The following is a 57,671-nucleotide window of genomic DNA, read 5'->3' as shown; positions in this document are numbered from 1 at the left end:
TGCCGGCTCGAGGTGTACTGGATCAACCCCAGCCACGAGATGCTGCACATGTGGCAGGACGGTGCGAAGTCCGGCGGCTGGTCCGGCACCGACAACTTCGGCGGCATCCTGACCGGCTCGCCGCGGACCGGCTACTTCATCGACGGCCGGATCTGGGTCGGCGCCTACGGCCCCGACGGCATCGAGCACTTCATGCGGCAGACCGCGCCGTCCCAGGGTCCCTGGATCGGCTGGTACTGACGCCCGACCTCTGACGACTGACGGTGGCCGTACGGCCGCCCCTCGGCCCCGGGCTGACCGCCCGGGGCCGTTGACGGCGCTCGGTAACGTCGATGCGTGGGGGACGACCGGGGATTGTTCGGGGAATCCGTGCGCCGTCACCGCCTCCGGCTCGGTCTGACGCAAGAGGACCTGGCCGCCCGGTCCGGGCTCGGCCTGCGTACGCTGCGCGACATCGAGACCGGCCGGATCATCCGCCCTCGCCCCGCCACCGTACGCCTGCTCGCGGACGCGTTCGGCCTGGCCGACACCGAGCGGGCGGAGTTCCACCAGTCCTCCGGCGGGCGGGAAGCGGCGCCGGCGGCGGACGGCGTACCGGCGCAGTTGCCCGCTCCCCCGGCCGTCTTCATCGGACGGCGCGGCGAGCTCGACCGGCTCGGCAGCGTGGCCTCCCTGGCCGTCGTCTCCGGCCCGCCCGGCGTCGGGAAGTCCGCGCTGGCCGTCCACTGGGGACACACGGCCCGGGACCGGTTCCCGGACGGGCACCTGTATCTCAATCTGCGCGGCTTCAACCCGGACGGCCCGATGAGTCCGGACGAGGCGCTGCGTACGCTGCTGGTCGGCCTGGTGCCGGCGGACCGCGTACCGGACGGGCTGGACGCGCGCTCGGCCCTGCTGCGCAGCGTTCTCGCCGGCCGCCGGATGCTGCTGGTGCTGGACAACGCGCGCGACGCCGGCCAGGTCCGGCCGCTGCTGCCCGGCGAGACCGGCTGCACCGTCGTGGTGACGAGCCGCAGCCGGCTGTCCGGGCTGCTCGCGTCGCACGGCGCGACCCCGCTGATGCTGGAGCAGCTGCGCGCCGACGAGGCCGAGGCGCTGCTCACCCGGCGGCTGCGCGGCGTACGCGTACCGGCCGACCCCGCCGTCGTGCGCGCGCTGGCCGAGGCGACCGGCCGGCTGCCGCTGGCCCTGGTGACCGTGGCGGCCCGGGCGGCGACCTCGGCCTCGCTGGCCTCGATCGTCGGCGAGCTGGCCGAGTCGCGGCTGGACGGGCTGCGGGGACTCGACGCCACGACCGACCCGCGCAACGTGATCTCCTGGTCCTACCGCGCGCTCAGCCCCGCCGGAGCGCGCCTGTTCCGGCTGCTCGGCATCCCGCCGGGGCCGGACATCTCGACCGCGGCGGCCCACAGCCTCAACGGCGGCGACGCGGGCCCGGCGCTCGACGAACTGACCGCCGCGAGCCTGCTCACCGAGCACCGCCCCGGCCGGTACGCGTTGCACGACCTGGTCCGGGACTACGCGGCGACGCTGGCCGCACCGGACGAAGCGGCCGCGGCCCGGCAACGGTTGGCCGAGCACTACCTGCGCACCGGTCGCACGGCCGCGATGCTGCTCGACCCGCGACGGCGGCCGCTCGTCCTCCCGCCGGTGCCCGCCGAAGTGTCCCCCGAGCCGATCGCCACCGAGGCCGCCGCGCTGGCCTGGTTCGCGGCCGAACACGTCAACCTCATGGCTCTCCTGCGGCACCCGGCCGGCCTGCCCGCGTACGCGTGGCAGCTCCCCTGGACGATGGTGGACCACCTGGACCGGCGCGGCTACTGGGACGACTGGATCGTCGCCGAGCGGGTCGCGGTCCAGGGCGCCCGCCGGGCCGGTGACCCGCACGCCGAAGCGTTCGCGCATCAGATGCTGGCCCGCGCGTACGTCCAGAAGGGACGGTTCGACGAGGCCGAGACGAGCTACGACGCCGCGATCGAGCGGTACGCGCTGGCCGGCGACCTCCTCGGCCAGGCCAGTACGCTGCACGGCCGCATGTTCATGTGGGAGCGCCGCGGCCGGCCCGACCGGTACGTCCAGGACGTCTCGGCGGCGCTGGAGGCCTACCGCCGGATCGGGCACCGGCTCGGCGAGGCGCGGGCGCTGAACTCGCTCGGCTGGCACCAGGCGCAGCTCGGCGACCGGGCGGCCGGACTGGCCCACTGCCAGGCCGCCCTGGCGCTGCTGACCGAGCTCGACGACCGGACCGGCCAGGCGTCCACATGGGACAGCATCGGCTGGATCCACCACCAGGACGGCCGCGCCGCCGCGGCGATCTCGGCCTACGAGGAGGCGCTGGCGCTCTTCCGGCAGGCCGGGGATCTGCTGCAACAGTCCGAGGTGCTCGAGCACCTGGGCGACGCGTACGCGGCCGCGCACCGGCCGGCGGAGGCGGCCACGGCCCGGCGAAGGGCACTGGCGATCCTCGACGGTCTCGGCCACCCCGACGCGGCCCGCGTACGCGCCCGACGGCACTAGAATCGATCTTCACGCCGCGTACCGGCACAAGGGAGAGATCGTGGAAATACTGCGCTGGGCGGCCTTCTCCGCCGATCCGGCCGGCGGCAACCCCGCCGGCGTCGTGCTGGACGCGACCGGCGTGGACGACGCCGCCATGCTGGCCGCCGCGGCCGAGGTGGGCTACTCGGAGACCGCGTTCCTCCTGCCCCGCCCGGACGGCGACTTCGACGTCCGCTACTTCAGCCCGGTCGACGAGGTCCCGTTCTGCGGACACGCGACGATCGCCACCGCCGTCGCGTACGCCCGGCGGCACGGCACCGGCACGCTCCGGCTGCGTACCCAGGCGGGTCCGGTCGAGGTGACGACGAGCGTGGACGGCGGCGGCTCCTACTCGGCCACGCTGGTCAGCGTACCGCCGCGCAGCGTCGGCCTGGCCGCCGACGATCTCGCCGAGCTGCTGTCGGCCCTGCGGTGGCCGGCCGGCGACCTCGATCCGGCACTGCCGCCCCGCGTCGCGTACGCGGGCGCCTGGCATCCGATCATCGCCGCCGCCACCCGCGAGCGCCTCGCCGACCTCGACTACGATTTCGCGGCGCTGGCGGATCTGATGGCGCGCAAGGACTGGACGACCGTCGACCTCGTGTGGCGGGAGTCGGCGGGCGTCTTCCACGCCCGCAACCCGTTCCCGCCGGGCGGAATCGTCGAGGACCCGGCCACCGGGGCGGCCGCGGCCGCCTTCGGCGGCTACCTGCGCGAACTCGGCCTGATCGACCCGCCCGCCACGGTCACCGTCCAGCAGGGCGACGACCTGGGCCGGCCGGGCACGATCACGGTGACGATCCCCGCCGAGCCCGGCAGCGGCATCGGCGTCAGCGGAACCGCCGTCGCCCTGGACTGACTCCGCCGGGAAGTCCCTGCGTTAGGGTGGGACGATGAAGTCGATCACGATCGAAGGCAACGAATTCTGCCTGGACTGAGTGTCGCGCGTACGTCATCTTCGCGAGCGCTCAAGGCGAGCCCTGAGCCGGCCTCGGGTGCTCCTTCAACCACTGCTGCCCGCGCCGGTTCGAGGCCCGCGACAGCCAGGCGTCCGCGATCAGCTCGGCGAGCTCGCCGCGGGAGATCTCCCCGATCCGGCTTCCCCGCAGCAGCACCGACCGGTGCCCGTCGAAGTGCGGCGTCGTGAAGTAGGGCGACGCCTCGTCCTGCACCATCGCGAGCTTGTCCGCTTCCGAAGGCACCCAGAAGACGATCACGTCGGCGTACCGCTCGCCGGTGTCCGGATCGACCGCGTCCGGCCGCGGATTGCGGAAGAACACGAACGACTTCCCGCCCACCTGGTACACCGGGTTCTCGGCGGTCCCGTCCCACACCGTCACATGCGGCATCGCCAGCGCCAGCTCGTGGACGTCGTCGACCCGGGCGGGGCGATCCTTTCGCTTGGCCACGGCATCACTCTAGTCAAAGTCAAGATCCTTTTAAGATGGCAGCCCCAGATGCATCCACGTCCCAGCCGCAGACGATCACCGGCCCGGTCGCAGACTCGTGCGTTCACGTCAGGCCGGAACCGGGCGTGCGCGTATCGGCCTTGATCATGTCACTCATATATGTCGAAAAACGGCCACAGTAACATATATGAGTTACATGATCAAGGCCTTGCCATCCACTTCGACATATACCAGCGACATGATCAAGGTCGGGCGGTATGGGAAACGGCCCACCGCCCAGACATGATCGCGGCCACCTCCTTGATCATGTAACGCCAGTTCGGTGAGATCGCGCTCTCCCGCCGAACTGACGTCACATGATCAAGGCCAGGACGGTCCCGCCGCCGGAATGGCGTCACATGATCAAGCCACCAAGCCCACCTTAGCCCCATATCGGACAGTCGAGACAAAGGCCGGAGTGACACGGGACGGGCACGGGATGGGCGCGGGTCGGGGTGAAACAGTGACCGTTCCGCGGCGGACGATGCTTCGCCCCACTCACCTGGCAGTGGAGGCCTCGGAGCGAAGCGGAGAGGCCGGAACGGTCTCCCGCGCGAGGAGCGGAAGTGAGATCGACGAACCCGGGACAAGAAATTGATCATGATTTTGATCTGCCCCCCCGATCAGCCCCGAAGAACCATGGCGGTACACGAACCCCCACCGCCATCGACCCACACATGCAAGGGAAGAGCCGAATCTTGGGCCAAGATTACGTGCGAAAACCTGATCCAAACCGGATCTTGGCAGTGATCTTGAAGTTGATTGCGGACTATTCCTCGGTGGGGTTCTCGAACTCGGTGCGGTTCAGGCGGCGTCGGAAGGTGTGGTAGCTCCACGCCTGGTACGCCGCCACCACCGGGAAGATGAGGACGAAGATGATCGTCATCAGCTTGAGCGTGTAGCTGCCCGAGGCCGTGTTCGAGATGGTCAGGTCCGTCGCGGACCCGTTGGTGGAGACCATGACGCGCGGGAACAGTTCGGTGAACAGCGAGACGATGACGGCCGCCATCACGATCGTCGTCAGGGTGAACGCCCAGCCGTCGCGGCCCTGTCCGGCGAACCAGGCCGCGGCGACGACGGCCAGGATGGCGGCGATCTCGACGGGGTTGGGCAGGACGCCCTTGTCGGCGATGACGTGCGTCCAGATGGCGTAGACCGCCACGACGACCGCCACGAACGGGGCGGCGCGGCGGGCGAGGCGCTTGGCCCGGTCGCGTACGTCGCCGGTCGTCTTGAGGGCGATGAAGGTCGAGCCGTGCAGGACGCACAGGGCCACGAGCGTCACGCCGACCCAGAGCGCGTACGGCTGGAGGAGGTCGAAGAAGGTGCCCGCGTACTCCTGGTCGGAGCCGATGGGCAGGCCCCGCAGCAGGTCGCCGAGCGCCACCCCGAGCAGGAAGGGCGCGACGATGCTGCCGGCGATCAGCAGGCTGCTCCAGATCCCGCGCGTGCGTGCGCTGCGGGCGTGGCCGCGGAACTCGAAGGACACGCCGCGCAGGATCAGCGCGACGAGGACCAGCGCCAGCGCGAGGTAGAACGCCGAGAACATGGTGGCGTACCAGCCGGGGAAGGCCGCGAACATGGCCGCTCCGGCCACCACCAGCCACACCTCGTTGCCGTCCCAGAGCGGGCCGATCGTGTTGATGACCGTGCGCCGGTCGGGCTCGTCGCGCGACAGGTAGCGGTGCAGGATGCCGACTCCGAAGTCGAACCCCTCCAGGACGAAGAACCCCGTCCACAGGACCGCGATGAGAATGAACCAGACGTTGACCAGAGTCATGGATGCCTCACTGGATCGCCGCGGGGACGGGTGGTTCGCCGGCCGGCTCGGTGGCCGCCGGCGGCAGTTCGCGGCGGGAGTACCGCAGCATCAGGACGACGTCGACGATCGCCAGCACGAGATAGAGCAGGAAGAACACGATCAGGCTCACCACGATCGAGCTCGTGCCCACGGACGGGGACACCCCGTCGGTGGTACGCATGATGCCCTGCACGAGCCAGGGCTGGCGGCCGTTCTCGGTGAGCATCCAGCCGGCCGTGTTCATGATGAACGGCAGCAGTACCGCCCACACCGACAGCCACAGGAACCGGCGCGACCGCTCCAGGGTGCCGCGGTGGATCAGCCACAGTCCCCAGAGGCCGAGGAACAGGATCAGCGTCGCCGCGTACGCCATCACCCGCATCGACCAGTACTGGATGAAGACGTTGGGCACGTAGTCGCCGGGGCCGTACTGCTGCTGGTACTGGGCGTTGAGCTCGTTGAGGCCGATGACCTGGCCGTTCCAGTGGTTGGTGGCCAGCAGCGACAGCAGGTGCGGGATCGCGATGATCTTGGTGGGGTTCTGGTCGTCGTTGCCGCCGCCGATCTGGAAGGCCGAGAACGAGCACGGCTGGCAGGTCTCCCACTGCGCCTCGGCCGCGGCGATCTTCATCGGCTGGTACTTGGCCTCGACGACCCCGAGCTCGCTGCCGACGAACATGGCCAGGAACATCGTCGGAACGAGGATCGCGAGCGACAGCTTGGCCGAGCGGCCGAAGACGTCCACGTGGGACTTCCTGCGCAGGTGCCAGGCGGAGACGGCCAGCATGACGACGGCCGCGGTCGCCAGGGCGGCCAGCAGGACGTGGGCGTAGCCCCACAGGAACACGGGGTTGGTCATGACGGCCCAGATGTCGTTGAGCTGCGGCCGGCCGGTGCTCGCGTTGGTCTCGTAGCCGACGGGATGCTGCATCCACGAGTTCGCGGCCATGATGAACGCGGCCGACAGGGCGGCGCCGATCGCGACGAGCCAGATCGTGGCGAGGTGCAGGCGGCGCGGCAGGCGGTTCCAGCCGAAGATCCAGACACCGAGGAAGGTCGCCTCCAGGAAGAAGGCGGCCAGGCCCTCCATGGCCAGCGGCGCCCCGAAGATGTCGCCGACCAGCCGCGAGTACGCCGACCAGTTCATCCCGAACTGGAACTCCTGCACGAGGCCCGTGACGACGCCGACGGCGATGTTGATGACCAGCAGCGTCCCGAAGAACTTCGTCAGCCGCAGGTACGCCTCGTCGCCGCGCCGGTACCACGCGGTTTGCAGGACGGCGGTCAGGAACCCGAGTCCGATCGTCACCGGCACGAACAGGAAGTGGTAGATCGACGTCATCGCGAACTGCAACCGCGCTAGATCTACGTTCGACATCGACTCAGTATGGTGGACTTAACGGACTTTCACCCTCAAATCAGGGCGAGGACCACCGGAGGGCCGGAAGAATGTCAGAAAACCGCGGCGAACACGGCATCAGCCGGCCCGTCGGCTCATTCCCCCCGAAGATCGTTCGATACCACCCGAAGGTGGACGACGATCTCCTGACCGGCTTCCGCCACCCCAGCGGCCGCCCGGGCGAGCTGCGCGGCTTCTTCGCGACGACCATCGGCGTCTCGCTCGTGGTCTGGGACCTGGCGTTCTCGCTGGGCGCGTACCACACGGTGTTCTATTACCGGCTGCTGCAGATCTTCGTCGTCTCCGCCGTGCTCCTGCTGGGCGCCGTCGTCCTGCGCAGGCACCTCACCGTGCGGCCGTGGATGCTGGCGATCCTGTCGACGCCGGTCGTGTGGCTCGCCTGGCGGCTGATCGTCCCGATCGGCGGGCACTGGCACTCGGTCTACCGTGTCATCGACTCCGCTCTCATCACCCTCGTCCTCGTGACCCTGCCGGTGACGCTGTGGGCGGTGGCCCGCATCGTCGCGCCGGAGTACTTCGAGCTGTCGACGCTGCGGCTGCGGCTGGCGAGCGCGGCCATCGTCGTCGTGGTGGCGGTCGCCGGCCTGCTCACCGGGCAGTTCAACAACCACGTCGTCACCTGCCAGGACTTCATCGTCGCCGGCGACGACACCCCGGCGAACTGCCTCAACCCACCAGACGGGCAAAAGTAGCGGACTTTCACCTTTCGCGCCCCGGAGCCGGTCCGCCCCGGCAGAATTGCCGAGTGGGCTTCGGCCCCGACAGATCGCGGGGATCTCATGGACGCGAAAGACACGAGCGTGGCGGTCATCGGCGGAGGTTTCGCCGGAGTCGCGTGCGCCAAGCGGTTGGCCGAGCAGCCCGGCACACACGTCGAACTCTTCGACCGCGGTGGATTCCACCAGTTCCAGCCGCTGTTGTACCAGGTGGCGACGGCCGAACTGACATTCGAGGACATCCGGTTCGACCTCGCACGCATCTTCCACCACTCCGACGGCGTACGCGTCCGCAAGGCGGAGGTCGTCGGTGTCGATCCGGACGCGATGACCGTTTCCCTGGACGGCGGCGAGACGGTCGCGGCGGACTACATCGTGCTGGCCGCCGGGGCCCGGCCGAACTTCTTCCACACGCCCGGGGCCGACGAGCACGCCTTCCCCCTCTACAGCGTCGAGGACGCCCGCCACGTACGCGGCCGGATCGTCCAGCTGTTCGAGGAGGCCTCGGCCAAGCCGGAACTCGTCGACGACGGCGCCCTGACGTTCGTGGTGATCGGCGGCGGCCCGACCGGTGTCGAGACCGCCGGGGCCCTGTCGGAACTCGTCCACGACGTGCTGCCGCACGTGTACCCGGACGTCCCGCCGGGCGCGGCCCAGATCATCCTGGTGGATCTGGGGCACAGCCTGCTGTCGGCCTTCTCCGAGGACGCCGGAACCTATGCCGCGCGCCAGCTCCAGCGCCGGGGCGTGAAGCTGCGGCTCGGCGTACCCGTGAAAGAGGTGGGCGAGGAGCACGTGGCGCTCGCCGACGGGACGGTGATCAAGACGCGGCTGGTGGTGTGGGGCGGCGGTGAGCAGGCGGCCGCGATCGCCGGTGCCGCCGGGCTGGCGCAGGGCCGGGGCGGGCGGATCGACGTGGAGCCGGACCTGACGGTGCCCGGGCACCCGAAGGTCTTCGCGCTCGGCGACGTCGCCAACATCCCGTTCGGCGACGAGGTGCTGCCGCAGCTCGGCAGTGTCGCGCAGCAGGCGGGCCGCTGGGCCGCCGAGAACATCCTGCTGCTGTCGCAGGGCCGCGCCGCCCGGCCGTTCCACTACCGCGACAAGGGGATCATGGCGATGATCGGCCGCAAGGCGGCGGTCGCCGAGATGGGCGCGCACCGGCACGAGATCCACGGCCGGGTGGCCTTCGCCGCCTGGCTGGGCGTGCACGCGGAGCTGCTGGGCAACATCGGCGCCGAGCTGAAGGCGTTCGTCGCCTGGGCCGAGGAGTTCTACGTCCGTCCGCACCACCGCTCGGCGGCGCTGCTGGAGCCGTCGCGCATCGACATGCCCCGCATCGACTGGGCACCGCAATCGCAGCAATCGCAGCAATCGCAAGGGCAGCAGAAGGGCTGAGCGATGGGCAACGCCGACGTCTTCGTCATCTTCGGCATCACCGGCGACCTGGCCAAGGTGATGACCTTCCATTCCCTGTACCGCCTGGAGGCCCGCGACCTGCTCGACTGCCCGATCGTCGGGGTGGCTGCCGACCCGTGGACGCCGCAGGATCTGCGCGACCACGCCCGCGCGGCGATCGAGGGCGAAGGCGTCGCCGGGGGCGGCGAGAAGATCGACGAGGAGGTCTTCGAGCGCCTGCTGGGCCGGATGTCCTATCTGGCCGGCGACTTCTCCCAGCCCGCGACGTACGCCGCGGTGGCGAAGGCCGTCGGCGACGCGCGTACGCCGGTGTACTACCTGGAGATCCCGCCGTCCCTGTTCGGCATGGTGATCAAGAACCTGTCCGACGCCGACATCATCCGCGCCGGCCGCGTGGTCGTGGAGAAGCCGTTCGGCCACGACCTGGCCTCCGCCCGGGAGCTGGCCGGGCAGCTGCACGCCTACGTGCCGGAGCAGCAGCTGTTCCGCATCGATCACTTCCTCGGCAAGATGGGCCTGGAGGAGCTGATCTTCCTGCGGTTCGCCAACTCCCTGTTCGAACCGGTGTGGAACCGCAACTTCGTCGAGTGTGTCGAGATCACGATGGCCGAGGACTTCGGGGTCGAGGATCGCGGGCACTTCTACGATCCGGTCGGCGCGCTGCGCGACGTGGTGGTCAACCACCTGATGCAGCTGCTGTCGGCGGGCGCGATGGAGGCTCCCGCCGGGCACGACCCCGACACGATCAAGAACTCCCAGACGGCGCTGTGGAAAGCGGTCGGCACGGCCGATCCGGCCAACTACGTGCGCGGCCAGTACGACGGGTACCGGTCGATCAACGGGGTGGCGCCGGACTCCACCACGGAGACCTACGCGGCGCTGCGGCTCGACATCGACAACTGGCGCTGGTCGGGCGTGCCGTTCTTCATCCGCACGGGCAAGTGCCTCTCACTGACCCAGACCGAGTTCCGGCTGGTGTTCAAGCAGCCGCCCCGGCTCGGCCTGAACCTGCCGATCGGCCACAGCCCCGAGGCCGACCAGCTGGTGGTCAAGCTCGACCCGACCACCGGCGTACGGTTCCGGTTCGAGGCCCGGCGGGCCGACGCCCCGGGTCCGCAGACGGTGACCGCCGACGTCGAGTTCAGCGCGCAGGGCGGTGAGGGCGCGACCCCGTACGAGGTCCTCCTGCACGCCGCGCTGCGGGGCGACAGCACCCGGTTCACCCGGCAGGACGGGGTCGAGGAGACGTGGCGCATCATGCAGCCGCTGCTCGACGCGCCACCGCCGGTCCACGCGTACGCCAAGGGAAGCATGGGTCCCGACGCGGCCGATCAACTCGTCGCCGCCGCCGGCGGCTGGCACACACCGTGGGGTGCAGCATGACCACAGTCGCCGACCGAAAGTCCGCCACCCAGAGTCCGACGCGTTCCAAGCCGAAACGTGAGGCGAAGCTGCGCCGGGCCGGCGTGGCCACCGAGCCGGGCCCGCAGAGCGCCGCCGCACCGTCACCGTTCCCGCCCATCGAGGACTACGCCTTCCTGTCCAACTGCCACACCGGCGCGCTCGTCGCGCCCGACGGCTCCGTGGACTGGCTGTGCGTACCGAGGTTCGACTCGCCGAGCATCTTCGGCAGCCTGCTCGACCGGGGCGCGGGCAACTTCCGGTTCGGCCCGTACGGCATCCACCATCCCGTGTCCCGCCATTACGAGGCGGGCTCGCACGTGCTCACCACGACCTGGCGTACGCCGACCGGCTGGCTCCTGGTCCGCGACGCACTGACGATCTACCCGCGCGACGACCAGGACCAGACCACGCCGCACACGCGTCCACCGGTCGACGAGGACGCCGACCACCTGCTGGTACGCACGGCGATCTGCATCAGCGGCCGGGTCGAGATCGAGATCGTCTGCGAGCCCGTGCTGGACTACGGCCGGGAGCCGGCCACGTGGCAGCTGCTCGACGACGGGCTCACCGTGGCCGAGGCGACCGGGGCGGACTTCCGGATGCGGCTCGGCTCCGACGTGAAGCTGGGCCTGGAAGGCGACCGCGTACGCGGACGGCACGTGCTCGAAGAAGGCGAGGGGGCGTACTGCGCGCTGTCCTGGCGGAAGGACGGTTACACGCCGCCCGACCTCGTCGAGGCGAGCGCCCGGCTGGACGCGACCGGCCAGTTCTGGCGCGAGTGGCTGTCCAACGCCCGCATCCCCGACCACCGCTGGCGCGAGAGCCTGCAGCGTTCCGCGCTGACCGTCAAGGGCCTGACCTACATGCCCACCGGCGCGACGGTCGCGGCGCTGACGACCTCGCTGCCGGAGACGCCCGGCGGCGAACGGAACTGGGACTACCGCTTCACCTGGATCCGCGACACCACGTTCACGCTGCAGGCGCTGCACTGGCTCAACATGGACTGGGAGGCCGACGAGTTCATGCAGTTCGTGGCGGACCTCGAACCGGCCGAGGACGGCTCCCTGCAGATCATGTACGGCATCGACGGCCGCCGCGACCTCACCGAGTACACATTGGACCACATGACCGGATACGCCGGCGCCTCCCCGGTACGCGTCGGCAACGGCGCGTACAACCAGAAGCAGAACGACGTGTACGGCGCGGTGCTGGACTCGATCCTGATGCACACGCGGCGCAGCCAGCGGCTGCCGCGGCGGCTGTGGCCGATCGTGCAGTCGCAGGCCGAGTGCGCGAGCAAGATCTGGCGCAATCCCGACCAGGGCATCTGGGAGGCGCGCGGCGAGCCCAAGCACTACGTCTCCTCGAAGCTGATGTGCTGGGTGGCGCTCGACCGGGCCTCGCAGCTCGCCGAGGTACGCGGTGACCCGAAGCTGGCCGCGCAGTGGCGCGAGACGGCCGAGGAGATCCGGGCCGACATCCTGTCCCACGGGGTGACCGAGAAGGGCGTCCTGCGCCAGCACTACGAGACCGACTCGCTGGACGCCTCCACGCTGCTGGCCGCGCTCTTCGGCTTCCTGCCGGCGACCGACGAGCGGCTGCGGGCCACCGTCGAGGCGATCGCCGACGACCTGACCGAGGCCGGGTTCGTCCTGCGCTACCGGACCGACGAGACCGACGACGGCTTGTCGGGCAAGGAGGGCACGTTCCTCATCTGCTCGTTCTGGCTCGTGTCGGGTCTGGCCATCATCGGCGACATCCAGCGCGCCCGCGACCTCATGGAGAAGCTGCTGCGGATCGCGTCGCCGCTGGGCCTGTACGCGGAGGAGTTCGACACGGAGACCGGACGGCACCTCGGCAACTTCCCGCAGGCGTTCTCGCACCTGGCCCTCATCGAGGCGGCCGGGCGCATCATCCTCGACGAGGTCGTTCAGGAGATATCGTGAACATCTATGATGTGATCATCGTGGGCACCGGCGCCGGCGGCGGTACGCTCGCCGCCAAGCTCGCCCCGTCCGGCAAGCGGATCCTGCTGCTGGAGCGCGGTTCGTGGCTGCCCCGGGAGCCCGACAACTGGGACACCGGCGCGGTGTTCGTCGACGGCCGCTACATCTCGCCGGACACCTGGTACGACCACAAGGGCAAGGCCTTCCAGCCACAGGTCCATTACTTCGTCGGCGGCTCGACCAAGCTCTACGGCGCGGCCCTGTACCGGTTGCGGGAGAAGGATTTCGGCGCGATCCAGCACTACGGCGGGATGTCGCCGGAGTGGCCGATCCGCTACGCCGACCTGGAGCCCTACTACACCGCCGCCGAGCAGATGTACCAGGTGCACGGCAGCCGCGGCGAGGACCCGACCGAGCCGCCGGCCAGTGGTCCGTACCCGTTCCCGCCGGTCGCGCACGAGCCGCGTATCCAGCAGCTGTCCGACGACCTGGCCGCGGCCGGGCTGCACCCGTTCCACGCGCCGTGCGGCGTACAGCTGAACGAGGCGAACCGGCCCTACAGCACCTGCGTCAAGTGCGGCAAGTGCGACGGGTTCCCGTGTCCGCTGCACGCCAAGTCCGACGCCGAGGTGTTCGGCGTACGCCCGGCGCTGACGCAGTCCAATGTGGAGCTGCTGACCAACGCCGAGGCCGTACGCCTCGAAACCGACGCGAGCGGCCGGTCGGTGACGACCGTGGTGGTGGAGCACGAGGGGCACGAGGAGCGGTACCAGGGCCACATCGTCGTCGTCGCCTGCGGCGCGGCCAACAGCGCCAAACTGCTGCTCGCCTCGGCCACCGACCAGCACCCGCGCGGCCTGGCCAACGGTTCGGACCAGGTCGGCCGCAACTACATGTTCCACGCCAGCCAGGCCGTGCTGGCGCTGTCGAAGGAGCCCAACCCGACCGTCTTCCAGAAGACGCTGGGGGTCAACGACTTCTACTTCTCCGGCCCCGACTTCGACTACCCGCTGGGCAACATCCAGATGATCGGCAAGTCGCAGGAGCAGATGTTCCGGGGCGAGAAGCCGATCGAGACCAAGTTCGCGCCCACCTTCGCCCTGACCGACATCGCGAAGCACGCAGTGGACTTCTGGCTGTCCACCGAAGACCTGCCGATGCCGGACAACCGGGTGACGCTCGCTCCCGACGGGAACGTGCGGCTGGCGTACACGCCGCCGGACAGCACCGCCTCGAATCGGCTCTTCCACCAGCTCAAGTCGATGCTCAAGCAGCTGGGCATGCACGAGGACCACCTCGCCCACCGGTACGCGTACATGAAGACCGACATCCCGATCGCCGGGGTCGCGCACCAGGCCGGCACGTGCAGGTTCGGCAACGATCCGCGTACCTCGGTGCTGGACGCCGACTGCAAGGCGCACGAGCTGGACAACCTGTACGTGGTCGACACCAGCTTCTTCCCGAGCATCGGCGCGGTGAACCCGGCGCTGACGGCGATGGCCAACGCCCTGCGCGTCGGCGACCGCATCCTGGAACGCCTCGGCGCCTCGGCGTCGGCGGCCACCGCGTAGCCCGACGAATCCCGGGGATCCGACCATGACGAGCGACCAGGTCATGCTCGGCGTGGGCCTGATCCTCGTCCTCGCGGTCGGGTCCCAGGTTCTCGCGTCGCGCGTACGCGTTCCGGCGCTCATCCTGCTGCTGCCGGCCGGGTTCGTCGCGGGTACGCTGACCGACTCCGTCAATCCGCAGAACCTGCTCGGCTCGGCGTTCCAGCCGCTGGTGTCCCTGGCGGTGGCCGTGATCCTCTACGACGCCGGGCTGGGACTGCGCCTGAACCGGTTGCGGGGCCACGATCGCCGGGTGGTCGTCCGGCTGCTGGCCGTCGGCGTGACACTCACCTGGGTGTGCGCGGCGCTGCTGGCGCTGTGGCTGCTCGGCCTGTCCCACCAGGCGGCGCTCATGATCGGGGCGATCCTCGTGGTGAGCGGGCCGACCGTCGTCGGACCCCTGCTCAGCCACGTACGCCCGGCCGAACGACTGCAGCACATCCTGGGCTGGGAGGGCGCGCTCGTCGACCCGGTCGGCGGCGTCCTCGGCGCGCTCGTGTTCCATGCCGTCGTCGCGGGCGGGCAGCATCAGGTGGCCGCCGGCGTGGCGCACTTCGGCGGCAGCCTCGCCCTCGGGGTGCTCGGCGCCGCCCTGGGCACCGGGCTGCTGTGGCTGGCGCTGAACCGCCTGCGGCTCGGCGAGATCCTGGGCACGCTGGTCCAGCTGGCCGTCGTGGTCGGCATCGCGGCCGCGTGCGACATCGTCCGCGACGACAGCGGCCTGTTCGCGGCCGTCCTCATGGGCCTCGCCCTGGCCAGCATCCAGGCGTTCGGCATCTCCGGGCGGCGGCCGTTCTTCGAGACGCTCGTCCAGCTGATCATCGGCGTGCTGTTCGTCTCGATCTCGGCCACCGTCACCCCGGCCTCCCTGCGGGGACTGATCCTGCCGGTCCTCGCCGTCACCGCCGGGCTGATCCTCGTCGTGCGGCCGCTGGTCGCGTACCTGTCGACGGTGCGGACGGACGTGCCGGGGCGGGAGCGCGCCTTCATCGGATGGATGGCGCCCCGGGGCATCGTCGCGGCGGCCACCGCCGCCGAGTTCGGGCCGTCGCTGCAGAGCCACGGATTCGCCGGCGCCGAGAAGATCCTGCCGGCCACGTTCCTCGTCATCGTCGCGACGGTCACGCTCTACGGGCTCACCGCCGCGCCCGCCGCGCGCCTGCTGGGGGTCGTGCGCACCGCACGGTCGCGGCCCATGCTCGTCGGCGGTGACGCCTGGGTCGTCGACCTCGCCCACGCCCTGCGCCGCCTGGGGCTGGAGGTCGTCCTCTGGGCGGGCCACCCGGGCCAGCGGCAGGACATCCGCGCCGCCGGCCTCGAACTCGCACCCGGCGAGCTGCTCTCCGACGTCGGCGACCCGGCCGTCCAGATCGAGGGCGTCACCAGCGTCCTCCTGCTCACCGACGAGGACGACTTCAACAACCTGGCGGCCGTCCTCCTGCGCAGCGCCGTGCACGGTCCCGTCCACCGCCTCGCTCCCGCGCGCGACGGCGTACCGGTCGCTCCCGACGACGCCCCGCTCCTGTTCGGCCCGGGCCTCACCCGGGACGCCATCACCCGGCGGTACGCCGAGGGCCACCGCATCGCCGCCGGCGCCGCCGAGGGCGAGCTGCTCTTCCGCGTACGCAGGGACGGCAGCCTCGATCCGGTGACCCGGGACCGCGTACCGGAGGCGCTGCCGGGCGACACCGCCATCGTTCTCACCGACGGAGCCGGCGCGGCCGCGGAGGGCTGACGGGGCTACTCGCCCGCGCCCGTGACGACCGGGGCCGCACGAGGCGGCGCGTCCACGGGTACGCCGACCGGCGCGCGGCAGACCGCCGTGTCGCTCTCGAAGACGCAGGGGGCGTTGACGGGCGACGCGCCCGGCGCCGGCGCGACCGGCTGTTCCTGGAGTTGCAGGCCCTGCCCGGTCTCGAACCGGAACCGGATGCCGTTCACCACGCCGCCGCCCTGGATGGCGCTCTTCAGGCCGGACAGGACAAGGGACTGGGCCGAGTGCGGTCCGAACGTCGCGAAGCCGTTGACCGGCACGACCACGGTCACGGAGCTGCCGGCGGAGGCCGGGGCGCTGGCCTGTGCCGACGCACTCGCAGTCGCACTCGCGGACGCACTGGCGCTGGGCTGTCCGGACACACTCGCGCTGGGCTGCGCGGACACACTCGCGCTGGCGCTGGCGCTGGGCTGCGCGGACGCGCTGGCGCCGGGCTCGGCGGAGGCCGCGGCGGCGGCCCCTGACGCCGTGGGGTTGTCCCGGATGCTGATGCCGGACGCGATCTCCGGCGCGCTCATGGTCACCTTGATCGGGTTCGGCGTGTTGTTGAAGATGCTGAGCTGCAGCGGCGCGCCGCCGCCCGCCGGATAGCCGTTCACTCCGCCGTAGACGATGAGCATGTTGCGCAGGGCGATGCTGGCGGCGGGTGCCTGCGTGTCTCCGTTGACGGTGAAGTTCTGGCTGACACCCGGCACGGCCGCATGCATGTACGCGGTTTCGGAGATCTGCCCCGCACTGCACGCGCTCAAGGCGCCGAGGGCGGCCAGTGCCGCGGCGGTCGCGGCCGGACTGGCCAGCCGGAAACGGGCAGCTGCTAGTGGCATTTCGGATCCTTCACGACGACCAGCGAGATATCCGGCAATTTCTCCGATAAGGAAATTTTCACCAAGAATATAAATCACCTGTACCGTCGCACCGCTCAACCGACGCGCGTTTCCTTTCACGCAGCCCGGCTCGCCCAGCCCGGCTCGCCCAGCCCGACTCCCAGGGGCCGGCGCGCACGGGACGGCCTCGGCCGCCGCACGGTCGCGATGTCGAGGCGCGCATGAACGGCGGGCAGCCGGGCGGTGGCCCGCCGATGGCAGCTCGACGCCTGATCGAGCCCCAGCTCGCGAGTCCTCTGATCGGTCGTTAGGGTGCGATGGCGCTCAACAAGCGCGGAGATCATCAAGGAAAGGCGCACGATGACCAATCCCCCCATCGGCTCGTCCCGCCGCCAGGTTCTCGCCGCCGCGGCGGCGATCGCGGCGGCCCCGCTCGTCGCCGCGACGCCGGCGAACGCGGCATCACCCTCGAACGCAGGGTCCTCGAAGGCCAGGACCTGGGACCTCACCCTGCTCGGCACGTCGGACATCCACGGCAACGTCTACAACTGGGACTACTACAAGGACAAGGAGTACGACGACAGCGCGCACAACGACGTCGGCGTCGCGAAGCTGGCCACGCTGATCCACCAGATCCGGGCCGAGCGGTGCGGCAAGGCGACGCTCGTGCTCGACGCCGGCGACACGATCCAGGGAACCCCGCTGGCGACGTACTACGCCAAGCAGGAGCCGATCACGTCGACGGGTGAGACGCACCCGATGGCCCGCTCGATGAACATCATCGACTACGACGCCGTCACGCTCGGCAACCACGAGTTCAACTACGGCCTGCCGCTGCTGCACCTGTGGATCCGCCAGCTCGGCTTCCCCGCGCTCGCCGCCAACGCCGTCGACGCCGCCACCGGCCAGCCCGCGTTCACGCCGTACATCATCAAGAAGGTCGACCTCGGCAAGGGCGCGCCGACCCTGCGGGTCGGCATCCTCGGCCTGACCAACCCGGGTGTGGCCATCTGGGACCGGGGCAACGTCGAGGGCAAGCTGCTCTTCAAGGACATGATCGCGACCGCCCTGAAGTGGGTCCCGATCATGCGGGCCCGCGGCGCCGACATCGTCCTGGTGTCCGCGCACGGCGGCGATAGCGGAACGTCGAGCTACGGGCCGGAGCTGCCGAACGAGAACCCGTCGGCGCTGATCGCCCAGCAGGTGCCCGGCATCGACGCGATCCTGTTCGGCCACGCGCACAACGAGATCGCCCAGCGGTTCGTCACCAACGACATCACCGGCGAGCAGGTCCTGCTCTCCGAGCCGTCGAAGTGGGGCGAGCGGCTGACCCGGATGGACTTCACGCTCAGCCGCGAGCACGGCGCGTGGAGCATCACGAGCAAGCAGTCCACCATGCTCAACACCAACACCGTCGTCGAGGACCCCCAGGTGCTCGCCGCCGTACGCGCCCAGCACAACAAGACCGTCGCGTACGTGAACCAGGTCGTGGCCCAGTCGGTGGTCGAACTGTCGGCGGCCGAGTCCCGGTACAAGGACACCCCGATCCTCGACTACATCAACAAGGTGCAGACCGACACCGTCGCGGCCGCCCTGACCGGCACCCAGTACGCGAGCCTGCCGGTGCTCTCGATCGCGGCCCCGTTCAGCCGCACGGCGGTCTTCCCGGCCGGCGATGTGAAGATCAAGGACGTCGCCGGGCTCTACATCTACGACAACACCCTGGAAGCGGTGCCGATCACCGGCGCCGAGGTGAAGGCGTACCTGGAGTATTCGGCGAAGTACTTCCGCACGCTGGCGGTCGGCGCCGCGGTCGACCCCGAGGCGATCAACGACCCGGCGGTCCCGGACTACAACTACGACACGCTGTCCGGCGTCGACTACGACATCGACATCAGCAAGCCGGTCGGGCAGCGCATCACCAAGCTGACCCACGGCGGCACGGACACCCCGGTGGCCGACACCGACCAGTTCGTCATCGCGGTGAACAACTACCGGCGCAGCGGCGGCGGCAACTTCCCCGGCGTGGTGAAGACCCAGGTCTACAACGAGCAGAAGGAGATCCGCCAGCTGCTCATCGACTGGGCGCAGGCCAAGGGCGCCATCGACCCGGCCGACTTCTTCGTGCCGAACTGGCGGCTGGTCCGCGAAGGCGTACCGGTCTTCTGATCCTGCTTCCGGGGCGGGCCGGGCGGTCGTCGATCGCCCGGCCCTCTTCCGTTTAGTTAGTTTGGACGCCAAACTATAGGACCATGAGACATCTGAAGGTTTCGCGCCGTGGACTGCTCACCGCCGGTGCCCTCGGCGCTGCCGCGTCCACGACCGCCCTCGCGAGGCCGGCACTGGCCGGGCCGCCCACCGCGTACACATGGAGCAATGTCGAGATCGTCGGCGGCGGCTTCGTCCCCGGCATCGTCTTCAACCAGTCCGAGCCCGGCCTCGTCTACGCGCGTACGGACATCGGCGGCGCGTACCGCTGGAACGCGGGCACGAGCCGGTGGGTCCCGCTCCTGGACTGGGTCGACTGGGACCACTGGGGCTGGACCGGCGTGGCCAGCCTGGCCACCGACACCGCCGATCCCGACCGCGTCTACCTCGCGGTCGGCACGTACACCAACGACTGGGACCCCGGCACCGGCGCCGTCCTGCGCTCGCGCGACCGGGGCCGCACCTGGCAGGCCACCGAGCTGCCGTTCAAGCTCGGCGGCAACATGCCCGGCCGCGGCATGGGCGAGCGCCTGGCCGTCGACCCGCACCGCAACGAGAACATCTATCTGGGTACGCCGAGCGGCAACGGCCTGTGGCGCAGCACGAACAGCGGCGTCACCTGGTCCCAGGTGGACAGTTTCCCCAACCCCGGCACCTACCGGGCGGACCCGAACGACACCAGCGGCTACTCCAACGATCTGCAGGGCGTGCTGTGGGTGCTGTTCGATCCGCGTACGGGCGGGCGGCGCCGCAAGACGCAGGACATCTACGTCGGCGTGGCCGACAAGGCCAACCCGCTGTACCGCTCGACCGACGGCGGCGCGACCTGGTCGGCGGTCCCCGGTACGCCCACCGGCTTCCTCCCGCACAAGGGCGTCCTCGAGCACGAGGGCGGCCAGCTCTACCTGGCGACCAGCGACACCGGCGGACCCTACGACGGCGGCGGCGGGCAGGTGCAGCGGCTCGACCTGGCGACCGGCGTGTGGACCGACGTCACTCCGGAGAACTCCGGCTGGGGCTACTCGGGCCTGACCGTCGACCGACAGAACCCGGACACCGTCATGGTCGCGACCCAGATCGCCTGGTGGCCGGACGTCGTCTTCTTCCGCAGCACCGACCGCGGCGCGACGTGGACGCGCGCCTGGGACTGGGGCGCGTGGCCGGACCGGGTCAAGCGCTACGACCTCGACATCACCGACGCGCCCTGGCTCACCTGGAACGCCACGCCCGCGCTGCCGGAGGAGGCGCCGAAGCTGGGCTGGATGACCGAGTCCCTGGAGATCGACCCGTTCGACTCCGACCGCCTGCTCTACGGCACCGGCGCGACGATCTACGGTACGCGCAACCTCACCGACTGGGACGCCGGCGCGACCGTCCACTTCGCGGTCACCGCCCGGGGTCTGGAGGAGACCGCCGTGCTGGACCTGATCAGCCCGCCGGCCGGCGCGCACCTGCTGTCGGCCGTCGGCGACGTCGGCGGCTTCGTGCACCACGACTTCGCCCACCCCGGCCTCATGTACGCCAACCCCACGCACGGCAGCACGACCAGCCTCGACTTCGCCGGCACGGCGGCGGCCGTCATCGTGCGCGTCGGCAATCCCACCAGCGGTACGCGGTTCGGCATCTCCCGCGACGGCGGCACGACCTGGTCCCCCGCGGCGACACAGCCCGACGGGATCACCGGCGGCGGCCGGATCGCGGTGAGCGCCGACGGCGGCAGCGTTCTCTGGTCACCCGACGGCGCCCCGGTCTGCCGGTCCACAGACGACGGTGCCACGTGGACCGCCGTGACCGGGCTGCCGGCCCAGGCCGGTGTCGAAGCCGACCGGGTGAACCCGTCGGTCTTCTACGCGTTCAGCGGCGGCGTCTTCTACGCCAGTTCGGACGGCGGTGCCTCCTTCGCCCCGACCGCGGCGACCGGGCTGCCCGCCGACGGCGACGTCCGGTTCAAGGCGCTGCCCGGCGTGGCCGGCGACGTCTGGCTGGCCGGCGGCAAGACCGGTCTCGCCTACGGCCTGTGGCACTCGGTCGACGGCGGCACGACCTTCCGCCGGATCCCCGCGGTGCAGGAGGCCGACAACATCGGCTTCGGGAAGGCGGCGCCCCGGTCGGCGTACCCGGCCCTGTTCAGCAGCGCGAAGGTGCGCGGCGTACGCGGGATCTTCCGGTCCGACGACGGCGGCGCCCACTGGATACGCGTGAACGACGACCGCCACCAGTACGCCTGGACCGGCGCGGCGATCACCGGCGACCCGCGCGTCCACGGCCGGGTCTACGTGTCCACCAACGGGCGCGGCATCATCCTCGGCGAACCCTGCTGAGGTCCGTTCGGCGGGACTGCACCGGCCGCGGCCTGGCAACGGTCGCGGCCGGTGGCCGTCCGATCCGGCGTACCGCGCAGGATGACACCCGGCCTACCGTCCTGGTTGGACGACAGGCCGCGGCCGCCGCCGTAGGCTTCGACACCGGCCTATGCGATCCGCGCCGGGCCGATGACCTGCGTCAGCGGCACCCAGGAGGTTCACGCAGATGAGATCCGCCCGCAGAACGAGCATTCTGGCCCTCGCGAGCGCGGCGGCCGCGTCCGTGCTCGCGGTGCCGCTGCCCGCCGCGGCCGCCACGGCGGTGCACGAGGACTTCGAGGACGGCACCGCCGACGGCTTCACGGTCGTGACCGGCGCCTACTCGGTCGTCTCCGACGGGTCGAAGGACTACCGGACCACGTCGAGCGCCGCCCGCGCGGTCGTCGGCGATCCCGCGTCCACCGACGTCGACGTCCAGGCCGATCTGAAGGTGGCGAGCTGGTCGACCGCGACCGACCGCACCGCCGGCCTGATGGCCCGCTACACCGACACCAACAACTACTACCTGTTCATCTACGAGGACGGGCAGTTGAAGATCAGTAAGAAGATCGGCGGAACGCTCACGGTGCTGGCGAGCAAGGCGTACACGCTCGACACGGGGACCTGGTACCACCTCGGGGCGAGCGTCGGCGGCAGCACCCTGCGACTGGCCGTGAACGGCGTCGAGCAGCTGAGCACGACCACCACCGGGCTGACCGCGGGCCGGGTCGGCGTCATCTCCTTCGACGGCGACGTCCGCACCGACAACTTCACGGCCGCCGACGTCGCGGCCCCGCCCGCGGGATCGGCGTACGACACCGCGGTGCTCGCGGACTCCCCCGCCGCGTACTGGCGGCTCGGCGACGGCGGCACCGTCGTCGCGGACGCCACCGGCCACGGCCACACCGGCACCTACACCGGCTCGCCGACCGCCACGACGCTGCCCAACGGCGACCCGGCCACCAAGTTCAACGGCAGCACGCAGTACGCCACGATCGCCGACGGCGACTACCTGAGCATCCCCGGCACCGGCCAGATCACGGTCGAGGCGTGGCTGCGCCCCGACGTGCTGCAGTTCTCCCACCAGGAGAGCACCGGCTATGTGCACTGGATGGGCAAGGGAACCACCGGCCAGCACGAGTACGCGGCCCGGATGTACTCCCTCACCAACAGCGAGAGCCGCCCCAACCGGATCTCCGGCTACTCCTTCAACCTCGGCGGCGGGCTCGGCGCCGGCAGCTACTTCCAGGACACGGTGACCGCCGGCCAGTGGATCCACTACACGCTCGTCATCAACACCACGAACGTGAGCGGCGCCTATCCGACCGGATACACCAAGATCTACAAGAACGGCGTCCTGCGCGACCAGGACAGCCTCCAGGACTACGCCATCGTCCCCGGCAACGGCACCGCGCCGTTCCGGATCGCCACGCGGGACTTCGCGTCGTACTTCGAGGGTGCGATCGGCAAGGTGGCGGTCTACAACTACGAGCTCTCAGGTACGCGTATCGCGGCCCACTACGCCGCCATGTGATCCGGCCGGGGGACCTGCCCGCCGCAGGTCCCCCGGCGCCGGTCAGTCCGCGAGCGCGTGCGACAGGTCGGCCCAGAGGTCGTCGGGGTCCTCCAGCCCGACCGACACCCGCAGCAGGCCCGCGACCGGCTTGGCGTCCTCGGTCACCGGCCGGTGCGTCAGCGACGCGGGGTGCTGGATGAGCGTGTCCACGCCGCCCAGCGACACCGCGCGGGTGATCAGCCGGCAGCGCGACGCGACCTGCAAGGCCCGCTCGAACCCGCCGTCCACCTCGAACGACAGGACCGCGCCCGGCCCGGCCATCTGCCGCCCGACCAGCCCGTGCGGGTCGCATTCGGCCAGGCCCGGGTAGTGCACCTTCGTCACGGCCGGATGCGCGGCGAGCCGGTTCGCCAGCTTCAGCGCGCCCTCCTGCGCCGCGTGGACGCGTACCGGCAGCGTCTGCAACCCCCGGTGCAGCATGTAGGCCGCCCAGGGGTGCAGCAGCCCGCCGGTGATCGCCCGGATCGGCCGCAGCCGCCGCGCCCACTCCCCGCCGCAGGCGACCACCCCGGCGACGACGTCGCCGTGGCCGCCCAGGAACTTGGTCGCCGAGTGCAGCACCAGGTCCGCGCCGTGTTCCGCCGGCCGCTGCAGCACCGGCGTCGCGAACGTGTTGTCCACCAGCACCGCGACGTCACCGGCCCGCCGCTTCACGTCCGCGAGGTCCAGCAGCCGCAGGTCCGGGTTCGCCGGGGTCTCGACCACCACCAGGCCCGTGTCCGGCCGCAGCGCCGTCTCGATCTCCTCCGGGTACGCCCAGCTCACCGCGGTCCCGAGCAGTCCCGTCGCCAGCAGGTGATCGGATCCGCCGTAGAGCGGGCGTACCGCGACGATGTGCGGCGTACCGGCCGCCACCGAGGCGAGCAGGCAGGCGGTGAACGCCGCCATCCCGGACGCGAAGGCCACCGCCTCGCCGGTACCTTCCAGCTCGGCCAGCCCGGTCTCGAACCGGGCCACCGTCGGATTCCACAACCGTTGGTACACAAGGCTTCCATCGGCGGGCGGCGGATCGCCGCCGGCCAGCGCGTCATACGATTCGCCGCCCTTGACCAGGTCCGGCAGCGGGTACGTACTGGACAGGTCGATCGGCGGCACGTGCACACCCAGCTCGCCCAGGTCGCGCCGGCCCGCGTGCACCGCGGCCGTCCTCGTGTTGGCGGAAATCATGCCCGAATCGTGAACACTCCGCCCATCCTCGGCAAGAGTTCCGCATAATCTTCGGCGATTGTCGCGCATGCCGAAGATTTCGATCCGCGGCCTCGGCCATACTGAGCCGATGCCGAACGAACCTCGCCGCACCGGGCCGCCGCCGACACCGCGCCCCCAGGGTCTCGACGACCTCGACCGGCGCCTCATCGACCTGCTCAGCAACGACGGCCGCCTGCCGAACGCGGCCCTCGCCGAAGCGCTCGGCATCGCCGCCTCGACCTGCCTGGCCCGGCTGCGCGCGCTACGCGAACGCGGCGTGATCCGGGGCTTTCACGCCGACCTCGACCTGGCCCTGCTCGGCCGCCCGATCCAGGCGATGGTCTCGGTACGCCTGGCGGCCCACGACCGTGAAGCCGTGGACCGCTTCCGCGCCATCGCGCCGAAACTGCCCGGCGTCCTGTCCGTCTACCACGTGACGGGATCGACGGACTATCTCCTGCACGTGGCGGTCGGCGATCCGGCCGGACTGCGGGACGTGGTCCTCGACCGGATCGTGGCGCTGCCCGAAGTGGCGCACGCGGAGACAAGCCTCATCTTCGAACACGTACGCGGCGAAGTCCCGCTCGCGTGACGGGAGGGGATTTCAGGCGACAGGGACCTCAGGCGACGCGGAGCTGTTCTCCGTCGATGCCGACGACGTCGCCACGGTGCAGCTGCCGACCCCGGCGCGACTCCGCCTCCCCGTTGACCTGCACCTCGCCCGCGGCGATGGCGGTCTTGGCCTCGCCGCCCGAATCGATGGCGCCGGCCAGCTTGAGGAACTGCCCCAGGCGAATCATGTCGTCGCGGATCGGTACGTCTCTCATGCCGCCATTATTCCGTGGACGGATTCCGGGCCGCCCGGGTAGCCTGTCGACCAGCCGTGACATTCGCGCGAGGAGGTGAGCACCGTGAACGTTGTTTCGATGTGGGTGCTCCCCCTGTCGTCACGGTCTGGCGTCTGACGAAGGTCTCGCCCGGGAGCTCCTGCACAGGATCTTCCGAGAGGCGAGACGTCATGGATTCCACACATCTACCTTTTCCCTCCGCACCCTTTCCTTCGGGCACCGGCGAACACGCCGCAGCCGTCACCAGGATCGCCGAGCGGCACTGGCACGCCCTGGAGGACGACGAGGTCGTCGGCCGCGCCGAGGTGTCCCGCCGTCCTGACGGGCGGCTGTTCCTCAGCGTCGACGCCTGGCACGGTGCGGTCTTCGACCAGCTCGCGTACGCGATGCTGGCCGAGCTGCCGAGGCCGCTGTACACGGTCGTCGACGAGGCCGATCTCGACCTGATCGTTCAGTGGGAGCGGGCCGGCTTCGCCCCCCGCCGCCGTGAGTGGGAGTACGTCGTGCCCACCGATCCCCGGCTCACGGGTCTGGGCGCGCCGTCGTCGCCGGACGGCGTGACGGTACTGGCGCTCGGCGAGGCCGACGGCGGTCTTCTGCACGCGCTGGACAGCGCCATCCACGACGAGATCGAGGCCACCGTCGGCTGGCACACGATGCCGGCGGAGGTCCTGTCCGGTCCGGACGGCCGGCTGCGGCCGAGGCCGGCGAACTATGCCGTGGCCGTGGCCGCCGGCCACTACGTGGGACTGGTACGCGTCACGCCGCTGCCGCGCCAGCCGCGGATCGGCCTGATCGCGGTCCGGTCCGACCACCGCCGGCGCGGCATCGCCCGGCTGCTGCTCGCCGAGGTGCTGGGCTGGGCCCACCAGCGCGGGAACACCACGGCCTCGGCGGATGTCCACCAGTCCAACAGCGCGGCGATCGCGCTCTTCGAAGGCGCCGGCGCCACGCGTACGAGCAGCAACCTGGAACTGGTGCTGCGGTGACCCCGCCTTCCCGCATCGACGAACGTGGCACTGAGCAACGAATGGAGCAATGAACATGGCCAGAGCGAACGGCGGCATCCAGTTGGAGGGCATCGTCATCGAGTGCCTTCGCAACGCGAACTTCACGGTCGAACTCCAGAACGGGCACAAGGTTCTGGCGCACATCAGCGGCAAGATACGGAAGAACTACATCAAGATCCTTCCGTTCGACCGCGTACTGGTGGAGATCAGTCCCTACGACCTCGACCGCGGCCGGATCATGTTCCGCTACCGCGGCTGACACCGGCACCGGCCGGCACGACCGGGGCGTCCCAGCCCGGCGTGCCGGCCGCCTGATCCTCCGCGCGGCGCCCGGTCGCGGATTCCGGGCCGCAATTCGCGCGATTCCCTGCGGTCCGCGACCGCCACGGACAACCATGTCCCTATGGCAGAGCTGCCGCGATCCGGCGACCCGGCGCCCGAGTTCACGCTGCCGTCCGCGCCCGAGGCGAGCATCACCCTCGGTGACCTGCGCGGCCGCCCGGTCGTCCTGGCGTTCTACCCCGCCGACTTCAGCCCGGTCTGCAGCGACCAGATGGCGCTCTACCAGGCCGTCAAACCGGAGTTCGACCGCTACGACGCCGTCGTCCTCGGTATCTCGGTCGACGGGGTGTGGTGCCACCGGGCCTTCGCCGACAGCCGCAACCTGCGCTTCCCGCTGCTGTCCGACTTCGAGCCCAAGGGCGAGGTGGCGCGGGCGTACGGGTCGTTCGACGCGATCACGGGAGAGGCGCTGCGCACCCTGTTCGTCCTCGACCGCGACGGGAAGGTCTTCTGGAGCGAGGTCTCCCCGCCCGGCGTCAATCCCGGCGCGGACGGCATCCTGGCCGCGCTCGACGCGATGGCGGCCGCCACGGCTGGTGCCGCACCGGGAGGAAGCGCATGACCACGCCGTTCCACATCGAGACCGGCCGCCTGACCGTTCCGGTCACCGCCGAGGACCACGTCCGCGGCGACGCGGGCGCACCCGTCACCCTCGTCGAGTACGGGGACTACCAGTGCCCGTACTGCGGCGCGGCGTACCCGATCGTCGAGGAGCTGCTGCGGGTGCGTTCCGGTCGCGTACGGCTGGTGTTCCGCAACTTCCCGCTGACCGACGTCCACCCGCACGCGGCGGCCGCCGCGGAGTTCGCCGAATCGGCCCCGGCCGGCCGCTTCTGGGACGCCCACGACTGGCTGTTCACCCACCAGGACCGGCTGGACCCCGACAGCCTCGCCGCCGCGGCGGCCGCCCTCGATCCCAGTGGCAGCATGGCGCAGGCGATGGACCGGCGCGTACACGCCGACCGGATCCGGCACGACTTCCTGGGCGGCGTACGCAGCGGTGTCAACGGGACGCCGACGTTTTTCGTCGACGGCCGCCGCCATGACGACGACTACGCGCTGGCGACCCTGACCGCCGCCGTCGACGCGGCCGCGCGTACCTCGGGGTAGGCGGGTCCGGCGGGGTCACCGTGGCGCTCGGAACGGTTTACGATCTTCGGACCTGAGCCCCCTACCGAGCGGAACCCCTTGTGAACGACCCTTACTACAACGCCGGATACGCCATCGGCCAACTGGCGATGTGCGCCGTCTGCGCCCTCGTGGTGATCGGCGGTGCCACCGCCCTGGTGATCTTCATCGTCCGGCGCAGCAACCGGCCCAAGCCCCCGGCCGCCTACTATCCGCCGGCCTATCCCCCGGTGCAGCCGCAGTACGGCCCGCCGCCCGGCACGGTCCCGCCGCCCGCCGCGCCGGGAACCATCCCGCCGTATCCACAGGGAACGGTTGCGCCGCCGTATCCGCCCGGAACCGGGCAGCCGCCGGTGCAGTGAGGATCCCGACTGGTACGCCGCCGCGACGGCTGATCCTCGAATGGGAGCGTGACCAGTCGAAAGGGGCCGATCGGCGGCTTGACGTCGCGGGCGCCTTCTCCGGTAGTGTCGTCCAGCTTCATTGACCAACGTGACGACCATCCATGAAGTACGCCGAGAAGCGACCGCGGGGGCACGATGCCGAGACCGGAGCGACCGATCAGTGCCGAGGAAGGGCCGGTGCAGGAGTTCGCCGTCCGGCTGCGCCGGCTGCGGGCGGACGCGGGGCAGCCCTCCTATCGCGACATGGCCCGGGCGGCCGGCTACTCCGCCACGACGCTGTCCGACGCGGCGGGTGGCCGGCAGCTGGCCGGGCTGGCCGTGGTCCAGGCGTACGTGGCCGCGTGCGGGGGCGACCCCGACGAATGGGCCCGGCGGTGGCGCGAGGTGTCCGAGACGGTGGCCGGGCAGCGACCGGCGCCCGCCCCCGGCACGCCGCCCTATCAGGGCCTGGCCGCGTTCCAGGCGGCGGACGCGGGCCGATTCTTCGGCCGCGAGGAGTTCGTCGAGGAACTGGCCGCCCGCCTGACCCGCACCCGGTTCCTGGTCGTGAGCGGGGCGTCGGGCGTCGGCAAGTCGTCGGTCCTGCACGCCGGCCTGATCGCGGCGGAGCCGGGCGCGACGGCCCTGACGCCCGGCGACCGTCCGGGGCGGCACACCGCCGCGCTGCGCGACGCCGGCGACCGGCTCATCGCGGTGGACCAGTTCGAGGAGGTCTTCACGCTGTGCCGCGACGAGGCGGAGCGCGAGGAGTTCATCGATCTGCTGCTCGACCTCGCGACCCGGCCCGGTAGGAGTACCCGGGTCGTTCTCGGGGTCCGGGCCGACTTCCTCGGGGCGTGCGCGCGGCATGCCGGGCTCGCCGCGGTGATGTCGGACGCGACCGTCTTCCTCGCCCCGATGACCGAGGACCAGCTCCGGCTGGCGGTCACCGGCCCGGTCGCGCAGGCCGGTCTCACGCTGGAACGCACGCTGATCGCCCAGGTCGTCGCGGACAGCCGGGGACAGCCGGGCGCCCTGCCGCTGCTGTCGCACGCCATGCTGGAGACGTGGCGGCAGCGCCGCTCCGATCTGCTGACCCTCGTCGGCTACGAGGCGGCCGGCGGCATCGCGGGCGCGATCGCGAGCACCGCCGAACGCGTACACGACGGGCTCGACGAGCAGCACCGGTCGCTGCTGCGCCAGATCATGGTCCGGCTGATCGCCTTCGGCGACGGCACCGAGGACACGCGGCGACGCGTACGCCGGGCGGAGCTGGAGGTCGAGGGTGCGGACCGGATCCTCGACGCGCTCGTGGCGGCGCGGCTCGTGGTGGTGCACGAGGGGGCCGTCGAGATCGCCCACGAGGCGCTGATCGGGGCGTGGCCGCGGCTGCGGCAGTGGCTGACGGAGGACCGCGAGACGCTGGTCAGCCACCGCCGGCTGACCGAGGCCGCGCAGCTGTGGGAGTCCCTGGACCGCGACCCCGGCGCCCTGCTGCGGGGCACGCGGCTGGCGATCGCCGCCGAATGGGTGCAGCGCGAGCGGTCGGCCCCCGCGCTGACCGCGGGTGAGCGGTCCTTCTACGAGGCCAGCCGGGCCGCGGAGGTGGCCGAGCTGCGCGCGGTGAAGGACCGGGCCCGGCAGCTCAAGCGACTGTCCACTGTGCTCGCCGCGTTGCTGGTGTGCGTCGCCCTCGCCGGCGGCGTCGCGGTCTGGCAGTGGCGCTCGGCGCTGGCGGCCACCCGGCTGGCCACCTCCCGCGACCTGGCCAGCCACGCGACCAGGATCAGCGCCACCGACGTCCCCGGCGGGATGCGGCTCAGCCTCGACGCGTACGCGGCCGCGCCGACCGTCGACGCCCGGGGCGCGCTGCTGAGCATCGCCGGGCGGCCCGCGTACGACGGCCAGCTCACGCACGGCGAACCGGTCAAGGAGGCCGCGTTCAGCCCCGACGGCACGGTCCTGGTCGCCGCCACCCAGGACCCCACGCTCGTCGTCTGGGACGTCGCGCACCGCACCGAGCTGGCCCGGCTCGAAGACGGGCACAAGTCGGCCGTACGCGCGGTCGCGGTCGGACCCGGCCACGTCGTCGTCTCCGGCGGCCTCGACGGTTCCGTGGTGGAGTGGGACTACCAGCGGGCCAAGGTGCTGCGGGTGCTCCGGCCGCCGTCGAACTCCCAGAAGCGGCTGGAGAGCGTGGCCATCAGCCCGGACGGGAGCCTGGTCGCGGTCTCGGCCCGGGGCCTGCCGACCGAGCTGTGGCATCTGCCCGACGGCGCCCCCGTCGGCCGGCTGGCGGACCTGGGCGACCTGCTGACCCGGGTGGCGTTCAGCCCGGACGGGCACCGCCTCGTGTCCGCCGGCGTCGATCCGGTCGACCCGCGCGACGTGGTCTCACTGTGGAATGTGGACACGCGTACGCTGATCGCCCGCAGCCCCCTGCTCGACGCGGCGCCGCAGTCGGTCGCGTTCAGCCCGGACGGGCACACCGTGGGCATCGCCTCCGAGCAGATGGCCGACGTGATGCTGTGGGACACCGCCGACGGCAGCCTCAGCCGGCTGCGCGGCCACACGCACTCGGTGCGGCAGCTCGCCTTCAGCCCCGACGGCAGCCGGCTGGTGTCGGGCGGCTTCGACGAGTTCGCGATCGTCTGGGACGTGCGCCGCAAGGCCCTCGTCACGAAGCTGTTCGGGCACAGCAGCGAGCTCTACACCGTCGCGTACAGCCCGGACGGGCGCACCATCGCGACCGGCAGCAAGGACCGCCGGATCCTGCTCTTCGACCTCGCCGAGCAGCCGTTCACCGGTCACGTCGACCGGGTCAACGGGATCGCCGCCAGCCCGGACGGCCGCCTGCTGGCCTCGGCGAGCAAGGACGCCACGGTCGTCGTCTGGGATCCCGCCACCCGCAAGACCGTCACCGTCCTGACGGGGAACACCGCCCGGGTCGCCGACGTCGCGTTCAGTCCCGACAGCCGGCTGCTCGCCTCCGCCGGCGACGACCGGACGTTCCGCGTCTGGGACACGCGTACCTGGGCGATGCGGACCTTCACCGGGCCGAAGGACCTGCCGGTGGCGGTCGTCTTCAGCCCCGACAGCCGGCTGCTCGCGGCCACCTATCCCGCCCAGGTGGTGGTCGTGGACACCGCCACCGGCGCCGTCCGCTCCACGGTGGCCGTTCCCAAGAACCGCAAGTTCACCAGGGCCGTCTTCCGCGACGAGCACACCCTCGTCCTCGGCGGCGACGACACCACCGTGTGGATCCATCCGCTGGACGGCGTACCCGGGGCGGATGTCGCGCTGCACAACCCGGCGCCCGTCCTCGACGTGGCGGTCGATCCCGGCCGGCGGTGGCTGGCCGTCGGGACGGCCGACGGCTCGGTGACGGTGTGGAACCTGGCCGACGGCACCGGCCGGACCCTGCCGAACGTGCACAACGGCCTCGTCGCCCTCGTGCGGTTCAGCCCGGACGGCCGGTTCCTGGCCAGTTCGGGCACGGACCAGAACATCGACGTGTGGGACGTGGCCTCCCTGACACTGTGGGCGCGCCTGACCGGCCACCAGTACGACGTGCAGGGTCTCACCTTCAGCCCGTCCGGCACCACCCTCTACAGTGGATCGATCGACCAGACGGTCAGCGCCTGGCCCCTCGATCCCGCCGCGGCCGTCCGCACGATCTGCGCCGCGCTGCGCGACAACTTCCACACGGCACCGTCCACACCGGACGAATGCGCCGCCGGCTGAGGCGGGCCGGGCACCGCGTGCCCGGCCCACCACCGGTCAGCTGATCATTCCGATCGACTGCAGGTCGGCCGTGAACGTGCTCGTCTCGACGTCGAGCATCGCGAACGACAGCGGCATCGGGAACAGGACCGTGTGCTCGGTCCAGCCGTCGTCGGGCGATCGGCGGTACAGCCCGTCGTCCTTCGCCCACGAGTTGCCGCTCTTGCCGCCGCTGAGGAACGTGGTCCCCGGCCGCAGCAGGTTGATGCCCGGCGGGTCACCGATGCCGGAGCCGATGAACGACGCCAGCGGTGCGATGGCCGCCCGCCCCGCCCCGGGGGCGAGATTGCCGGCGAGGTTGCCCACCCCGTCCATCATGCCCTGCCCGTTGTGCCCCGTCTGGCCGTACGACAAGACGATCTGCGTCAGCGACGTCGGTACGCTCACCCAGGGATTCGGCGAGTTCGCCAGCCCGCCCAGCGCCTCGGCCGGATCGCCGCGGTAGGCCCCGCAGCTCTGCGTGTTGCCGCCCATCTTCGCGCAGATCTCCTGGAAGAAGTAGCCCTGGCTGGAAGCGGGACAGGTGATGCCGTCCATCTTCGGGCAGTCGTGGGTGTAACGGTCGACGACCCCGCACTTCGACGCCGGGCAGTTCCACTGGTTGAGCGCGTCGCCGAGGGTGAAGTCCTTGCTGCCGGTGTAGTGGAACTCCTTCTTGTAGTCGCTGTACTCCCGGTCGGTCAGCGGCCGGCCGTACATGCTGGTGTTCAGCAGCGCGGCGATGCGGATGTTCTTCTGCTGCGTCTCCACGCACGCGGCGTCGCAGCGGTTCTCGGCCTTGTTCATCGGGCTGTTCTGGTCGAGGAAGTCCCGGCTCGTGGTGCCCTCCGGGTCGCTCTGGCGGATCGGGTTGCTGCCGGTGTAGACGTATCCGTTGAGCTGGCTGGGATCGCTGGTCTCCAGGACCGGGTCGACGCTGACGAACCGGCCGATCACCGGGTCGTACTCCCGCACGCCCAGCGTGGTCAGGCCGGTGCCGTCGACGGCTCCGCCCAGGTAGCCGTGGCTGTTGGGCCACGCCACGGTGCCGCCCCGCGGTGCGCCGTAGGGCGTCTGGTGGCGTACCGTCGCGGTCTGCGGTGCGCCCGCGCCGATCGCGATCGCCGACGTCCCCTGCTGGTCGCCGATCAGCCAGGTCAGCCCGCTCGGCGTACGCTGGGCGATGTTCTGGGTGCCCTGGGCGTAGAACCGGGTGGCCGACACGAGCGCGCCGAGCGCGTCGACCCGGACCTCCTGGCCCGACAGGTACAGCGTCGCGCCGGACGGGTCCCGCTTGACGAGCTGCTTGCCGTCGACGTCGTAGACGTAGCGGACCGTGCCGGCCGAGTCGGTGAGGGTGTCCAGCCGGCCCTCACTGTTCCAGGTCAGCGTCTGGGTCCCTTGCGGACCCGGCCGGCTCGTCGTGGCGCCGTTGCTCTTGCCGGCCGCGTCGGTGTAGCCGAAGGACGCGGTCTGCGTACCGGTGTTGTCGGTGGTTGCGGCCGAGGTCAGCTCGTGCGCCCCGGCGGCGGTCGGCGCCGGGTACGCGTACGCCGTCGTCCGGTCGCCGGTGGCGGTGCCGTGCTCGACCTGCCGCGTACGCAGACCGGCCGAGTCGATCGTCCACGTGGTCCAGTACGGTGCCGGGCTGGCGCCGATGTTGGACTGGACCGGGGCGGTGCACGTGCCGTCCGCCGGCGTCCACGCCTGGGTGAGCCGGTCGAGGCCGTCGGTCTGGAAGCACTGCGTCTCCGTGCCGGCGACCGGGGACACCTCCACGATCTTGTTCGGGTTGCCGGCGTCGTCGTAGGAGAAGTTCAGGTCGGACACCGTGGACGGTGCGGTGTCCCGCGTCGTCCAGATCCGGCTCAGCCGGCCGGTGGCGTCGTCCCAGTAGTCGCCGATCTGCACCGCGGGGCCGCCGTTGTTGGTCAGCGTCAGGGTGCCGAGCTGCCCGTAGGACGTGTAGCTCGTCGAGGCCACGTAGGTGTCGCCGAGCGTCGTGGTCAGCGTGGTGGGCATGCCGGTGTCGGAGTACCCGTGGGTGAGGGTCTCGGCACCGAGCCCGCCGGTCCCGCCGATCGCGGGCAGCCGGTAGGTGTGCGTCGAACCGTCGGTGTTGTAGGTCGTGGTGTAGGTGTAGGTGCCCCCCAGTCCGGTCTCCGCGGCCGGGATGCGGATCTCGTTGGTGCTCGGCCGACCGGCCGCGTCCAGCGCCGTGACCGCGGTGACGTACGCGTTGCCGCCCGCGTACCGGGTGGAGGTGGTGAGCAGGCCGCGGCTGTTGGCCAGCTCGTCGTACGCCCAGCCGGCGAGCTGCGTACCGGTGGTGGTGCCGAGGTACTCCCCGGTCTTGCGGTGCAGCGGATCGTTGTACGCGAACGCGAGCGTCACCCCGCGGCCGTCGGTCGTCGAGGTCACCCGCCCGGCGTCGTCGTAGGTGCTGCTGGTGGATCCGGCATCGGGGTCCGTCCCGGCGATCAGCCGGCCCCGCAGGTCGTACGTCTTGGTCCAGACGCTGCCACCGGGGTTGCGCAGCCGGCTGAGCTGGTTCTTGGCGTTGAACGTGTAGGTGGTGGCGTCGTAGGTGGACGGATCCGTGCCGCCGGCCGCCGCCCCCGCGTGGTACTGGCGCAGCTCCACCGTGCGGCCCTGCGCATCCTTGATCGTCGACGACGCGATGCCGCCGGCCGGCGGGGTCACGTCGGTGCGGTCACCGGTGTACGCCGTCGACACGTGCCACAGCTGCGTCGTCTTCGAGTTCGTGTCGGCCTCGACCGGCCGGCCGGAACCGTCGAACAGGGTCCGCGACCACTGGCTGATGCTGTCGCTGGCGTCGGCCGGGACGAACATCGTGGTCGACGGGGCCCCGGCGGCCAGGTACGGCCCCCAGGTCATGTACGTGCGGCCGGCCGCGTCGTAGAACGTGTCGGTGATGATCCGGCCGCCGCCCGTGCCCGCCTCCGGCCGCTGGGTCTGGCGTACCCGCAGCAGCGCGTCGTAGATCGTCCGGCTGGTCAGGTAGTTGCCGTTCGGCCCGAGGGCGTTCGTCGTGACGACCGACGGCGCGGTGGCCGACATCGCGTACTGGTAGGAGGTCGTGGGGTTGGTGGGGTAGGTGGCCTTGGCGTGGCCCGGCTTCCAGACACTGACCAGGCGGCCCATCGGGTCGTAGGCGGTGTCGGTACGCCGGCCGTTGTTGTCGGTGACGCCGACCTTGACGCCCCAGGCGGGCTCGAAGTCGGTGCTGGTGGACCAGGTGGTGGCACCGCTGGTGCTGACCGTCTTCGTGACCGGCCCGCCGCTCGCCGGCGTGTACGCGGTGGTGGTGTGGTCGCCGTTGACGTCGGTGACGTCGACCGACCGGCCGTACGCGTCGTAGCCGCTCGTGGCGGTGGTCAGGAACGTGCCGCTGTTGTTCTGCCAGTCCTTGAGGGTTTCCTTGCGGGTGACGTCGCCCTTGGTCGGCGCGCTGCCCCAGTTCTGGCCGTCGAAGCTGGTCCGCTCGTCGGCGACGACGTCGGCCTGGGTGAAGACCTTGCCGGGCGCCGTGGCCGCCGCGCACGTCATCGCGTACGTGCGGGTCTCCTTGATCGAGACGAGGATCCCGGCCCCGGTGTTGCGCGCGTAGTCGGTCAGCGTGCAGGTCTCGTCGCCGGTGACGGCGGTGTCGCCGTTGTCGGTCACCGCCGACGGCATCGCGTACGCGTCGAAGTCGGTGTGCGTGTCCGTCCACCGGTCCGCGCGGCCGTGGTCCAGGGCGACCCAGCTGTGGGTCTCCTGCGTGCTGGTGAACCGGGCCTGCACGGTGCTGCCGTCGAGCGTACGCGTCGCCGTCGCCGAGGACGTCCACGGATCGCTGACGGTGCCGGAGATCGCCGCCCCCGACGGTCCGTTGTAGACGATCGATTCGCGGGCGAGGCCGGCGTACTGGTCGTCGTCGGCCAGCGTCGCCAGGCCCTTCGAGTCCGCCACCGACGCCGACCGGGTCCCCGAGGACAGCTTGTCGCCGTTCATGCCCCGGAAGTACAGCGACTTGGCCATCGTGCGCGCGGTGCCGGTCCCGGTGTAGGTCAGGACGGCCGAGTAGCCCCGCCACTGGCTCCACGTCCGGAACTTCGCCTTGGTCAGGCCGTCGTCGTCGGCGTAGTGCCAGGCGGGCGTACCGACGTAGGTGTAGCTGGTGATGCTCGACTGCGCGCCCGGCGTGCTGCCGGTCGAGTCGAACTGCTCCACCTGCTTGACGACGTACTTGTGGAAGTAGTCCAGGATCTCGGTGCCCAGATCCGGCGGGGTCCACCGGACCGGGTAGCAGAGCTTGGTGTTGGTGTCCGGCGCCGAGGGCATGTTCGTCCCCGCGACGCACTCCGGGTCGGAGTAGGTCACCAGGATCTTGCCGCCGGTCTCGCTGTCGATCTCGATGAGGCGTGGCCAGTTCATCGGCCGCAGACCGTTCGTCAGCGCGGTGTCGACCCGGTTGTTCATCGCCTTGGGCACGAACTTCACGTCCGGCACGGTCGCCGAACCGCCGACGAGTCCCGTGTGCGACAGGGAGTCCAGCCACAGCCCGGCGCGCGTACCGTCGCCCGGGTCGGGGAAGGTGTGGTGCAGCGTCCACTGCTCCACGTCCCGGTAGCCGCTCGAACCCATCACCCGGGTCTTCACCGAGGCCAGCCGCTGGTCGGTCCAGAACGTCGGGCTGTTGAACGAGCAGGTGCCGCTGGTGCACGACTGGTCCCACGGCGTGTCCGGCCAGTGCGTGGCGTCGTGCGTGGAGCACGCGGACAGGCAGCGGTCGCCGGGCGTGAACACCACCGTCATCGGCGCCGAGGCCGAGGTCTCGTCGGTGTCGGTGCCCGACCGGTTGGTCGTCCCGTAGTCGATGTGGTTCAGGAAACCGCCGCGGGTGTAGGTCGCCGTCGTGGCACCGTTGTTGGCCGCGTACTTGTTGGTCTGCGGCGTGTACCAGAACGACTCGGTGTTGCCGTGGGTGTCGACGACGTAGTCGAGGTTCCACTGCCACGCCTGGGCGCACGACGACGTCGCGTACGTGCTCTTGTTGCACGGCTCGCCGCTGTCGTTGCCGTACACGGGAACCGTGTAGACGGAGTTGGTCGTCTTGTTCGCCGGGGCCGTGCCCGTGTAGCCGGTCGGCCGGTTCAGCCCGAAGTAGTACTGCGTGCCTTCGCTGGTGGTCACGACCCAGTACTCGCCGTTGTCGTCGCCGTTGGTCGCGCCGGTGAACCGCTTGATCCGCCAGCCCGTCTCGGTACGCATGTGCCACTGGCCGTCGCTCGCGTTGTAGAGCAGTTCCGAGGAGTGCCCGTTGAGGGTGAGCGACGCGTTGTCGGTCTTCCAGCACTGGTCGCCGGTCTTGACGCTGTTGTTGGCGCCGGTGTGCATGTCGTCGGCGCAGCCCACGTACGACCGGGAGATCTCCCCCGGGTTGTACGAGAAGCCCTCGCCGATCCAGGTCGTCTGGTTGTTCGTCGCGGCCATCTGGCCGTCGACGGCCTGCGAGGAGTAGGACAGCGACACCGAGGGCGCCGGCCCGCCGAGCGCCGGCGGCGTGCGCAGGTCGTAGGACCAGCTGAAGCCGCCGCTGTTGCCGCCGGCCGACCAGGTGCCCGACGCCTTGAGCGGGGTCGCGCCGTAGTCGCCGTCGCCACTGCTGCCACCGGCGGTGAGGGCGACCATCGTGTCCTGGGCCGCCGCCACGTGCACGGTCGCCGTGGCGGTGCGCCCGTCGTTGGCGGTCGCCAGCGGTACGGGACGGCAGCCCGGCGCGGTCGCGTCGAGGCAGCCGGCGGGCAGCTGGGAAAGGCGCAGGCGCTGCGACCAGTCGGCCCCGTACGCCCCGGCGAATCCGCTGAAGTCGACCGTGACCGCCGCGACGGACGCCGCCGCGACGTTCACATTGGCGGCGGTGGGCCGGTGCAGCCGGACGAGGAGGGCCGCGCCCTGCCTGTCGGCGGTGGCATGGTCGGCGACCGTCACCGTCAGCTGCTGCGCGTCGGCGCCCCGCGACGGGGTGCCCGCAGGGCGGGACAGGTAGACCGGCAGGCCCCCCGCGCGTACGCGGGCCGGCCTGCTCGCGGCGGCGGACCGGTCGGCGGCGGCGATCGCGGTCACGCCGCTGTCCCAGCCGACGGTCGCGGTCCCGGCCGCCGGCCAGCGGGGCGCGGCGGCCTGGAACGGGGTGACCTCGTGCCGGGCCTGCGCCTGGGGCACGGCGTCGTGCCCGGCCACCACGGCGACCGGCTGCGCGTGCTGGGTCGGTCCGGCCGGCGGGGCGGCGGCGGCCGGTACGGCCGGCAGTGCCGTCAGCCCGGCCGCCGTCACGGCGAGCGCGGTGACGCCCGCGAGGAGGCCGCGTCTCGTTCGGACGCGGTGATACCACATGCTCATACCCTTGTCTCCCAATGACTTCAATAAATCCACAGTGGATGGAAACCGGGCGGGCGGCGGCCGCCCGCCCGGTACGCAGGGGTCAACTGATCCCGCTCGGCGGGTTCTCCCCCAGGTAGAGCCGGTGCACCAGGTCCGGCGTCAGCGCGCCGGCGTACGCCCGGACGGACTCGATGTCGCCGGAGAACCAGTTCCAGTCGACACCCGTCCAGCGGGTGCGCCCGACCGAGAACGGGCCGGTCGCCGACCAGGTCCGGGGCGTGATGGCGACGCTGTCGGCCAGGACCCCGTTGACGTACAGCGACAGCTTCGCGGCGGCCGCGTCGTAGACGCCCGTGACGTACACCCACTGGTTCATGGCGGCCGGCGTACCGACCGCGGCGCGGGTCTGCGTCGGGGCGGCCGTGTCGCTGTCCGGCATCACGATCAGCCAGCCCTGCGTCGGGCTCTCGCCGAGCTTGAAACCGGAGGCGACGGTGCCGTCCTGGCCGGCGATCACGCCGTACTGCGTGTTGTCGGTCAGGTACGCCCACGCCGAGACGCTCAGCGACGTCGTCGTGCCCGCCAGCACCGGGACGGACGCGACCAGCGCGTCGGTCCCGTCGAACCCGGCGGCCGTGCCGCCGTCGGCGAGGTGGTCGGCGTCGGTCAGCGTGACCGGCGTACCGACGCCCTCGTCGGCGAGGTCGTGCTGGCCGAGCGCGTCGGACGTCGTCGCGTCGGTCAGGTCCCAGCGGCCGGCCAGGTGCGAGGCGAGCACGCCCACCTCGGCCGGGTCGAGCAGCCGGTTCCAGGCCTGGATGTGGTCGACCGCACCGTGCCACGGCCGGGCCGATCCGGTCGCGGAGTAGCCCGAACCCGCCACGAACACCGTGGTCGCCGGGTAGGCGGCGGCCTGGGTCGCCGTCTTGGCCAGGGTCCCACCGACGTAGAGGGAGGTCGCGCCCGACGCCGCGTCGCGTACCCCGGTCAGCAGGGTCCAGGTGTTGAGCACCGGCGCGGTCGTCGTGCAGACCGCGTTGAAGCACCAGGCGTTCGACGCCTTCACGTAACCGAGCCGCAGCTCCGTGTCGTAAGTGCCGCCGGTGCTCGCGTACTGGCTGACGGCGTCGTTGTCGGCCGCCGTGCTGGTCAGCTTGGCCCAGACCGAGACCGTGTAGTTCCCGGTCGTGTCCACCGCCGCAGCGCCGGTCGCATTGCCGTTGACGCCGTCGAACGCGACGCTCGTCCCGCCGTCACCCCAGCCGGTGCCGGCCGCGGTCACGCCGCTCGCCGACGCGGTCAGGGCCGGGCCGCCCGCGACGGAGTTCGCGAACGTCGTCACCCCGGCCGCCTCGTTCAGCGACCAGATTCCGGCCGCGCCCGGCGCCGAGCCGATGAGCATCGAGTAGCGGTACACCGGTCCCTCGTGCCCGACCGCGTCGACCGCCGCCACGTCGAGTTCCGCCTGACCGCCGAGCCGCATCGTGGACAGCAGCGAGTTGGCCAGGAACGGCGGGCTGATCTTCACCGTCACCGGCGCGCCCGACGTCGTGCTCACGCTCTGCTTGAGTGTGGCCGTCCGGTCCCACCAGTAGGTGTACTTGGCCACGTCGGTGTCGCCGTGCGAGTCGAACGTCACCGGCGACGCCACCCCCACCGCGCCCGCCGTGGTGCAGCCCGGATTGAGCGTGCAGTCCTGGAAGACCGTCGAGGTCACCGTCGGCGCGCCCGCCGGGCCGAAGTTGTCGACGACGAATTCGCAGATCGCCGACCCGGCCGAGGTCGCGTTACTGGCGTCGGTCACCTTGACCTGCCACTGGTACGCCTGTCCCTCGGTGAGCGTGTAGCTGCTCGGGATGACCGCCGACGCGTACGCCCCCGCGGTGACGCCCGTGACCTGGTAGGTGGGCGTCGTCGGCAGCGCCGAGCCGACCTTGGCCAGGTAGAACTTGACGGTCTCGGTGTCGCCGGAGTCCACGTCGGACACCGGGTTGACCTTGGTCGCCGGACGGCCGCCGGCCAGCGTGGTCATCCCCGGGCGGCCGCTGCCGGTGACGCACGCCTTGCCACCCGTCGACATCGCCGACGCGGCCGGGGGCGTCGGCGTGTGGTTGTAGGTGACGGCGATGTACGGATCCCGCGTGGAGTCGGAGTTGTCGCGGGAGTAGAACAGCTTCCAGCCGTCGTGCTTGGTCTCGGTCGAGGCCTTGATCCCCATGTCGAAGGTGCTGACGTGGTTGGCGGCCGCGTAGTTCATCAGCCCGGCGACGTCCGCGGTGACCCACCCGGCCGAGCAGCCCGAGGCGCCCTTGGTCAGGGTCGACACGGCCGGCGCCGGCGTGGTGTACCAGCTGACCGCCGAACCCCAGCGGGTCGACGACGACGTCGCGCTGGTCCGGTACGCCGCCCAGTTGCTGTAGGTCGTGCTGCAGATCCAGGAGTGGAAGTTGTAGAGGTACAGGTCGGCCTTGGAGACCGTGGCGTTGTTGAGGAACGCGGTGTTCCAGTGGATGTAGGTGCGGGCGATGACGTCACCGGCCGGCGCGTCGTCGTCCTCCATGCCGATGCGCAGCTCCGACGACGAGGAGTTGTCCTTGTCGTCGACGGAGTCCTTCTGGACGTAGGTGTCCCACGTCGTGTACGCCGTCGACATGACGCCCGGGTCGACGGTCACCGGGAACTGCCAGCCCGAGCCCTTCGCGAGCGCGCCGGTGGACGGGTGCAGGGTCAGCGCCGAGCGCCAGCCGTTCCCGCCGGACGCGCCGGGGGTGGCGGCGAGGGCCACCTCGGCGGTGTGCCGCGGCAGGCCGGTACGCGGATTGACGCCGGCGTCCCACATCCGGGCCGGCGGCACGGCGACCTGTTCACCGGCCGCGGTACGCAGCGACACCCCGCCGGCGGTGGTCGACGCCGGGACGAGGTCGCCCGTACGCCACGGCTGCGCCAGTCCCGACAGCGTCGCCAGGGCGGCCGCGTCATGGGCGACGAAGTTCTCCTCGAACCCGGTACGCGTCAGCTGGATCACCAGGTCCACGCCCGGCCGGACGCCGGGGTAGGTGGCCGTCGACCCGGTCAGCACGGGGCGGGGCAGCGTACCGGGCCAGCCGAGCGCGACCTGGTGCGGGCCGGAGCCGAGGCTGGCGACGACGTTCACGCCGACATTCACACCGTCGGGCGCGCCGCCGGACAGCACGATGCCCTCCGGTGAGGCCGCGGGGCGTACCGTGCCGTCGGCCGCGGCGACGAGGGTGGTGTCGATGTCGCGCCACCGGCCCCCGGCGGTCTGGTAGCGCACGGGCCCGTCGTTGACGCGGGCGGTGAACGACCCGTCGGGGTTGGCGACGACGAGCCGGCTCGGCGTGGTCAGCGCGTCGACGGTCACCGGCACGCCGGTCGCGGTCGCCCGGGCGGCCGCCGCCGTCTCGCCGTCCGCCGCGGTCTTGGCGGCCGCCGCGGTCTCGCCGTCCGCCGTGGCGGCGGAGCAGTGCGGCGTACACGGGAAGGTGGTTGTGGGGGGTGCGCCGGTGGCGGCCGGGACGGCGCCCGGCGCCACGGCCGTGGCCAGCAGCACGCAGAGGCCGACCAGCAGTCGCCGGCCGATGATGGACAGCACGATGCTTCTCCTCGAAAGATTGCCGGAAGGGGGCCCGGACCCCGGCCGGCGACCGGGGTCCGGGGCGAAGGTCAGGGCAGGGTGGTGAAGGTCAGGGCCGGCGGCTTGAGGATCAAGGTGCCAGCGGTGTCGTAGACCTTGCAGCGGAAGGTGTAGCCGGTGTTCGCCGCCAGCCCGGTACGCGTGGACGACACCGTCTCGGGCCCGTCGGCGACCGTGACGCCGGGCGTCTCGACGAAGCTCGCGCCGCCGACGGTGAGCCAGGAGGCGACCGTGACGCGGTAGCCGCCGTTGTGCGGGTCGACCCGGCACGACATCGTGGCCGAGTTGCCGGTGACCCCGGTCGCCGGGTTGTCGGTGGCGGTCACCGGCCCGGCGAACAGCGCGCCGGACGCGGCGTCGCGCCACACGGACTGCGAGGCCGTGTCGGTGAGCCGGTGGTCGCCGAGGCCGCCGATCTCGTCGAAGTAGGACACGAAGACCGCGTTGTTGTCGCGGGCCCAGGTGGCCAGCCCGGTCAGGAACGCCGGGCGCCCGGCCGCGTCGTCGTAGCCGACCTCGCTGATCGCGTACGGCTTGCCGGCGGCCTGGGTGACCGACAGCGACGGGCGGCGCAGCTGGTGGGCCTGGATCGTCTCGTCGTTGGCCGGGTCGGCGTCGGTCTCCTTGAAGCCGTAGACGTCCCACGAGAGCACGTCGATGTACGCCGAACCCGGGTAGTAGTCCTGCCAGTCGCGGCCGCTGGCCGGGTCGACGGTGTAGTCCATCAGGACGAGCGCCGCCTTGACGTTGCTCTTGTAGACGCCGCTCTCGTGCGCGATGGCGGACAGGTGCTGCCACGCCAGCCGGTAGTCGGCGGCGGTGAAGTCGCCGCGCTTGATCTCGTCCTCGGGCTCGTGGAAGTACGTCCACCACACCGGCCGGTCGGCCGGGGCGGTCTGCAGGAACGTGCGGAAGGCGGTGTCCACCGTTCCGCCCAGCACCGTCGCCGGCGTCCACTTGAACGACACGTTGACGGGCTTGCCGTGGTTCAGTTTCGGGTCGGTCGCCCAGTTGCCGGGCGCGCCGCTGAAGAACGCCCGGTACATGTCCACCGGCTCGTACGTCGACTTGAACGCCCCCGTGGTGGTGGTGCCGAACAGTGTCGACGCCGCCGCGTGCGCCGGGCCGGCGGTGCCCAGCAGGAGCGCCGGGACCATCAGGGTCGACAGTGCGGTGAGCGCTGGCCGTAACCATTTCATCGCGATACTCCGAATCTCGGACAACGTTCCGCCCCTCGTTCGCGGAATCGGCGCCCAGAGCACCACCCGCCGACGTTGTCCGGAAGGCACCCGGACCACCGGACAACCCCGGAAATGTCAGGGGCCAATTCGGCCCGCGATCGTTACGCAGCACCGCCTTTCAGGGTCGCCGTAACACGCCTTGAGCTGCTGCGATGTCGTTGTCCGCGAGACGCCCACCCTCGGACAACCGCCGCGAGCCGCTCCGTGCGGGCCGGTTCTTGCGGGTTGTCGCAAAGCGGCTTCGTGTTGTCGCAACCGCCGCGGCCGCCGACCGGGCAGCGGCACCTTGACACCGCCACGGGCAGTGGTGAACATGAATGGATCAGCCCTGTCCGCGCTGCCGTTCGCTCCGCTCCCCAGTGGACCGACGGCGCGGCCGTCCCGGATGGAGCTTCCGCATGCCCGCCTCACCCCCGCCGCGCCCGCGTACGAGCACCGGACGCCGGCTGCTGGGCCTGTCCCTCACCGCGCTGCTGGGCGCCGCGACCCTTCTCGGCGTACGCGCGGCGCCCGTACCCCTGCGCCCCGTGGCGGCCACCCACACCGTCACGTTCGACAGGTACTCGCTGTCGGTGGACGGCACCCGCACGTTCGTGTGGTCCGGCGAATTCCATCCGTTCCGGCTGCCGAGCCCGGACCTGTGGCGCGACGTCCTGCAGAAGATGAAGGCGAGCGGATACAACGCCGTGTCGGTCTACTTCGACTGGGCGTACCACTCCCCGCGCGCGGGCGTCTACGACTTCACCGGCGTCCGCGACATGGACAAGCTGCTGAACATCGCCGCCGAGGTCGGCCTGTACGTCATCGCCCGGCCGGGCCCCTACATCAACGCCGAGACCGACGCGGGCGGGTTCCCGGGCTGGCTGACGACGCAGGCGGGCAAGGCCCGCACCGACGCCGCGGACTACCTCGCGGCCGTCGACGAGTGGCTGACCCGCATCGACGCGATCCTCGCCCGCCACCAGCTGACGAACGGCACCGGCACCGTCATCCTCTACCAGATCGAGAACGAGCTCGCCGCCACCGGCACCGCGCAGCTGAACTACCTGACGCACCTGCGTACCAAGGTGCAGTCCGACGGCATCACCGTGCCGATCTTCCACAACGACAAGGGCCGCAACGGCCGCTGGGTGCCGGCCGGCGCCGGGGTCAGCGGCACCGTGCAGGGCCCCGTCGACCTGTACGCCTTCGACGGCTACCCCGGCGGCAGCTGCCACACCGACGGCACGGTCGGCAGCCCGTCGGCCGCACCGGACTGGGGCATCTACGGCACCGGCGGGGCCACCGGCGGCGCGTCCGCCTCACCGAACACCCCCGGCTTCGTGGCCGAGTTCGGCGGCGGCTGGTTCGACTACTGGGGCAGCAACGGCATCTACCCGTGCACGGCGCAGCGCCTCGGCACCGGCTACGAGCGGGTGTTCTACGGCACCAACGTCGCCAACCGGCTCACCCTGCAGAGCTTCTACATGACGTTCGGCGGCACGAGCTGGGGCTGGCTGCCCGCCCCCGTCGTCTACACCTCCTACGACTACGGCTCGGCCGTCAGCGAGGCCCGCCAGCTGCGGCCCAAGGCGCAGGAGATGAAGGAGCTCGGCTACTTCCTGCAGAGCGTCGGCCCGATCACGAAGGTCGACAAGGCCGCCGCGGTGACGACCAGCTCCGCGGCGGTGAAGGTCGACCACAACCTCAACCCGGACACCGGCACGCACTTCTACTTCCTCGTCCACACGCCGTCGACCGCGACCACCAACGACTCCTTCACCTTCCCGATCGCCACCACCGACGGCACCTACACCGTGCCGCAGGCGGGCACGCTGCGGCTCAACGGGCAGGACGCCAAGACCCTCGTCGCGGGATACACTGTGGACGGTCAGCGCCTGGTCTACTCCACGTCCGAGATCCTCACCCACACGGCGTACGCGAACCGCTCCGTCCTGGCCCTGGTCGGGCGGGACGGCGAGAACGGCGAGACGGTGCTGCGCTACGCGAGCGCGCCGACCGTGACCGTGGCCGGCGGGGCGGCGGTGACGAGCACCTACACGGCCTCGACCGGCGACCTGCGGCTCAACTACACCCACTCCGGCATCGTCCAGGTACGCGTCACCGGCGGCGGCCGCCCCGACCTGCTGCTCCTGATCGCCGGGCAGGCCACCGCCGACACGATGTGGCGGCAGGACACCACCGCCGGCACGGTCCTGGAACGCGGTCCGGCGCTCGTGCGTACGGCGGCCGTGAACGGGGCGACGCTGGCGCTGACCGGCGACACCGCGGCCGCGACGACGCTGGAGGTCTGGGCGCCCCCGGCCGTCACCGCGGTCACCTGGAACGGCGTACCGGTCACGACCCGGGTCACCAGCGTCGGCAGCCTCGCCAGCACCGTGCAGCTGGCCGGACCGGCGGCCGTGACCCTGCCGGACCTGTCCGCCGCCACCTGGCGATACTCGGCCGAATCACCGGAGAAGGCGACCGGCTTCGACGACAGCACCTGGGCCGCCGCGAACCACACCACCACCAACAGCACGACCAAACCACCGGCCGGGCAGCCCGTCCTCACCGCCGACGACTACGGCTTCCACCACGGCGACGCCTGGTACCGCGGCCGGTTCACCGGCACCGCCCCGGCCACGGTGAACATCACCTACGGCGGCGGCGCGGCCGGACTCGCCCAGGTCTGGCTCGACGGCACCTACCTCGGCCAGAACGTCCTGCCCGCCGGGGTCGCGGCACCGGCCACGACCGGGACGGCTGCCTTCACCGTGCCCGCTGCCCTGCGCGTCGGCGGCAACCACGTGCTGTCGGTGATGGTCCGCGACGACGGCCACAACGAGGACGGCGGGGTCAACGACGCGCACAAGGAAGGCCGCGGCCTGATCTCCGTCGCGTACGCCGACGCCGGGGGCACCGCCGTCACGCTCGCCACCACCTGGAAGATCCAGGGCAACGCGGGCGGGGAGACCATCGCCGACACCGCCCGCGGACCGCTCAACAACGGCGGCCTCTACGGCGAACGCAACGGCTGGTACCTGCCCGGCTTCACCGACACCGGCTGGGCGACGCGTACCGTGCCCGACTCCGCGGCGGTGGCCGGAACCGCCTGGTACCGCACGACCTTCACGCTCGGCGTACCGGCCGGGCACGACGCCTCCCTGGGCCTGACCATCGGCAACCCGGCGACCCCGCGCTCCGGCGGCCACTACCGGGCCCTCGTCTTCCTCAACGGCTGGAACCTCGGCCAGTACATCGCCGACGTCGGACCGCAGCACACCTTCGTCCTGCCCGAAGGGCTGCTCAACCCGCGCGGCACCAACACACTGGCGCTCGCGGTCACCAGCAACGGGGCCACCGGCGACGGGCTGGAGACGGTCGCGCTGACCAACCTCGGCACAGTCCTCGGCGGTACGCCGGTATCCCTCGTCAGCGCCCCCTCCTTCCACTGACGACTCTCCATCCATGAGCGGAGGTGAGATCGGCGCACCCGGGACACAAAGTTCTTGATCTTGAACTGGGTCCATGGGTGGAAGATTGCGTCGGGCAGACTGGCGGGGTGCTGCCCGACGTCGACCTTCCCGTCCGTGCCGTGCTGCCGGAGCTCCTGGCCGCCGTACGCGACACCGCCTCGGCCGTGCTGGTCGCGCCGCCCGGGGCCGGGAAGACCACGCTGGTGCCGCTCGCCCTGGCGGACCGGATCCCCGGCCGGATCATCGTCGCCGAGCCGCGCCGGATCGCCGCCCGGGCCGCCGCGGCGCGGATGGCCGAACTGACCGGTACGCGCCTCGGCGACACGATCGGCTACTCCGTACGCGGCGACAGCCGTACCGGCCCCCGCACCCGGGTCGAAGTGGTGACCACCGGCGTGCTGGTGCAGCGGCTGCACCGCGATCCGGAACTGCCCGGCGTCGGCGCGATCATGATCGACGAGTGCCATGAGCGGCACCTCGACACCGACCTGGCATTGGCCTTCACCGTCGACGTCCGCACCCATCTGCGCGACGACCTCGTGCTGCTGGCCGCCTCGGCGACCGCCGAAGCGCAGCGGCTGGCCGGCGCGATCGGCCCCGGTACGCCGATCGTCACCACGCCCGGCTCGGCGTACCCGGTGGAGGTGCTCTGGGTTCCGCCGGCCGGACCGGTCGACGCGCCCTACGGGCTGCGGGTCGATCCGCGCCTGCTCGATCACGTCGCGGCCGTCGTCCGCCGGGCGATCGGCGAGGGCGACGGTGACGTCCTCGTCTTCCTGCCCGGCGCCGGCGAGATCAACGCCGTGTCCGCCCGCCTCGCCGATCTGCGGGACCGCGCCGACGTCATCGCCTTGCACGGGCGGCAGGCGGCAGGCGTACAGGACGAGGTGCTGAAGCCCGGAGTCCGGCGGCGGGTGGTGCTCGCGACGGCGGTGGCGGAGAGCAGCCTCACGGTGCCGGGCGTGCGGGTGGTCGTCGACGCCGGGCTGGCGCGGGTGCCGCGCATGGACCACGCACGCGGGCTCGGCGCGCTCGTGACGGTACGCGCCTCACGGGCGTCCGCCGACCAGCGCGCCGGCCGGGCGGGACGCGAAGGGCCGGGCCGGGTCTACCGGTGCTGGGCGGAGCGCGAGCACGAACGGCTGCCGGCGCAGCCCGACCCCGAGGTGGCCGTCGCCGACCTGACCGCGTTCATGCTGCACCTGGCCCAGTGGGGCGATGCCGACGGCGCCGGCCTGGCCCTGCTCGACCGGCCGCCGGGCGCGGCCGCGCAGGTCGCGCGGACCACGCTGACGGCACTGGGCGCGCTGGACCCCGCGGGCCGGATCACGCCCCGCGGCCAGGACATCGGTGCGGTCGGCGCCCACCCGCGGCTGGCCCGGGCGCTGCTCGACGCCGCCGCCACCCTCGGTACGCGACGCGCGGCCGAGGTCGTGGCGCTGCTGTCCGCCGACGTGCGCACCACGACCGACGACATCCCGGCTACCCTGCGACGGCTGCGCGACGGCGCCGACGCGGCGGCCACCGCCACGTGGCGGACCGAAGCGCGGCGTCTGACGTCGGCGGTGGCCGCCGCACCCGCCCCGGCCGCAGGACCGCCCGACGACCTGGCCGCCGCCCTCGTCGTCGCGCTGGCGTTCCCCGAACGCGTCGCCCGGCAGCGGACGCCCGGCGGCCGCTCGTATCTGATGACCGGCGGCACCGCGGCCGAACTCGGTCCCACCTCAGGCCTACCGGGCGTGCCCTGGCTCGCCATCGCGGACGCCGACCGGCAGCCGGGCAGCGCCACCGCCCGCGTACGCCTGGCCGCGCCCATCGATCCCGACACCGCGCGAACGGCGGCCGCCGCCCTGTACGCCGAGGCCGACGAGGTCGCCTGGTCGAACGGAGACGTCGTCGCCCGGCACGTCACCCGCCTCGGCGCCATCATCCTCAGCGAACGTCCACTACGGACACCGGACGCGGCGCTGACCGGCGCCGCCCTCGCCGAAGGACTGCGGCGCGACGGCCTGGCGCTCCTGCACTGGAGCCCGCCGGCGGTCGCCCTGCGCGAGCGGCTGGCCTTCCTGCGCCACACCCTCGGCGAACCGTGGCCGGCGGTCGACGACGCCGCGCTGCTGGCCGATCCGGCCCGGTGGCTCGGACCCGCCCTGGCCACCGCCCGCAACCGCGCCGACCTGCACCGCATCGACACCGTCGCGGCGCTGCGCCGGCTGCTGCCCTGGGCACAGGCCGCCCGGCTGGACGAACTCGCCCCCGAACGCCTGCACGTGCCCAGCGGATCGCACATCCGGGTCGACTACTCCGACCCGGCCGCGCCGGCACTCGCCGTCAAGGTCCAGGAGGTCTTCGGCTGGACCGCCACCCCCCGCATCGCCGGCGGGCGTACGCCGGTCGTGCTGCGACTGCTGTCCCCCGCCGGCCGGCCCGCGGCGGTCACCGCGGACCTGGTCTCCTTCTGGCGCAACGGATACCCCCAGGTACGCGCGGAGCTGCGCGGCCGCTACCCGCGCCATCCCTGGCCGGACGATCCCACGGTCGCCGAGCCGACGCGGCGTACCAAGCCCCGGTAGGGCGCCACGGTCGGCCGTGGCGCCCCGCATCCGCCTCGGCTCAGCCGTCGACGCTCGCGAAGACGAAGACGCTGCTGCAGTCGTACGGCGAGCCGCCGGAGCCGTTCACCGAGCAGATGGCGATGCCGACCTTGTCGCCGGCCTTCACGTTCCCGAACGGGTCCCAGACCACGAACGAGCCGTTGCCCTTGCCGTTGTAGACGGAACCCAGCGACGTCCCGTTGAGGAACGCATAGCCGCGTACGCCGTTGCCGTTGGCGCAGGTGTCGCGCAGCGTGATGTAGTCGTCGTTCTTCGCCGGGTTGCTCAGGTCGCCCTCGCCGTAGTCGACGAAATAGATGTAACCGGCGGGGTCGCTCTTGTCCGAGCAGTCGCTCGGGGTCACGGTGTGCGTGGCGAAGCTGTCGTCGTACGAGGCGAGGGCCGGGGTACCCGTCGCCGCCACCAGGCCGGCGACAGCCACGGCCAGAGTGAGGAACCTGCGTGTCTTGAACATGGGAGTAGACCGTAGAGGATCATGGCCGGCCTGTCCCCCGGTCTTCGATAGTCCACAATGCTCTGTCCAATGTCACTCTCCGTCCGGACCCCTTGACCGAAAACGATCATCAGCCGAAGTCCAGGGATCCGGGGTGAGGTGGCGACCGGGCGGCGGTGAACGATGCGTCGCCCCACTCAGGTGGCAGAGCGACCCCCAGGGCCGACCGGTCTACCGCGCGAGGAGCGGAGGTGGAGATGCGACATGCGCGCCGGGGGGCTTCCTTGATCGAGTACCCGGAATCTGTTGAAGTGGATCTCCATTGCTTGATCAAGTGCCGTGAAGCTGCAAAATCAGCCCGTTTTCGGCAGCAGGAGGGAACTTGATCAAGCCTGCGTGCCGTCATGCCAGGCGGCCCCACCGTAGGTGATCATTTACCGCTATGACGGCGCTCCATACCGGATCCCCTTGATCAAGTACCGCCTATCCGGCAGGATGGCGCCCGCTCGCCGCAATGGCGGTACTCGATCAAGGAAATCGGCGTCGCGTTGCCGTAATGGCGGTAAATGATCAACGGGCCTTGGTCCGCCGTGCCCCCGTGCCGTCCTAGCGGTCGGTGATCAAGAACCGACCGACGCTCAGGAGGCGGGTGCCGCCCAGACCGTGATCTCGATGCCGACCGGCTGGCCGGCCACCGTACCGGCCGACACCACCTTGCCGCCGATGATCCGGCCCGGCTTGAGCAGGCAGAAGTTCTTCCCGATCACGATCTGTACGCTGCCCACGAACACCGAGCTCGTCGTGCACCCCTGATAGGTGGCGGGCGTCGCCTCCAGGCCGATCATCTTGTAGGAGGCGTCCATCGGGACGAGCGAGCTGTAGTTGCCGTTGAACCCGATGTCGCCACCGGTGCCGTAGCCCACGAAGTCCGCCTGCTTCGGCGCGCCGTCGCCGAGCGGGACGGCGTACCCGCGGACGATCTGGAACGAATAGGTAGCGATCTTGGTACCTGGCGCGATCGCCGGCGCGGACGGGCTGGTCTCGATCGACGGCAGCGGGCTGGCCGCCGGACTGGGAACGGAGGCCGCCGAGCTCGCGACGGCTGCAGTCGTCGCCGTCGGGTTCTGGCTGTTCGACCGCTCGACGGTCTGACCGGCGAAGAAGCCTGCCGTCGTCATCGCCGCCACCAGCGTCGCGACCGCGATGATCCATTGCGGGCCGAGTTCCCACGGGCTCGCCCGGTGCGGCCGCGCCGCCTTGTGCCCGCTGTCGTCGCTCACAGATCTCTCCCTCGATGCGTCCCACGAGCAAGGCTGCCCGGTGGCTGCAACGTATCGGGGCACGAGCGGGGCCCGCCTCTCCCACATGGACGGTCGCAGACGTCCGTCCACCGTAGAGATTCATGAATGATCGGCGGGCCCGGTCGCCAGGCGGGCGGCGGCCGTTGACCGCACGCGGCCACACGGCAGTCGATGGTCCAGGCGACATTCTGTGGGTCGCGGCCGAACTGCCGGATCGGCGGACCGACGAGTCCCGTCGAGGTCACGACCGGGGCAACAGTCAGCTCGGCCAAGTGAGCTCGGCCAAGACGCGCACCAACGCAGTCCGCCCCACTTCGCTCCGCTGACCGGCTTCGCTCCGCTGACCGGCTTCGCTCCGCTGACCGGCTTCGCTTTGCTAGGCCGTGTCTCGAAGTCTGACCAAGCCTTCGGACCGGGCGCGTTCGGCTGCGAACGCAACCGGTCGACGCTTTGATACCCATTGATCACGCCGTAGCCTAGGGCGGTGATCGAGATCTTGGAGCAGCTCGACACGCTCACCCGGCCCGACCTCGACCCAGCGACGGTCACGGTGGGCGGCGTCGCGCTGGGCGCACGTGCGGTCGACGTCATCGACCGGGACCGGATCAGTCAGGCGCTGGCCTGCGCTCGTACGAGGAATGCCTGGCCGCGTTCGGCCCACCGGATGCGGTAGACGAGCGGCGGGGCTCCGGTGAACTGCTGGGCTACTGGAACCACTACCGGAGCTCGCGCAAGACGGTGAACTGGGACGCCCTTGGCGGCTGCGTGGGACTGGTGAACCTCGGCGACTACCCGCGCCAATTCCGGCTAAGCCCGTATCAAAGCATCGTTCAGCTGCGCTCCCAGCCGAACGTGCCCGACCCTAAGGCTCGGTCGGGCTTTGAGACACGGCCTAACTGGCATCGCCCTGCTGACCGGCTTCGCCCTGCTGACCGGCTTCGCCCTGCTGACTGGACGCGGCCCGGGCGACCCCGTCGGTGATCGCACGCATTCGCCGTCGGTGGAGCAACTGCTCTTGCTCTTCATGTTCGCCGGTGGAGGTTGTTGCGGCGTGGTCGTTGGAGTGGGTCGAGGTGTTTGGGTGGGATGAAGTCCGGGTGCCGGTCGTGGGCGTTGATGTGGACTTCCCAGGCGCCGCGGTGGATTTCGCGGTGGTGGTAGCCGCAGAGGAGGACCGAGTTGTCGAGGCTGGTCGGTCCGCCGTCCTGCCACGAGACGATGTGGTGGCCCTCAGACCAGCGGGGCGGGCGATCACAGCCCGGCCAGGCGCAGCCCCTGTCCCGCAACACCAGCGCCCGGCGTAGCGAGCCGTCGATCAGCCGTCGGGCTCGGCCGACGTCGAGGATTTGTCCTTCGCCGCCGAGGACCGCGGGGATGATCTTCGCGTCGCAGGACAGCCGACGCACCGTCTCCGGGGTCAGCAGATCACCGGTGTCGAGGATGCCGTATCCGTACTTGGTCCGCAGTTGCTCCCACGACAACGTGACCACCAGCTGGGGACGTTCGCCACCGGACTCGGGCAGGTTCCCGTCCATCAACGCTTGGGCGCACAGGTAGGTCAAGGCATCAGCGCGGCGTGCGGCCGCGGTACGGGTATCCCGGCCGGCATCGTCCACCGCCCCGTCCAGCCGTCCGGCCAGATCACCACCAGCCCAGCCCGTGGCAGCCGAGCCCGGTCCCCCAGCCGCCCAGCCAGGAACCGCAGCCCAGCCAGGACCCGCAGCAGCAGAGTCCGCGGCAACCGAGCCGAGACCCGCAGCCGCCGAGCCGCCGGCGGCCGAGCCGGAACCCCCGGCAGTCGGTTCGGGGGCGGCGGCGGGGTCGGTGGTGGTAGGAGGGCGGCCGAGGAGTGATCGGGGTGCACTGATCGGGTCGATCGCTGCTCGGACGTAGGCGGCCGCGGCGCTGTCCAGGACTCCCGATAGCCGGTATTCGCCTTCGCCATGGGGGGTTAGGGTGAACGCTCGTCGGTGGAACGCCGACCGGTTCGCCCGTTCCAGCTCCCGGCGGAGCCGCTCCTCAGCAGCCTCGGGCGCTACTGCTTCCAGGACGGCCCGCCGATGCTCGGCCAGGACTTCCGGCCGCAGGCGCTGCCCCACCGCCAAGTCGGTCAGCACCTGTTCGGCGCGGGCCTTGCCCGCCGCGCCGACCTCCGGGGGAAGCTCACCGATCAGCCGGGCGATGGCACCCGCTTGCTCGGCGTTCAACGCCCCCGAAGCCAACGCCTCGCCGACCACGGGCTGCCGGGGCAAGGCGTCAGCGAGTTTCACCCAGCCGGCCGCCGACCGTACCGACACGGCCAGGAGATCGGCCAGCCATACCCGGGTGCTGGAAGCTCCGTGTCGGGCTGGGATACCACGAGCGGCGGCCTCACCGACCTGCGCCACGACCCGGGCCGTCAACCGCTGCGTCACGGCGAAAACAGCCGACAACTCAGCCACGAGCGCGTCGTCGGGCAGCGACGACAACGGAGCCACCAACAGCTCCTGCACCGCCGCGACCAACGCCTCACTCACACCCCGACCCTAACCATCACCTACGACAAAACCAGACCCAAGATCGGGGACAAAACCGCAGGCCAGACCGCAGTAACCGTACGCATAGCGTCCACAACGGACAGACACGATCAACACGAGGCGCCTGCGCGAGCCCGAGCCGATGCTGCCGGCAACACATCATCGGACTAGGCGACCACATTCGGGTGCGTGGCTTGCTTGGGCGATGCGAGTACGCGTCACAACCCGTAGAGCGTCCTAGGAAACCATCTCTCCCTCGATGAGGACGAAGCAAGGGCACGCGGTCGCCATTGATCGATGGTTGTCGAGGCGGTGGGTCGACGGCGACCGCCTGACCGGCATGCTCGATCTGGGCACGGTGGGCGGTGCCCGGGCAGTGGGCGGCCCATCTCATGAACTGGGATTTCAGTGCGGCGGGAGGGCTCGGCGCCCGGAACTGCCGGCGGGCACTTGCACCCGCTGTCGACCGAGTTGTTACCTTACGGAAACGCGGCGGGTTGTGTACGCTCCATGCAACCCGCTGGGCCGATGTCGTCCCTCCCCCCAAACTCATGATCACAGCCACGCTGGCGCATGACGTTTGTCAGGAGCCGACCCGTGACATTTTCCGCTGCCCCGCACCCTCAAGGCCTGTACGACCCGGCCCACGAACACGACTCCTGCGGCGTCGCCTTCGTGGTGGACGCGCGCGGCCGGCGCTCGCACGCGATCGTCGAGGCGGGCCTGACCGTGCTGCGCAACCTGGAGCACCGCGGCGCCGCGGGCAGCGAGGCCAACTCCGGTGACGGCGCGGGCATCCTGCTGCAGGTGCCGGACGCCTTCCTGCGCGCGGTCGCCGGGTTCGCCCTGCCCGAGCCCACCGCGGCCGGGGAGCCGACCTACGCCGTGGGCAACGCGTTCCTGCCCGCCGACCCTGAGCGGCGCGCCCGGGCCGTCGAGGTCGTCGAGCGGATCGCCGCCGAGGAGGGCGTCGAGCTCCTCGGCTGGCGCGACCTGCCCACCGACGCGCAGGGCGCCGACCTCGGCCCGTCGGCCCGCTCGGTGCAGCCGCACTTCGCCCAGCTGTTCATCGCCGGCGGTACCGGGCCGGCCCTGGAGCGGCTGGCGTTCGTGGTGCGGCGCCGGGTCGAGCGGGAGACCCGCGAGCGCGGCGCCGAGGTGTACTTCTCCTCGCTGTCCGCCCGTACGCTGGTCTACAAGGGGATGCTGACCACCGACCAGCTCCCGGCGTTCTTCCCGGACCTGTCCGACCCGCGGCTGGCGAGCGCGATCGCGCTGGTCCACAGCCGCTTCTCCACCAACACCTTCCCGAGCTGGCCGCTCGCGCATCCGTACCGCTACATCGCGCACAACGGCGAGATCAACACGATCAACGGCAACCGGAACTGGATGCGCGCGCGGGAAGCCCTGCTCGACAGCGACCTGATTCCGGGCGATCTGCGCCGCCTGTTCCCCATCTGCACCCCGGGCGCGAGCGACTCGGCGAGCTTCGACGAGGTCCTCGAACTGCTGCACCTGGGCGGTCGCCCGCTGGCCCACGCGGTGCTCATGATGATCCCGGAGGCCTGGGAGAACAACGCCGCGATGGACCCGGCGCGGCGCGCCTTCTACGAGTTCCACGCCTCGGTGATGGAGCCGTGGGACGGCCCGGCCTGCGTCGCGTTCACCGACGGTACGCAGGTCGGCGCCGTCCTGGACCGCAACGGGCTGCGGCCGGCCCGGTGGTGGCGTACCAGCGACGATTTCGTGGTGTTCGCCAGCGAGGCGGGTGTCCTCGACCTCGATCCGGCCTCGGTCGTGGCGAAGGGGCGGCTGCAGCCGGGCCGGATGTTCCTCGTCGACACGGCCGCCGGGCGGATCGTCGGCGACGAGGAGATCAAGTCCGGGCTCGCCGCCGAGCACCCGTACGCCGACTGGCTGCGTACCGGCCTGATGCGGCTGGCCGACCTGCCCGACCGGGAGCACGTCACCTACGGCCACGAGGCGGTGCTGCGCCGCCAGCTCACGTTCGGCTACACCGAGGAGGAGCTGCGGATCCTGCTCAGCCCCGCGGCGCGCAACGGCGCCGAGCCGATCGGGTCGATGGGCACCGACACCCCGATCGCGGTGCTGTCGCGGCGGCCGCGGCTGCTCTTCGACTACTTCAGCCAGCTGTTCGCGCAGGTGACGAATCCGCCGCTGGACGCGATCCGGGAGGAGATCGTGACCTCGGTCGAGCACACGATCGGGCCGGAGCGCAACCTGCTCGCGCCGTCGGCGGAATCCTGCCGCCAGATCGTCCTGCCGTTCCCCGTGCTGGACAACGACGAGCTCGCCAAGCTGATCCACGTCGACGACGACGGCGACCTGCCGGAGTTCCAGGCGGTCACCGTCTCGGGCCTCTACCGCGTACGCGACGGCGGCGAGGGGCTCAAGGCGCGGCTGGTGGAGATCTGCCGGCACGTCTCCGAGGCCGTCGACGACGGGGCCCGGCTGATCATCCTGTCCGACCGGGACTCCACCGCCGATCTGGCGCCGATCCCGTCGCTGCTGCTGACGGCCTGCGTACACCATCACCTCATCCGCGAGCGGACCCGCAACGTGGTGGCCCTGGTGACCGAGGCCGGCGACGCCCGCGAGGTGCACCACATGGCGCTCCTGCTGGGCTACGGCGCCTCCGCCGTCAACCCGTACCTTGCCTTCGAGTCCATTGAGGACATGGTTGCCGGCGGCGAGCTGGCCGGCGTGGACCTGGACAAGGCCGTGCGCAACTACGTCAAGGCGATGGGCAAGGGCGTCCTGAAGGTCATGTCCAAGATGGGCATCTCCACGGTCGCCTCCTACATCGGCGCGCAGGTCTTCGAGGCGATCGGCCTGTCGGACGAGCTCGTCGGCCGGTACTTCACCGGCACGTCGAGCCGGCTCGGCGGGATCGGGATCGAGGAGGTGCACGCCGAGGTCGCCGCCCGGCACGCGCGCGCCTGGCAGGACGACGCCTCCCGCACCGCCCACCGCCGGCTGGAGACCGGCGGGGAGTACCAGTGGCGGCGCGACGGCGAACTGCACCTGTTCAACCCGGAGACGGTGTTCCTGCTGCAGCACGCGACGCGTACCCGGCGGTTCGAGGTGTTCGAGAAGTACACCGCCACCGTGGACGCCCTGTCGCGGCAGGCGGCCACCCTGCGGGGCCTGTTCGAGCTGCGGTCCGGCGCCCGCCCGCCGGTGCCGATCGACGAGGTCGAGCCGGTCGAGAGCATCGTGCGGCGGTTCTCCACCGGCGCGATGTCCTACGGTTCCATCTCCGCCGAGGCCCACGAGACGCTCGCGATCGCGATGAACTCGATCGGCGCGCGGTCCAACACCGGCGAGGGCGGCGAGGACGTCGACCGGCTCTACGACCCGCACCGGCGCAGCGCGGTCAAGCAGGTCGCCAGCGGCCGCTTCGGGGTCACCAGCGAGTACCTCGTCAACGCCGACGACCTCCAGATCAAGATGGCGCAGGGGGCCAAGCCCGGCGAGGGCGGCCAGCTCCCGGCGCACAAGGTGTACCCGTGGGTGGCCCGCACCCGGCACTCCACGCCCGGCGTCGGCCTGATCTCCCCGCCGCCGCACCACGACATCTACTCCATCGAGGACCTGGCCCAGCTGATCCACGACCTGAAGAACGCCAACGACGAGGCGCGGGTGCACGTCAAGCTCGTCGCCGAGGTCGGGGTGGGAACGGTCGCAGCCGGGGTCAGCAAGGCGCACGCCGACGTGGTCCTGATCTCCGGGCACGACGGCGGCACCGGCGCGTCGCCGCTGACCTCGCTCAAGCACGCCGGGGCGCCGTGGGAGCTGGGCCTGGCCGAGACGCAGCAGACCCTGCTGCTCAACGGGTTGCGCGACCGGATCGTCGTCCAGGTCGACGGCCAGCTGAAGACCGGTCGCGACGTGGTCGTCGCCGCGCTGCTGGGCGCCGAGGAGTTCGGCTTCGCGACCGCGCCGCTGGTCGTGTCGGGCTGCGTCATGATGCGCGTGTGCCACCTGGACACCTGTCCCGTCGGCGTGGCCACGCAGAATCCCGAGCTGCGCAAGAAGTTCGACGGCAAGCCGGAGTTCGTGGTCACCTTCTTCCAGTACATCGCCGAGGAGGTCCGCCGGTACCTCGCCGAGCTCGGCTTCCGCAGCCTGGCGGAGGCGGTCGGGCACGCCGAGATGCTGGACGTCCGGCCGGCCCTCGATCATTGGAAGGCCGCCGGGCTGGACCTGTCGCCCATCCTCGCGATGCCCGAGCTCCCCGAAGGCACGCCGCGGCGCCAGGTCGTCGGCCAGGACCACGGCCTGGACAAGGCCCTGGACAACACGCTGATCCGGCTCGCCGAGACCGCCCTCACCGACGGCCGGCCGGTCCGGA

General features: G+C 71.2%; 35 protein-coding genes (2 of these 35 running past the window's edge). 23 read left to right on the top strand and 12 right to left on the bottom strand.

What is annotated here, in order from left to right:
* From G401_RS0124785 to G401_RS0124775, 3 genes are all read left to right on the top strand, one after another.
* Positions 1-240, top strand: the final stretch of a protein-coding gene (locus G401_RS0124785) for a hypothetical protein (RefSeq protein ID WP_027344608.1). It extends 261 nt beyond the left edge of the window; the window shows 240 of its 501 coding nt (coding positions 262-501); the start codon falls outside the window, past its left edge; the stop codon is at positions 238-240.
* A gap of 96 nt (positions 241-336) precedes the next feature.
* Positions 337-2,517: an ATP-binding protein gene (locus G401_RS48160; protein ID WP_084557572.1), complete on the top strand. Its 2,181-nt coding sequence runs from the start codon at positions 337-339 to the stop codon at positions 2,515-2,517.
* Positions 2,518-2,557: 40 nt separating this feature from the next.
* Positions 2,558-3,397 (top strand): PhzF family phenazine biosynthesis protein, encoded by an 840-nt coding sequence (locus G401_RS0124775; protein ID WP_027344607.1) that lies wholly within the window; start codon positions 2,558-2,560, stop codon positions 3,395-3,397.
* A gap of 109 nt (positions 3,398-3,506) precedes the next feature.
* Here G401_RS0124775 and G401_RS0124770 read toward each other — a convergent pair whose 3' ends face one another.
* From G401_RS0124770 to G401_RS0124755, 3 genes are all read right to left on the bottom strand, one after another.
* Complete coding sequence (locus G401_RS0124770; RefSeq protein WP_027344606.1) at positions 3,507-3,947, bottom strand: MmcQ/YjbR family DNA-binding protein; 441 nt, start codon at positions 3,945-3,947, stop codon at positions 3,507-3,509.
* Positions 3,948-4,755: 808 nt separating this feature from the next.
* A complete protein-coding gene (gene cydB, locus G401_RS0124760) occupies positions 4,756-5,766 on the bottom strand; it encodes a cytochrome d ubiquinol oxidase subunit II (protein ID WP_027344605.1) in 1,011 nt (336 codons plus the stop codon).
* 7 nt (positions 5,767-5,773) lie between these two features.
* On the bottom strand, positions 5,774-7,165 hold the full coding sequence (locus tag G401_RS0124755; RefSeq protein WP_027344604.1) for a cytochrome ubiquinol oxidase subunit I: 1,392 nt from the start codon (positions 7,163-7,165) through the stop codon (positions 5,774-5,776).
* Between the two features lie 152 nt (positions 7,166-7,317).
* Between G401_RS0124755 and G401_RS0124750 the strand changes: the two genes are divergently transcribed.
* The 6 genes from G401_RS0124750 (at position 7,318) to G401_RS0124725 (ending at position 16,037) form a co-directional block, all read left to right on the top strand.
* Complete coding sequence (locus G401_RS0124750) at positions 7,318-7,899, top strand: hypothetical protein (protein ID WP_034592981.1); 582 nt, start codon at positions 7,318-7,320, stop codon at positions 7,897-7,899.
* 87 nt (positions 7,900-7,986) lie between these two features.
* Positions 7,987-9,321, top strand: coding sequence for an NAD(P)/FAD-dependent oxidoreductase (locus G401_RS0124745; RefSeq protein ID WP_027344602.1), 1,335 nt, complete (start codon positions 7,987-7,989; stop codon positions 9,319-9,321).
* Between the two features lie 3 nt (positions 9,322-9,324).
* Positions 9,325-10,725: a glucose-6-phosphate dehydrogenase gene (gene zwf, locus G401_RS0124740; RefSeq protein WP_027344601.1), complete on the top strand. Its 1,401-nt coding sequence runs from the start codon at positions 9,325-9,327 to the stop codon at positions 10,723-10,725.
* On the top strand, positions 10,722-12,692 hold the full coding sequence (locus tag G401_RS0124735; protein ID WP_084557571.1) for a glycoside hydrolase family 15 protein: 1,971 nt from the start codon (positions 10,722-10,724) through the stop codon (positions 12,690-12,692). The genes zwf and G401_RS0124735 overlap by 4 nt, the downstream gene beginning before the upstream one ends.
* Positions 12,689-14,263 (top strand): GMC oxidoreductase, encoded by a 1,575-nt coding sequence (locus G401_RS0124730; RefSeq protein WP_027344599.1) that lies wholly within the window; start codon positions 12,689-12,691, stop codon positions 14,261-14,263. The genes G401_RS0124735 and G401_RS0124730 overlap by 4 nt, the downstream gene beginning before the upstream one ends.
* 25 nt (positions 14,264-14,288) lie before the next feature.
* Positions 14,289-16,037 carry a cation:proton antiporter gene (locus G401_RS0124725; RefSeq protein WP_027344598.1) on the top strand — a complete coding sequence of 583 codons (1,749 nt, stop codon included), beginning with the start codon at positions 14,289-14,291 and terminating at the stop codon, positions 16,035-16,037.
* A gap of 5 nt (positions 16,038-16,042) precedes the next feature.
* Here G401_RS0124725 and G401_RS53280 read toward each other — a convergent pair whose 3' ends face one another.
* A complete protein-coding gene (locus G401_RS53280; protein WP_051367107.1) occupies positions 16,043-16,900 on the bottom strand; it encodes a hypothetical protein in 858 nt (285 codons plus the stop codon).
* A gap of 360 nt (positions 16,901-17,260) precedes the next feature.
* Between G401_RS53280 and G401_RS0124715 the strand changes: the two genes are divergently transcribed.
* The 3 genes from G401_RS0124715 to G401_RS53275 all read left to right on the top strand — a co-directional run bounded on the left by G401_RS0124715 (position 17,261) and on the right by G401_RS53275 (position 22,984).
* Positions 17,261-19,069 (top strand): bifunctional metallophosphatase/5'-nucleotidase, encoded by a 1,809-nt coding sequence (locus G401_RS0124715; protein ID WP_027344597.1) that lies wholly within the window; start codon positions 17,261-17,263, stop codon positions 19,067-19,069.
* Between the two features lie 83 nt (positions 19,070-19,152).
* On the top strand, positions 19,153-21,429 hold the full coding sequence (locus G401_RS0124710; protein WP_027344596.1) for a WD40/YVTN/BNR-like repeat-containing protein: 2,277 nt from the start codon (positions 19,153-19,155) through the stop codon (positions 21,427-21,429).
* Positions 21,430-21,637: 208 nt separating this feature from the next.
* On the top strand, positions 21,638-22,984 hold the full coding sequence (locus G401_RS53275; RefSeq protein WP_051367106.1) for a LamG-like jellyroll fold domain-containing protein: 1,347 nt from the start codon (positions 21,638-21,640) through the stop codon (positions 22,982-22,984).
* A 42-nt stretch (positions 22,985-23,026) separates the two neighbouring features.
* Here the strand turns inward: G401_RS53275 and G401_RS0124700 are convergent, their stop codons facing one another.
* Complete coding sequence (locus G401_RS0124700; protein ID WP_027344595.1) at positions 23,027-24,193, bottom strand: trans-sulfuration enzyme family protein; 1,167 nt, start codon at positions 24,191-24,193, stop codon at positions 23,027-23,029.
* A 109-nt stretch (positions 24,194-24,302) separates the two neighbouring features.
* On the opposite strand from G401_RS0124700, the gene G401_RS0124695 reads away from it, so the two are divergent.
* Positions 24,303-24,806, top strand: coding sequence for an Lrp/AsnC family transcriptional regulator (locus tag G401_RS0124695; protein WP_027344594.1), 504 nt, complete (start codon positions 24,303-24,305; stop codon positions 24,804-24,806).
* Between the two features lie 28 nt (positions 24,807-24,834).
* Here G401_RS0124695 and G401_RS0124690 read toward each other — a convergent pair whose 3' ends face one another.
* Positions 24,835-25,041: an RNA-binding S4 domain-containing protein gene (locus G401_RS0124690; protein WP_027344593.1), complete on the bottom strand. Its 207-nt coding sequence runs from the start codon at positions 25,039-25,041 to the stop codon at positions 24,835-24,837.
* Between the two features lie 191 nt (positions 25,042-25,232).
* Between G401_RS0124690 and G401_RS0124685 the strand changes: the two genes are divergently transcribed.
* The 6 genes from G401_RS0124685 (at position 25,233) to G401_RS48125 (ending at position 31,669) form a co-directional block, all read left to right on the top strand.
* Complete coding sequence (locus G401_RS0124685; protein WP_027344592.1) at positions 25,233-26,051, top strand: GNAT family N-acetyltransferase; 819 nt, start codon at positions 25,233-25,235, stop codon at positions 26,049-26,051.
* Between the two features lie 55 nt (positions 26,052-26,106).
* Positions 26,107-26,331 carry a translation initiation factor IF-1 gene (gene infA / locus G401_RS0124680; protein ID WP_027344591.1) on the top strand — a complete coding sequence of 75 codons (225 nt, stop codon included), beginning with the start codon at positions 26,107-26,109 and terminating at the stop codon, positions 26,329-26,331.
* Between the two features lie 144 nt (positions 26,332-26,475).
* On the top strand, positions 26,476-26,976 hold the full coding sequence (locus tag G401_RS48135; RefSeq protein WP_034592977.1) for a redoxin domain-containing protein: 501 nt from the start codon (positions 26,476-26,478) through the stop codon (positions 26,974-26,976).
* Positions 26,973-27,524 carry a DsbA family protein gene (locus tag G401_RS0124670; RefSeq protein ID WP_027344590.1) on the top strand — a complete coding sequence of 184 codons (552 nt, stop codon included), beginning with the start codon at positions 26,973-26,975 and terminating at the stop codon, positions 27,522-27,524. Before G401_RS48135 ends, G401_RS0124670 begins: the two co-directional genes overlap by 4 nt.
* Before the next feature lie 80 nt (positions 27,525-27,604).
* On the top strand, positions 27,605-27,904 hold the full coding sequence (locus G401_RS48130; RefSeq protein WP_034592975.1) for a hypothetical protein: 300 nt from the start codon (positions 27,605-27,607) through the stop codon (positions 27,902-27,904).
* A 219-nt stretch (positions 27,905-28,123) separates the two neighbouring features.
* Positions 28,124-31,669 (top strand): nSTAND1 domain-containing NTPase, encoded by a 3,546-nt coding sequence (locus G401_RS48125; RefSeq protein ID WP_051367105.1) that lies wholly within the window; start codon positions 28,124-28,126, stop codon positions 31,667-31,669.
* A gap of 36 nt (positions 31,670-31,705) precedes the next feature.
* Here the strand turns inward: G401_RS48125 and G401_RS48120 are convergent, their stop codons facing one another.
* The 3 genes from G401_RS48120 to G401_RS0124640 form a co-directional block, all read right to left on the bottom strand.
* Complete coding sequence (locus G401_RS48120) at positions 31,706-38,089, bottom strand: RHS repeat domain-containing protein (protein WP_157546286.1); 6,384 nt, start codon at positions 38,087-38,089, stop codon at positions 31,706-31,708.
* Between the two features lie 88 nt (positions 38,090-38,177).
* Entirely contained in the window at positions 38,178-41,690 is a 3,513-nt protein-coding gene (locus G401_RS0124645) for a LamG-like jellyroll fold domain-containing protein (RefSeq protein ID WP_027344589.1), read from the bottom strand.
* 71 nt (positions 41,691-41,761) lie between these two features.
* Entirely contained in the window at positions 41,762-42,931 is a 1,170-nt protein-coding gene (locus G401_RS0124640; RefSeq protein WP_157546283.1) for a glycoside hydrolase family 26 protein, read from the bottom strand.
* Between the two features lie 440 nt (positions 42,932-43,371).
* Here G401_RS0124640 and G401_RS0124635 point away from each other — a divergent pair, with 440 nt between their 5' ends.
* Positions 43,372-46,410 carry a glycoside hydrolase family 35 protein gene (locus tag G401_RS0124635; protein WP_084557570.1) on the top strand — a complete coding sequence of 1,013 codons (3,039 nt, stop codon included), beginning with the start codon at positions 43,372-43,374 and terminating at the stop codon, positions 46,408-46,410.
* A 107-nt stretch (positions 46,411-46,517) separates the two neighbouring features.
* Positions 46,518-49,004, top strand: coding sequence for an ATP-dependent helicase HrpB (gene hrpB, locus G401_RS0124630; RefSeq protein WP_027344586.1), 2,487 nt, complete (start codon positions 46,518-46,520; stop codon positions 49,002-49,004).
* A 40-nt stretch (positions 49,005-49,044) separates the two neighbouring features.
* Here the strand turns inward: hrpB and G401_RS0124625 are convergent, their stop codons facing one another.
* Both G401_RS0124625 and G401_RS0124620 read right to left on the bottom strand, forming a co-directional pair.
* A complete protein-coding gene (locus G401_RS0124625; protein ID WP_027344585.1) occupies positions 49,045-49,500 on the bottom strand; it encodes a hypothetical protein in 456 nt (151 codons plus the stop codon).
* Positions 49,501-50,117: 617 nt separating this feature from the next.
* A complete protein-coding gene (locus G401_RS0124620) occupies positions 50,118-50,759 on the bottom strand; it encodes a hypothetical protein (RefSeq protein WP_027344584.1) in 642 nt (213 codons plus the stop codon).
* Between the two features lie 505 nt (positions 50,760-51,264).
* Between G401_RS0124620 and G401_RS0124615 the strand changes: the two genes are divergently transcribed.
* Entirely contained in the window at positions 51,265-51,453 is a 189-nt protein-coding gene (locus tag G401_RS0124615) for a hypothetical protein (RefSeq protein ID WP_027344583.1), read from the top strand.
* Between the two features lie 349 nt (positions 51,454-51,802).
* On the opposite strand, the gene G401_RS56145 is transcribed toward G401_RS0124615, so the two are convergent.
* A complete protein-coding gene (locus G401_RS56145; RefSeq protein ID WP_027344582.1) occupies positions 51,803-53,296 on the bottom strand; it encodes an HNH endonuclease signature motif containing protein in 1,494 nt (497 codons plus the stop codon).
* Positions 53,297-53,869: 573 nt separating this feature from the next.
* Here G401_RS56145 and gltB point away from each other — a divergent pair.
* Positions 53,870-57,671, top strand: partial view of a glutamate synthase large subunit gene (gene gltB, locus G401_RS0124600; protein WP_034592974.1) — the 5' portion only. The gene runs 767 nt beyond the window's last position; 3,802 of the gene's 4,569 nt are visible here — the first part of the coding sequence; its start codon is at positions 53,870-53,872; its stop codon lies beyond the right edge, outside the window.

It is taken from the genome of Hamadaea tsunoensis DSM 44101, from assembly GCF_000428945.1.
GTDB lineage: Bacteria > Actinomycetota > Actinomycetes > Mycobacteriales > Micromonosporaceae > Hamadaea > Hamadaea tsunoensis.
The sequence above is the reverse complement of the archived record's forward strand: the minus strand, read 5'-3'. Positions and strand labels throughout refer to the sequence as shown.

Coding starts and splice junctions, on each gene's coding strand:
- cydB (WP_027344605.1), bottom strand. CDS start 5,766: ATGACTCTGGTCAACGTCTGGTTCATTCTCATCGCGGTCCTGTGGACG.
- G401_RS0124755 (WP_027344604.1), bottom strand. CDS start 7,165: ATGTCGAACGTAGATCTAGCGCGGTTGCAGTTCGCGATGACGTCGATC.
- G401_RS0124745 (WP_027344602.1), top strand. CDS start 7,987: ATGGACGCGAAAGACACGAGCGTGGCGGTCATCGGCGGAGGTTTCGCC.
- zwf (WP_027344601.1), top strand. CDS start 9,325: ATGGGCAACGCCGACGTCTTCGTCATCTTCGGCATCACCGGCGACCTG.
- G401_RS0124735 (WP_084557571.1), top strand. CDS start 10,722: ATGACCACAGTCGCCGACCGAAAGTCCGCCACCCAGAGTCCGACGCGT.
- G401_RS0124725 (WP_027344598.1), top strand. CDS start 14,289: ATGACGAGCGACCAGGTCATGCTCGGCGTGGGCCTGATCCTCGTCCTC.
- G401_RS53280 (WP_051367107.1), bottom strand. CDS start 16,900: ATGCCACTAGCAGCTGCCCGTTTCCGGCTGGCCAGTCCGGCCGCGACC.
- G401_RS0124715 (WP_027344597.1), top strand. CDS start 17,261: ATGACCAATCCCCCCATCGGCTCGTCCCGCCGCCAGGTTCTCGCCGCC.
- G401_RS0124710 (WP_027344596.1), top strand. CDS start 19,153: ATGAGACATCTGAAGGTTTCGCGCCGTGGACTGCTCACCGCCGGTGCC.
- G401_RS53275 (WP_051367106.1), top strand. CDS start 21,638: ATGAGATCCGCCCGCAGAACGAGCATTCTGGCCCTCGCGAGCGCGGCG.
- G401_RS0124700 (WP_027344595.1), bottom strand. CDS start 24,193: ATGATTTCCGCCAACACGAGGACGGCCGCGGTGCACGCGGGCCGGCGC.
- G401_RS0124695 (WP_027344594.1), top strand. CDS start 24,303: ATGCCGAACGAACCTCGCCGCACCGGGCCGCCGCCGACACCGCGCCCC.
- G401_RS0124690 (WP_027344593.1), bottom strand. CDS start 25,041: ATGAGAGACGTACCGATCCGCGACGACATGATTCGCCTGGGGCAGTTC.
- G401_RS0124685 (WP_027344592.1), top strand. CDS start 25,233: ATGGATTCCACACATCTACCTTTTCCCTCCGCACCCTTTCCTTCGGGC.
- infA (WP_027344591.1), top strand. CDS start 26,107: ATGGCCAGAGCGAACGGCGGCATCCAGTTGGAGGGCATCGTCATCGAG.
- G401_RS48135 (WP_034592977.1), top strand. CDS start 26,476: ATGGCAGAGCTGCCGCGATCCGGCGACCCGGCGCCCGAGTTCACGCTG.
- G401_RS0124670 (WP_027344590.1), top strand. CDS start 26,973: ATGACCACGCCGTTCCACATCGAGACCGGCCGCCTGACCGTTCCGGTC.
- G401_RS48120 (WP_157546286.1), bottom strand. CDS start 38,089: ATGTGGTATCACCGCGTCCGAACGAGACGCGGCCTCCTCGCGGGCGTC.
- G401_RS0124640 (WP_157546283.1), bottom strand. CDS start 42,931: ATGAAATGGTTACGGCCAGCGCTCACCGCACTGTCGACCCTGATGGTC.
- G401_RS0124635 (WP_084557570.1), top strand. CDS start 43,372: ATGCCCGCCTCACCCCCGCCGCGCCCGCGTACGAGCACCGGACGCCGG.
- G401_RS0124625 (WP_027344585.1), bottom strand. CDS start 49,500: ATGTTCAAGACACGCAGGTTCCTCACTCTGGCCGTGGCTGTCGCCGGC.